At 62.5% G+C, this 57671-nt stretch carries 54 protein-coding genes (2 of these 54 running past the window's edge); 21 read left to right on the top strand and 33 right to left on the bottom strand.

Annotated features, from left to right (window positions below; genetic code table 11):
- The 6 genes from JL474_RS14320 to JL474_RS14295 all read right to left on the bottom strand — a co-directional run.
- Window positions 1–120 carry the beginning of an AI-2E family transporter gene (locus JL474_RS14320; protein ID WP_123635276.1) on the bottom strand. It extends 1008 nt beyond the left edge of the window, so 120 of the gene's 1128 nt are visible here — the first part of the coding sequence; it begins with the start codon at window positions 118–120; the stop codon falls past the left edge of the window.
- A gap of 110 nt (window positions 121–230) precedes the next feature.
- Window positions 231–1121, bottom strand: coding sequence for a 3-hydroxyisobutyrate dehydrogenase (mmsB, locus tag JL474_RS14315; RefSeq protein WP_203142582.1), 891 nt, complete (start codon window positions 1119–1121; stop codon window positions 231–233).
- A 330-nt stretch (window positions 1122–1451) separates the two neighbouring features.
- Entirely contained in the window at window positions 1452–2525 is a 1074-nt protein-coding gene (locus tag JL474_RS14310; RefSeq protein WP_203142581.1) for an enoyl-CoA hydratase/isomerase family protein, read from the bottom strand.
- Window positions 2526–2539: 14 nt separating this feature from the next.
- Window positions 2540–3319: an enoyl-CoA hydratase gene (locus JL474_RS14305; RefSeq protein WP_203142580.1), complete on the bottom strand. Its 780-nt coding sequence runs from the start codon at window positions 3317–3319 to the stop codon at window positions 2540–2542.
- 13 nt (window positions 3320–3332) lie between these two features.
- Window positions 3333–4499 (bottom strand): acyl-CoA dehydrogenase family protein, encoded by a 1167-nt coding sequence (locus JL474_RS14300; RefSeq protein WP_203142579.1) that lies wholly within the window; start codon window positions 4497–4499, stop codon window positions 3333–3335.
- A gap of 12 nt (window positions 4500–4511) precedes the next feature.
- Window positions 4512–6002 (bottom strand): CoA-acylating methylmalonate-semialdehyde dehydrogenase, encoded by a 1491-nt coding sequence (locus JL474_RS14295; protein ID WP_203142578.1) that lies wholly within the window; start codon window positions 6000–6002, stop codon window positions 4512–4514.
- 174 nt (window positions 6003–6176) lie between these two features.
- Here JL474_RS14295 and JL474_RS14290 point away from each other — a divergent pair, with 174 nt between their 5' ends.
- From JL474_RS14290 to JL474_RS14255, 8 genes are all read left to right on the top strand, one after another.
- Window positions 6177–7052, top strand: coding sequence for an AraC family transcriptional regulator (locus JL474_RS14290; RefSeq protein WP_203142577.1), 876 nt, complete (start codon window positions 6177–6179; stop codon window positions 7050–7052).
- Window positions 7053–7144: 92 nt separating this feature from the next.
- Window positions 7145–7570, top strand: coding sequence for an SRPBCC family protein (locus JL474_RS14285; RefSeq protein WP_123635283.1), 426 nt, complete (start codon window positions 7145–7147; stop codon window positions 7568–7570).
- A gap of 198 nt (window positions 7571–7768) precedes the next feature.
- On the top strand, window positions 7769–8686 hold the full coding sequence (gene pcaQ, locus JL474_RS14280; protein ID WP_203142576.1) for a pca operon transcription factor PcaQ: 918 nt from the start codon (window positions 7769–7771) through the stop codon (window positions 8684–8686).
- 116 nt (window positions 8687–8802) lie between these two features.
- A complete protein-coding gene (pcaDC, locus tag JL474_RS14275) occupies window positions 8803–9990 on the top strand; it encodes a bifunctional 3-oxoadipate enol-lactonase/4-carboxymuconolactone decarboxylase PcaDC (RefSeq protein WP_203142575.1) in 1188 nt (395 codons plus the stop codon).
- Complete coding sequence (gene pcaH, locus JL474_RS14270) at window positions 9987–10685, top strand: protocatechuate 3,4-dioxygenase subunit beta (RefSeq protein ID WP_203142574.1); 699 nt, start codon at window positions 9987–9989, stop codon at window positions 10683–10685. Before pcaDC ends, pcaH begins: the two co-directional genes overlap by 4 nt.
- Window positions 10686–10689: 4 nt before the next feature.
- Window positions 10690–11289, top strand: coding sequence for a protocatechuate 3,4-dioxygenase subunit alpha (gene pcaG / locus JL474_RS14265; RefSeq protein WP_203142573.1), 600 nt, complete (start codon window positions 10690–10692; stop codon window positions 11287–11289).
- A 117-nt stretch (window positions 11290–11406) separates the two neighbouring features.
- A complete protein-coding gene (locus JL474_RS14260; protein ID WP_203142572.1) occupies window positions 11407–12747 on the top strand; it encodes a lyase family protein in 1341 nt (446 codons plus the stop codon).
- Between the two features lie 70 nt (window positions 12748–12817).
- Window positions 12818–13759: an AEC family transporter gene (locus JL474_RS14255; protein ID WP_328797825.1), complete on the top strand. Its 942-nt coding sequence runs from the start codon at window positions 12818–12820 to the stop codon at window positions 13757–13759.
- A 21-nt stretch (window positions 13760–13780) separates the two neighbouring features.
- Here the strand turns inward: JL474_RS14255 and JL474_RS14250 are convergent, their stop codons facing one another.
- Together JL474_RS14250 and JL474_RS14245 are read right to left on the bottom strand one after the other, a co-directional pair.
- Window positions 13781–14449 (bottom strand): class I SAM-dependent methyltransferase, encoded by a 669-nt coding sequence (locus JL474_RS14250; protein ID WP_203142570.1) that lies wholly within the window; start codon window positions 14447–14449, stop codon window positions 13781–13783.
- 384 nt (window positions 14450–14833) lie between these two features.
- Window positions 14834–15352, bottom strand: coding sequence for a histidine phosphatase family protein (locus JL474_RS14245; RefSeq protein WP_236012265.1), 519 nt, complete (start codon window positions 15350–15352; stop codon window positions 14834–14836).
- Between the two features lie 193 nt (window positions 15353–15545).
- Here JL474_RS14245 and JL474_RS14240 point away from each other — a divergent pair, with 193 nt between their 5' ends.
- Entirely contained in the window at window positions 15546–15998 is a 453-nt protein-coding gene (locus JL474_RS14240; RefSeq protein ID WP_123635291.1) for a YaiI/YqxD family protein, read from the top strand.
- Between the two features lie 141 nt (window positions 15999–16139).
- Entirely contained in the window at window positions 16140–17948 is a 1809-nt protein-coding gene (locus JL474_RS14235) for an ABC transporter ATP-binding protein (RefSeq protein WP_203142568.1), read from the top strand.
- A 44-nt stretch (window positions 17949–17992) separates the two neighbouring features.
- On the opposite strand, the gene JL474_RS14230 is transcribed toward JL474_RS14235, so the two are convergent.
- Window positions 17993–18208: a dodecin gene (locus tag JL474_RS14230; protein ID WP_123635293.1), complete on the bottom strand. Its 216-nt coding sequence runs from the start codon at window positions 18206–18208 to the stop codon at window positions 17993–17995.
- Window positions 18209–18364: 156 nt separating this feature from the next.
- On the opposite strand from JL474_RS14230, the gene JL474_RS14225 reads away from it, so the two are divergent.
- Window positions 18365–19501, top strand: coding sequence for a PQQ-dependent sugar dehydrogenase (locus JL474_RS14225; RefSeq protein WP_203142567.1), 1137 nt, complete (start codon window positions 18365–18367; stop codon window positions 19499–19501).
- On the opposite strand, the gene JL474_RS14220 is transcribed toward JL474_RS14225, so the two are convergent.
- From JL474_RS14220 to JL474_RS14195, 6 genes are all read right to left on the bottom strand, one after another.
- Window positions 19490–20638, bottom strand: a complete 1149-nt coding sequence (locus JL474_RS14220; RefSeq protein ID WP_203142566.1) for a glycerate kinase — start codon at window positions 20636–20638, stop codon at window positions 19490–19492. The genes JL474_RS14225 and JL474_RS14220 overlap by 12 nt on opposite strands.
- Window positions 20639–20714: 76 nt before the next feature.
- Entirely contained in the window at window positions 20715–21809 is a 1095-nt protein-coding gene (locus tag JL474_RS14215) for a lipocalin-like domain-containing protein (RefSeq protein ID WP_203142565.1), read from the bottom strand.
- A complete protein-coding gene (locus JL474_RS14210) occupies window positions 21806–24061 on the bottom strand; it encodes an FtsX-like permease family protein (RefSeq protein WP_203142564.1) in 2256 nt (751 codons plus the stop codon). The genes JL474_RS14215 and JL474_RS14210 overlap by 4 nt, the downstream gene beginning before the upstream one ends.
- Window position 24062: 1 nt before the next feature.
- Window positions 24063–24770: an ABC transporter ATP-binding protein gene (locus tag JL474_RS14205; RefSeq protein WP_203142563.1), complete on the bottom strand. Its 708-nt coding sequence runs from the start codon at window positions 24768–24770 to the stop codon at window positions 24063–24065.
- Entirely contained in the window at window positions 24736–25149 is a 414-nt protein-coding gene (locus JL474_RS14200; protein WP_203142562.1) for a GFA family protein, read from the bottom strand. The genes JL474_RS14205 and JL474_RS14200 overlap by 35 nt, the downstream gene beginning before the upstream one ends.
- 63 nt (window positions 25150–25212) lie before the next feature.
- On the bottom strand, window positions 25213–26196 hold the full coding sequence (locus JL474_RS14195) for a zinc-dependent alcohol dehydrogenase family protein (RefSeq protein WP_203142561.1): 984 nt from the start codon (window positions 26194–26196) through the stop codon (window positions 25213–25215).
- Between the two features lie 352 nt (window positions 26197–26548).
- Between JL474_RS14195 and dkgB the strand changes: the two genes are divergently transcribed.
- Window positions 26549–27358, top strand: coding sequence for a 2,5-didehydrogluconate reductase DkgB (gene dkgB, locus JL474_RS14190; RefSeq protein ID WP_203142560.1), 810 nt, complete (start codon window positions 26549–26551; stop codon window positions 27356–27358).
- On the opposite strand, the gene JL474_RS14185 is transcribed toward dkgB, so the two are convergent.
- The 3 genes from JL474_RS14185 to JL474_RS14175 form a co-directional block, all read right to left on the bottom strand.
- The gene (locus JL474_RS14185; protein ID WP_203142559.1) at window positions 27359–28012 is read right to left on the bottom strand and encodes a DUF6064 family protein; all 654 of its coding nucleotides are present in this window, start codon (window positions 28010–28012) and stop codon (window positions 27359–27361) included.
- Between the two features lie 3 nt (window positions 28013–28015).
- Window positions 28016–28927 (bottom strand): aldo/keto reductase, encoded by a 912-nt coding sequence (locus tag JL474_RS14180; protein ID WP_203142558.1) that lies wholly within the window; start codon window positions 28925–28927, stop codon window positions 28016–28018.
- A gap of 85 nt (window positions 28928–29012) precedes the next feature.
- The gene (locus tag JL474_RS14175) at window positions 29013–29792 is read right to left on the bottom strand and encodes a glutathione S-transferase N-terminal domain-containing protein (protein ID WP_203142557.1); all 780 of its coding nucleotides are present in this window, start codon (window positions 29790–29792) and stop codon (window positions 29013–29015) included.
- Between the two features lie 356 nt (window positions 29793–30148).
- On the opposite strand from JL474_RS14175, the gene dacB reads away from it, so the two are divergent.
- The gene (dacB, locus tag JL474_RS14170) at window positions 30149–31681 is read left to right on the top strand and encodes a D-alanyl-D-alanine carboxypeptidase/D-alanyl-D-alanine endopeptidase (protein WP_203142556.1); all 1533 of its coding nucleotides are present in this window, start codon (window positions 30149–30151) and stop codon (window positions 31679–31681) included.
- 208 nt (window positions 31682–31889) lie between these two features.
- Here the strand turns inward: dacB and JL474_RS14165 are convergent, their stop codons facing one another.
- From JL474_RS14165 to JL474_RS14145, 5 genes are all read right to left on the bottom strand, one after another.
- Window positions 31890–32660: an SDR family oxidoreductase gene (locus JL474_RS14165; RefSeq protein ID WP_203142555.1), complete on the bottom strand. Its 771-nt coding sequence runs from the start codon at window positions 32658–32660 to the stop codon at window positions 31890–31892.
- A gap of 39 nt (window positions 32661–32699) precedes the next feature.
- On the bottom strand, window positions 32700–33389 hold the full coding sequence (locus tag JL474_RS14160) for a histidine phosphatase family protein (RefSeq protein WP_203142554.1): 690 nt from the start codon (window positions 33387–33389) through the stop codon (window positions 32700–32702).
- The gene (locus JL474_RS14155) at window positions 33389–34453 is read right to left on the bottom strand and encodes a phosphotransferase family protein (protein WP_203142553.1); all 1065 of its coding nucleotides are present in this window, start codon (window positions 34451–34453) and stop codon (window positions 33389–33391) included. Before JL474_RS14155 ends, JL474_RS14160 begins: the two co-directional genes overlap by 1 nt.
- Window positions 34454–34486: 33 nt before the next feature.
- Complete coding sequence (locus JL474_RS14150; protein ID WP_203142552.1) at window positions 34487–35302, bottom strand: SDR family oxidoreductase; 816 nt, start codon at window positions 35300–35302, stop codon at window positions 34487–34489.
- Between the two features lie 83 nt (window positions 35303–35385).
- Window positions 35386–36594, bottom strand: a complete 1209-nt coding sequence (locus JL474_RS14145; protein WP_203142551.1) for an acyl-CoA dehydrogenase family protein — start codon at window positions 36592–36594, stop codon at window positions 35386–35388.
- 205 nt (window positions 36595–36799) lie between these two features.
- On the opposite strand from JL474_RS14145, the gene JL474_RS14140 reads away from it, so the two are divergent.
- Window positions 36800–37708: a LysR family transcriptional regulator gene (locus JL474_RS14140; RefSeq protein ID WP_123635311.1), complete on the top strand. Its 909-nt coding sequence runs from the start codon at window positions 36800–36802 to the stop codon at window positions 37706–37708.
- Here the strand turns inward: JL474_RS14140 and JL474_RS14135 are convergent.
- Complete coding sequence (locus JL474_RS14135) at window positions 37685–38041, bottom strand: hypothetical protein (protein WP_123635312.1); 357 nt, start codon at window positions 38039–38041, stop codon at window positions 37685–37687. The genes JL474_RS14140 and JL474_RS14135 overlap by 24 nt on opposite strands.
- Window positions 38042–38077: 36 nt before the next feature.
- Window positions 38078–38842 (bottom strand): EAL domain-containing protein, encoded by a 765-nt coding sequence (locus JL474_RS14130; protein ID WP_203142550.1) that lies wholly within the window; start codon window positions 38840–38842, stop codon window positions 38078–38080.
- A 167-nt stretch (window positions 38843–39009) separates the two neighbouring features.
- Between JL474_RS14130 and JL474_RS14125 the strand changes: the two genes are divergently transcribed.
- Window positions 39010–40161, top strand: coding sequence for an isocitrate/isopropylmalate dehydrogenase family protein (locus JL474_RS14125; RefSeq protein ID WP_123635314.1), 1152 nt, complete (start codon window positions 39010–39012; stop codon window positions 40159–40161).
- 29 nt (window positions 40162–40190) lie between these two features.
- On the opposite strand, the gene JL474_RS14120 is transcribed toward JL474_RS14125, so the two are convergent.
- Window positions 40191–41174 (bottom strand): D-2-hydroxyacid dehydrogenase, encoded by a 984-nt coding sequence (locus tag JL474_RS14120; protein ID WP_203142549.1) that lies wholly within the window; start codon window positions 41172–41174, stop codon window positions 40191–40193.
- Window positions 41175–41460: 286 nt separating this feature from the next.
- Between JL474_RS14120 and JL474_RS14115 the strand changes: the two genes are divergently transcribed.
- Together JL474_RS14115 and JL474_RS14110 are read left to right on the top strand one after the other, a co-directional pair.
- Window positions 41461–42690: a pyridoxal phosphate-dependent aminotransferase gene (locus tag JL474_RS14115; protein ID WP_203142548.1), complete on the top strand. Its 1230-nt coding sequence runs from the start codon at window positions 41461–41463 to the stop codon at window positions 42688–42690.
- 48 nt (window positions 42691–42738) lie between these two features.
- Window positions 42739–42927 carry a CPXCG motif-containing cysteine-rich protein gene (locus tag JL474_RS14110; RefSeq protein ID WP_203142547.1) on the top strand — a complete coding sequence of 63 codons (189 nt, stop codon included), beginning with the start codon at window positions 42739–42741 and terminating at the stop codon, window positions 42925–42927.
- 2 nt (window positions 42928–42929) lie between these two features.
- Here the strand turns inward: JL474_RS14110 and JL474_RS14105 are convergent, their stop codons facing one another.
- Window positions 42930–43520, bottom strand: a complete 591-nt coding sequence (locus JL474_RS14105) for an HAD family hydrolase (protein ID WP_236012264.1) — start codon at window positions 43518–43520, stop codon at window positions 42930–42932.
- Window positions 43521–43625: 105 nt separating this feature from the next.
- Here JL474_RS14105 and JL474_RS14100 point away from each other — a divergent pair, with 105 nt between their 5' ends.
- Together JL474_RS14100 and JL474_RS14095 are read left to right on the top strand one after the other, a co-directional pair.
- A complete protein-coding gene (locus JL474_RS14100) occupies window positions 43626–44195 on the top strand; it encodes a DUF1439 domain-containing protein (RefSeq protein WP_123635318.1) in 570 nt (189 codons plus the stop codon).
- Window positions 44192–44929 (top strand): sulfite exporter TauE/SafE family protein, encoded by a 738-nt coding sequence (locus JL474_RS14095; protein WP_203142545.1) that lies wholly within the window; start codon window positions 44192–44194, stop codon window positions 44927–44929. Before JL474_RS14100 ends, JL474_RS14095 begins: the two co-directional genes overlap by 4 nt.
- Here the strand turns inward: JL474_RS14095 and JL474_RS14090 are convergent.
- The 5 genes from JL474_RS14090 to JL474_RS14070 all read right to left on the bottom strand — a co-directional run bounded on the left by JL474_RS14090 (window position 44915) and on the right by JL474_RS14070 (window position 53014).
- Entirely contained in the window at window positions 44915–46018 is a 1104-nt protein-coding gene (locus JL474_RS14090; protein ID WP_123635320.1) for a fatty acid desaturase family protein, read from the bottom strand. The two genes, JL474_RS14095 and JL474_RS14090, sit on opposite strands and share 15 nt — an antisense overlap.
- A gap of 567 nt (window positions 46019–46585) precedes the next feature.
- On the bottom strand, window positions 46586–47251 hold the full coding sequence (locus tag JL474_RS14085; protein WP_123635795.1) for a LuxR C-terminal-related transcriptional regulator: 666 nt from the start codon (window positions 47249–47251) through the stop codon (window positions 46586–46588).
- A gap of 206 nt (window positions 47252–47457) precedes the next feature.
- Complete coding sequence (acs, locus tag JL474_RS14080) at window positions 47458–49410, bottom strand: acetate--CoA ligase (protein WP_203142544.1); 1953 nt, start codon at window positions 49408–49410, stop codon at window positions 47458–47460.
- Between the two features lie 418 nt (window positions 49411–49828).
- Window positions 49829–51355, bottom strand: a complete 1527-nt coding sequence (locus JL474_RS14075) for a fatty acyl-CoA reductase (protein WP_203142543.1) — start codon at window positions 51353–51355, stop codon at window positions 49829–49831.
- Between the two features lie 354 nt (window positions 51356–51709).
- Window positions 51710–53014: a MinD/ParA family ATP-binding protein gene (locus JL474_RS14070; protein WP_203142542.1), complete on the bottom strand. Its 1305-nt coding sequence runs from the start codon at window positions 53012–53014 to the stop codon at window positions 51710–51712.
- Between the two features lie 265 nt (window positions 53015–53279).
- On the opposite strand from JL474_RS14070, the gene JL474_RS14065 reads away from it, so the two are divergent.
- Together JL474_RS14065 and JL474_RS14060 are read left to right on the top strand one after the other, a co-directional pair.
- Window positions 53280–55316 carry an HDOD domain-containing protein gene (locus tag JL474_RS14065; protein WP_203142541.1) on the top strand — a complete coding sequence of 679 codons (2037 nt, stop codon included), beginning with the start codon at window positions 53280–53282 and terminating at the stop codon, window positions 55314–55316.
- Between the two features lie 42 nt (window positions 55317–55358).
- Window positions 55359–57527, top strand: coding sequence for a putative bifunctional diguanylate cyclase/phosphodiesterase (locus tag JL474_RS14060; protein ID WP_203142540.1), 2169 nt, complete (start codon window positions 55359–55361; stop codon window positions 57525–57527).
- On the opposite strand, the gene JL474_RS14055 is transcribed toward JL474_RS14060, so the two are convergent.
- On the bottom strand, window positions 57489–57671 hold the 3' portion of the coding sequence (locus tag JL474_RS14055; protein WP_203142539.1) for a substrate-binding periplasmic protein. Its footprint extends 585 nt past the window's final position; the window shows 183 of its 768 coding nt (coding positions 586–768); its start codon lies beyond the right edge, outside the window — the gene reads right to left on this strand; its stop codon occupies window positions 57489–57491. The genes JL474_RS14060 and JL474_RS14055 overlap by 39 nt on opposite strands.

Genomic DNA, 57671 nt, shown 5'->3' with positions numbered 1-57671 from the left:
CAGACCGTAGATGGGCGTCGCCAGGTTGTTCGGGATGGTCAGTCCGGCGAGGGTGCGCGTGTCGGGTGTGACGTCGTTGTCTTCGTTATCGGAACCGGACTGTCGGGACTCGTCGGTCATGCAGGGGGAACTCCTTGTGGGCTGCGGTGCCGTCTGTTTTTGTCGCCACAGTCTAGCGGAGTCGACCACCGCGAATCCATGCGGATGACGCGGTGGTCACGTCGCGACACTTATTCTTTGCCGCGATAGAAGCGCTGGATGCTGGAGAAGTCCAGGCGACCATTGCCCTGCTGGCCATGCAGCGCGTACAGGTTGCGGGCCAGTGATCCCATCGGAATCGGTGCCTTGTTTTTCACGGCATTGTCGAACGCCAGCCCCAGATCCTTGTTCATCAGGTCCACCAGGAAGCCACCCTGATAGTCGTTGGAGGCCGGCACGCCCTCCATCACTCCCGGCCAGGGGTTGTAGACATTCAGCGCCCAGTTGCCGCCGGAACTCTGGCGCATGATCTCGGACAGGACCGCCGGATCCAGGCCATTCTTCACGCCCAGTGCCAGCGCCTCGCAGGTGCCGTTCATCAGGATCGCCAGCAGCATGTTGTTGCAGATCTTGGCCACCTGCCCGGCGCCGTGGGGTCCGGCGTGGAAGATGTTCTTGCCCATGCCCTCGAGAACCGGCTTGGCCCGATCGAACGCCGCGTCTTCGCCACCGCAGATGAACGTCAACGTGCCCGCCTTGGCGCCACCCACACCGCCTGAGACCGGTGCATCCAGAAACGCGATGCCCTTCTCGGTGGCCTTCTCGGCGACGCCCCGGGCGGTTTCCGGCGCGTTGGTGGAGGAATCGATGACCAGCGTGGACGACGTCAGGGTGTTGAGCAGTCCTTCGTCGCCGAGGTAGACCGCTTCCACATGCTCACCGGCCGGCAGCATGGTGATCAGAACTTCCGCGCCCTCGGCGGCGGCATGGACAGTATCGGCGGTGCGGGCACCGTCGTCCACCAAAGCCTTGACCGCATCGGCAGAAAGATCGAAGACCGTGACGGCGTGCCCGGCCTTGATGAGGTTGTGGGCCATGGGGCCGCCCATGTTGCCCAATCCGATAAAGGTGATGTTGGCCATGTTTCGTTCTCCTGTTGTTTTTGTTCGGGAATCGCCCGTTGGGTGGTCGACGTCCCGGCCGCCCTGCGGGCAGCTCCGAAGCTAAAGAGGGTGTTGTAAAAGCTACTGCGCTCAGCCATACGGCGTTGAAAATCGCCTCAAGATGCTCATTTACAACCCGTAAACTGCGCTCTTTCGTTGATTTTCGCCTTGTTTGGCTATCGCTCGCGACGCTTTTGCAACACCCTCTAAAGCGTCGGCTACATTGCCCAGCTATCTCGAGCATGTAGCAGATGCTTCAGCTTCTGAGGCGCCGCAGGCGCCCGATCACGCTCCACCACCGTCGCGGTGCTACTCGAAAAAACTCTCTACCCACGCCGGATCCATGCTCTCCAGCGATGGATACCGCCAGCGGGGCTGCTTGTCCTTGTCGATCAACAAGGCCCGGATGCCCTCGGCAAACTCGCCCTTCTCAAGGCAGCGGGTCGACAGCTTCAGCTCTTTGTCGAACACTGCCTTGAGCCCATCCAGCCGGGTCTCCTGCAACTGACGCTCCAGGATCGCCATGGTCGTAGGCGAGCCGGTCTTCGCGACTTTCGCGGCCTTCTGGAGCCAGACATCGTCACCGTCATAGTCCGCAATGCGCCGCACCTGGGTGACCAGATCGTCCGCGTCCATCAGGGTATTGATCGCGTCCAGCCGTTCGCGCACGGCGGACGTCGGCATGACCGCGACGGATTCCCTTTCAAAGGTACGCAGCACGCTGTTCACCGCCGTTTCGGCGGATTCCGGCAGCTGTTCCGACTGCGCCAGTGCTTCGAGTACCGCGTCCTTGTGATCGTGGGCGATCCGCCGATCCGCCATCCCCAGAAAGCAGGCGTCCGCCGCGTTCAGGTGGACGCCAGTCAGGCCAATGAACAGCCCCAAATGACCCGGCATGTGATTCAGGAACCAGCTGGCGCCGACGTCCGGATACAGACCGATCGTCACTTCCGGCATGGCCACCCGCGACTGCTCGGTCACGACGCGATGCGACGCCCCCGCCAGCAGGCCGACACCGCCGCCCATGACAAAGCCATGACCCCAGGCCACAACCGGTTTGGGGTACGTGTGGATCTGATAGTCCAGCGCATACTCCTCGGTGAAGAACTCAACGCCCTCGTCCGGGCCAGACGCGCCTTCGGTCATGGAGCGATACAGGGCGACGATGTCACCGCCGGCGCAGAATGCCTTGTCGCCGGCGCCTTCCAGCCAGACGGCGGCAATCCCGTCGTCCTTGGCCCACTGGTCGAGCTGGTCTTCCAGCGCCCGAATCATGGGCAGGGACAGGGAATTCAGCGCCTTGGGCTGATTCAGGGTGGCCACGCCGATACGCTTGCCACCGGCGGCCGCCTTCTCGTCAAAGAGGATGGCTTGTTCTGACATGCTGACTCCAACCGTTACCGGTTCTTCCATTCGGGTGTGCGTTTTTCCAGGAAGGCGTTGACGCCCTCACGCTGGTCTTCGGTGGCGAACAGTTCCACGAACAGCTCGCGCTCCATGCGCCAACCGTCGTCGTGGGACCGGCCGTCCCGGGCGCTCATCACCAGCGATTTGCAACGGGCGATGGACGACGGGCTCTGCTTGCACGCCATCTCCGCCAGCTCGATGGCCTTATCCAGCGACTGCCCGGTCGGCACCACTTCTTCCACCAGACCGATGTCCAGGGCCTTATCCGCCTTCACACGTTCGCCGCACAGGATCATGCGCTTGGCCCAACCCTCGCCCACCAGCCAGGGCAGGTTCTGGGTGCCGCCGGCGCAGGGCAGCAGGCCAACACCCGCTTCCGGCAGGGCCATCTGGGCGTGTTCCTCGGCAATACGGATATCGCAGGCCATGGCGCATTCCAGGCCACCGCCCATGGCGTAACCGTTCACCGCCGCAATCGACACGCCACGGAACCGGCTCAGGGTCGCAAAGGCGTGGCCGAATGCCTGGGCCATGCGGTTGGCACGGCCTTCGTCCCCGTCGGCAAAGGTTTTCAAGTCGGCGCCGGCGGAGAAGAATTTCTCGCCCTGCCCGGTCACCACCAGGGCAAAGATATTGCGGTCGGCGTTCAGGGCCTCAATCGTCTCTGCCAGGGCACCCAGGGACTCTTCGGTCCAGGTATTCGCCGGTGGGTTGTTGATGGTCAGGATGGCTACATGCCCGCGATTTTCGAGCTGGATCAGATCGCTCATTACCGTGTTCTCCTTATTGAATCGCTTCGACGACGCCGGACTCGAGCACCCGGCGGGCGACGATCAGTCGCATGATTTCGTTGGTGCCTTCCAGGATCTGGTGCACCCGCAGGTCGCGCACGTAGCGCTCGAGCGGGTATTCGCGGATGTAGCCGTAGCCCCCATGCAGTTGCAGGGCCTGGTTGCAGACCTCGAAGCAGGCGTCAGTGGCGAACCGCTTGGCCATGGCGCAGTGCAGTGTGGCCTCGGCATCGCCGTGATCCAGCTTCCAGGCCGCCAGCCGCACCATCTGCCGGGACGCCACCAGATCGGTGGCCATATCCGCCAGTTTGAACTGCAACGCCTGGAAATCGGCCAAGTGACGGCCGAACTGGCTGCGTTCGTGCATGTAGTCCCGCGTGAGCGACAACGCGGCCTGGGCACCGCCGAGCGAGCAGGTGGCGATGTTCAGGCGGCCGCCGTCCAGCCCTTTCATGGCGAAGCGGAAACCCTCTCCCTCTTCACCCAGCCGGTTTTCCAGCGGCACGTAGACGTTGTCGAAACTGACCTGACGGGTGGGCTGACTGTGCCAGCCCATCTTGTCTTCCGACTTGCCGTAGTGAATGCCCTCGCTGTTCGCCGGGACGACGAACGCGGAGATGCCCTTGGCGCCGCTGTCCGGCGCCCCGGTGCGGGCCATCACCACCAGCACTTGCGTGGCGCCGGCCCCGGAGATAAACACCTTGGAGCCGGTCAGCCGATAGCCGTCGCCCTCGCGCGCCGCCTTGGTCTGCAGGTTAGCGGCATCAGACCCGGCACCGGGTTCGGTCAGGCAGTAGGAGCCCAGCCACTCACCGCTGGCCATGCGCGGGGCCACATCCTGCTTCATGGCCTCGCTCCCAAAACAGGCCACCATCCAGGTGGCCATGTTGTGGATGGTGATGTAGGCCGCCGTGGACGGACAGGCCGCCGCCAGCTCCTCGACAATGACCGAGGTATCCAGCCGCGACAGCCCCATGCCGCCGCAGTCTTCCGGCGTGTAGAGGCCGCAGAAGCCGAGTTCCCCGGCCTCGCGGATCACTTCCAGCGGGAAGGTATGGTCGATATCCCAGCCGGCCGCATGCGGTGCCATGGCCTTCTCGGCGAAGGCCCTGGCGGCATCACGATAGGCCAGTTGGTCTTCGTTCAGCGCGAAATCCATAACCGGCCACCCTTAATGCATGCGGATGGAGAAGTTCGGTCCGGCCACCGCGTCGCTGGAGAACCAGCGGGCCGTGATGGTCTTGGTTTCGGTGTAGAACTTCACCGCCTGCTTGCCGTAGGCGTGCTGGTCGCCGTAGAACGAGCCTTTCCAGCCGGTGAAGGAGAAGAACGGCAGGGGCACCGGAATGGGAATGTTGATACCGACCTGACCCACTTCAATTTCATGCTGGAAGCGACGGGCCGCGCCACCGGAGTTGGTGAAGATCGACGTGCCGTTGCCGTAGGGGCTGTTGTTGATCAGTTCGATGGCGTCGCCCAGGTTGTCGACTTCCATGCAGCTCAGGACCGGGCCGAAGATCTCTTCCTTGTAGATGTCCATCTCGGGCTTCACACCGGCGAACAGCGTCGGGCCGACCCAGTTGCCGTCCGGCAGGCCGTCGACGGTGCAGCCGCGACCGTCCAGCAGCAGGCGTGCGCCCTCTTCTTCGCCGCGACCGATCAGTTGCTCGATCCGGTCTTTGGCCTTGGCACTGATAACCGGACCGTAGCTGGCGCCCGAGTCGTTCCAGGCCCCCGGACGCACTTTCGCCAGGGCCTCCTTCACATCCGGAATCCATTCCTGGGCCTCGCCCACGAACACGGCCACGGAAATCGCCATGCAACGTTGACCGGCGGCACCGACGGATGCACCGACCAGGGCACTGATCACCTGATCCTTGTCCGCATCCGGCAGGATCACCATGTGGTTCTTGGCGCCAGCGAAGCTCTGGACACGCTTCATGTTCCTGGTGCCGGTCTCATAGATGTATCGGCCGACCGGGACGGAACCGACGAAGGACACCGCCTTGATCGCCGGGTCGGTCAGCAGCTTGTCCACCTGCGGCTTGGCGCCGTGGATGACTTGCAGGACGCCTTTGGGCGCGCCCGCTTCGACGAACAGTTCCGCCAGACGGGTCGGGGTCAGCGGGTCCTGCTCGGAAGGCTTCAGGATGAACGTGTTGCCTGAAGCAATGGCCATCGGGAACATCCACAGCGGGATCATCGCCGGGAAGTTGAACGGGGTGATGCCGGCACACACACCCAGCGGCTGGGTGTAGGAATAGGTGTCGATTTCGCGGGCCACGTTCTCGACGGTCTCGCCCATCATCAGGGACGGGATGTTGGCCGCGTGCTCCACGACTTCGATGCCGCGCCAGACGTCGCCCTTGGCATCCTCGAAGGTCTTGCCGGTTTCCTGGGACAGGATTTCGGCGATTTCGTCATGGTGCTCTTTCAGCAGGGCCTGGTAGCGCATCATCAGGCGGGCCCGCTCGGAGACCGGGGTTTCCTTCCAGGTCTTGAAGGCTTCGCCGGCGTTGGCGATGGCACGCTGCATCTCGTCTTCGGTAGCGCAGGGCACCTCGGCAATCACTTCGTTGGTGGCGGGATTGGTGACATCAATCCAGTCGTTGGTTGCGCTCTGGCAGAACTCGCCCTCAATAAAAAGTGGCACTTTTTTCATACTGATTCCCCTGTTGTTCTTGTCGGCAAGGAGGAGGTACTCAAGCGACACAAACCGCTTCAGCACCGACTTTGAAATGATCCTAGCACAGCGGGATAGACGATTAGATTGACTAAATTTCGCTCGTGATGGATTATTTTTCGAAAACACTCACAACAACAACCAGGACGGAGAATGACCCGCACGTCACAATGGCCGCTGCCCTCAGACAGCATCCGCTATGTGGTGCCGTCGCGTATGGTGCAGATGCTCGACACCCATCCGCTGACCCAGGACCTGTATCCACTCGCCTTCGGCCATTACCGGCAGGCGCGGGGCCATCACATGCATCGCCAGCATCATGACGATCACCTGCTGATCTACTGCACCGACGGATTGGCGCACCTGAATGTGGAAGGCGAAAGCCACCATATCCACGCGGGCGACCTGCTGCTGTTGCCCAAGGGCGCCGCCCACCGATACAGCGCGGACACCGACCAGCCCTGGTCGCTGCACTGGGTGCATTTCGCGGGGTCGCTCGCGGCCGCGTTCTGCGAGCACATGGGGTTTTCCCGACAAACACTGATCCGCCACGTGGGCCAGCAACCGCGACTATTGGTGGATTTCAACGGTCTGTTGTCCGTGCAACAGACCGGCTTTCGCCCGTCGGGCCTGATCCACGCGGCCAACCGGCTAAGGCAGTTACTGACCGCCATTCCACTGTGCGCCGAACCTCTGGCCCACCGCCAGCCGCTGGACCTGGACAGCCTGCACGGCTTCATGAAGGAACACCTGGATGAGCGCCTGACCCTGGAAAACCTGGCGGAACTGTCCGGCCTGTCGCCGGCCCACTTCGCCACCCGCTACCGCTCGCTGACCGGCGTGGCGCCGATCCAGCACTTCCTGCACCTGAAAGTGGAACGGGCCTGCCAGCTGCTGGACAACTCGGACCTGTCGTTCCGGTCGATCAGCGACAGCCTGGGCTACGAGGACAGCTACTATTTCTCAAGGCTATTCAAAAAGGTAATGGGGGTATCGCCGCGGGACTACCGGCATACCCGGCGGCATTGAGGGCCAAATGATGGTCAGGAGCAGACCGCCCTCTTCAGTTGGCGGGAAAAACTGATAGTCTGGACCACCTGACAACAAGAACGGACCCAGACATGGCCAGCTATACCATTGAAATTCAGGAACAATACGATTTGCCGAAGGACAAGGTCTTTGCCCTGTTCTCCGACCACAAGCGACTGGGCGGCGTGCTCGGCGCCCCGATCAAGCGCATCAAGGACAGCAACCAGGCCGATCCCAACGGCGTCGGTTCCGTCCGCCGCATCGGTGTCGGCCCGCTGGGGCTGGAGGAAACGGTGATCGCGTTCGAGCAGGACGCGCTGATCGAATACACCGTGACCAGCATGAGCCCGATCCGCAACCACCTCGGCCGCATCCGCTTTGCCGATGTCGCTGGCAAGACCGTGGTGAACTACACCATCCGCTTCGACGACTTCATCCCCTTCAGCGGCAAGGTGATCAGCGCCGGTCTGGAACAGGCCATCCGGCGCGGCATGAAAAAGGTGCCGAAGCTGGCCTGAGCCTGCCCCGATCATCGGGCGCCCCTGACTTCCGAACCGGTCAGCGTCGCCCGACACACCTCCTCTTCATCAACGCGCCTATCGCAAACACGCTTTCACGCTTGCCATACATATCACTTTTGATATGTCATGAAGAGCCTGATGTCTGTTTTCATACTGAACAGGCATATGATGTCCTGACAGACCGGAGCAACACCTGTGCTGGAAAACCGAATCAAGTACCGCCACCTCCAGTGCTTCCTGGAAGTAGCGCGCCAGGGCAGTGTCGGCGGTGCGGCGGATGTGCTCGCACTAACCCAGCCGGCCGTGTCCAAGAAGCTGAAAGAGCTGGAAGAGATGCTGGGCGTCCGTCTAATGGAACGCAGCAAGAAAGGCGTGGAGTTGACCCAGTTCGGTGAGGTGTTTCTGCGTTACGCAGGCGCCAGCGTGGCAGCCCTGCGGGAAGGGACCAACAGTATCCTCCAAGCCCAGCAGGGTGGCAAAACCCAGTTGATCATCGGCGTGCTGCCGACGGTCGCCGCCAGCGTCCTGCCCCAGGCGGTCATACGCTTCCGCCAGGGCGGGCTGGATGTGACGCTGAAACTCGTGGCCGGCCCCAACACCCTGCTGCTCAGTCAGCTCCGCGTCGGCGAACTGGATCTGGTGGTGGGGCGACTGGCGGAGCCGGACCTGATGTCAGGCCTGTCGTTCCAGCATCTTTATTCCGAACGCGTGACGTTTGTGGTCCGCCCGGGTCATCCTCTGTTGAACACAACGTCCCTCGATTTGAAGGCGATCAGCGACTACACGGTCCTCTATCCGCCCAAAGACTCCATTATTGCCGCGCCTGTGGAGCGCTTCCTGCTCGCCCACGGCATCGGCACCCTGCCCGACCGCATTGAGACCATTTCCGATGCCTTCGGCAAGGAGTACATCCGCCAGACCGATGCGGTCTGGATCATTTCCCGGGGCGTGGTGGCGCGGGAAATCGAGGCCGACGAATTTGCCGAATTACCGTTGGAAACCACGGAAACCCTGGGGCAGGTCGGCCTGACCACCCGCGCCGACACCCAGCCGACGCCAGCCCTGCAGCTGTTTATGAATGCGGTCAGGGATTGCGCCCGGCAGACCGACTGAGCCGCATCCAACTCATGCCAATTTCAATATACAAAAACGACAAAGGGTCATTTTACATAACAAAAGCGATGCACAAGAGTAGAGCCAAAGCCGCCAAAAACGATAGGCCCTGATTCATGCACATCCTTTCTGTCAATGGACAGACGCTCCATTACCAGCTGGACGGTCCGGCCCATCTGCCGCTGATCGTTTTCTCGAACTCGCTGGGTACCGACCTGCGAGTCTGGGAACCGCTGCTGCCTTACCTCCGCGACCAGTTCCGCTTCCTGCGCTACGACAAGCGGGGCCATGGGCTCTCGTCCTGCCCGCCGGCGCCTTACCACCCGGACGACCACATCAATGACCTGATCGGTCTGCTGGACGCACTGGAACTGTCACAGGTGAACCTGTGTGGCCTGTCCGTCGGCGGCCAGATTGCCCAGGGCGTGGCAGCACGCCGGCCCGACCTGGTGAAGAACCTGATCCTGTGCGACACCGCCCATCGCATCGGTACGGCCGACATGTGGAACACCCGCATCGACGCGCTTGTCGACCAGGGTCTCGAAAGCATGGCTGACGGCATCCTGGAGCGTTGGTTTGGGGCGCAATTCCATGACGAACAGCGCGACGCAATGCCCCTGTGGCGCAATATGCTCGTGCGCACGCCGGTCGAAGGCTACGGCGGTACCTGTGCTGCCATCCGCGATACCGACCTGGAAGCCAGTACCCGCGAGCTCAAACAGCCGACCCTGTGCGTGGTCGGTTCGGAAGACGGCTCAACGCCGCCTGATCTGGTCCGCAGCCTGGCAGACCTGATTCCGGACAGCCGTTTCGAAGTCATCGAGGGGGCCGGTCACCTGCCCTGCGCGGAACAACCGAAAGCGCTGGCCCATTTGATCGTGGATTTCCTGAGTCAGCACACTCCCGCCTCAAGCCGCTACGAGCTGGGCATGACCGTGCGCCGTTCCGTGCTGGGCAACGCCCATGTGGACCGGGCCGAAGCCAACAAGACGTCGTTTGACGAGCCGTTCCAGCGCTTCATCACCGAAAGCGCCTGGGGCTCGGTCTGGAGCCGTCCGACCCTGAGCCGGCGCGACCGCAGCCTGATCACCATTGCCCTGATGGCCGCCCTGGGCCATGAGGACGAACTGGCCATGCACGTCCGGGCAACCCGGCAGACGGGCGCGTCCCTGGAGGAAGTACGCGAGACATTGCTGCACCTCGGCGTCTATGCCGGTGTGCCGGCCTCCAATACGGCCATCCGCATTGCCAAAGACGCCTACAAAAGCATCGGCGTCGCTATTGATGGAGAGACGGAACAATGAGCAAATTCACACCACGTGACTGGGCCAGTCATCCCAGCTATCTCAGCCCCGAGTACAAGTCCTCGCGCCTGCGCGGTGTCTCCCGCAACCTGGTGGAGATCGATCCGGAGCTGGCCGAACTGACCGGGCCAGCTTTCGGTGAAGAGGTGCTTGGCCCGCTGGACAACGACCTGACCCGCAACGGCCGCGTAAACGGCGAACCGCTGGGTGAGCGCATCATCGTCACCGGTCGCGTGCTGGACGAAAACGGCGATCCGGTGCCCAACACGCTGGTGGAGGTGTGGCAGGCCAACGCGGCCGGCCGCTACGTGCACATTCGCGACCAACACGACGCGCCGCTGGATCCGAACTTCCTCGGTGCCGGCCGCTGCGTGACCGACGAGAACGGCGAGTACCGATTCATGACCATCAAGCCCGGTGCCTACCCCTGGGGCAACCACCCCAACGCCTGGCGCCCGAACCACATTCACTTCTCCCTGTTCGGGCCGACCATCGCCACCCGTCTGGTCACCCAAATGTACTTCCCGGGCGATCCGCTGCTGGATCTCGATCCGATCTACCAGTCCGTGCCGGCTCAATCCCGCGAGCGCCTTGTCAGCCAGTTCTCCATCGACGTCACGGAAGAGAATTACGCCCTTGGCTACGTTTTCGACATTGTTCTGCGTGGCGTCAACGCCACACCAGTGGAGGCCTGATCCCATGGTAATGAAGCAAACACCCTCCCAGACCGTGGGGCCCTACTTCGCCTATGGCCTGACGGCCCAGCAGTACCACTACCCGCATTCCCAGTATGCCGACGGCTGCCTGGTGACCGATCAGACCCAGGGCGAGCGTATCCGCATTGTCGGCCGTGTGCTCGACGGCCATGGCGACGTGGTGGACGACGCCATGATCGAGATCTGGCAGGCCAACGCCGCCGGACGCTTCGACCACCCCAATGACGCCCGGGAAGCGCGCCCGCTGGATCCGGCCTTCAAGGGCTTTGGCCGTTTCGGCACCGGTACCACGCCAGACAACAGCTTCCGCTTCGACACCATCAAGCCCGGCGCGATCCGCGACGGCGTGGCGCCGTTCATCAGCGTCATCGTGTTCGGTCGCGGGATCATGAACCACGCCTACACGCGTCTGTATTTCAGTGACGAAACCACGGCGAATGCCGCGGACCCGGTGCTGGAGAAGGTACCTGCGGACCGTCGCAACACCCTGATCGCGACCCGCAACGACACCGCCACCGGCGTCGAATACCGTTTCGATATCCGGATGCAGGGGGACAACGAAACCGTGTTCTTCGATTTCTGAGCGCCACTTGCAACACGGCAGCCCCCGACGGATTTCTTCAGGGGCTGCCGGACCCGCTATCATGGGATAGCGGGCATCCGCCCTTCCCGATCACCAGCCATGGACGCCAACGCCCCTATGTTTCAGGTATCGCCTTTCGACTCCCCGCTCTACGGCCAGTTACTCTCCGATGCCAGAACCGCACAGCATCTGGGAGACGCCGCCCAAATCCGGGCCATGCTGACCGTCGAAGGCGAACTGGCGATGGCCCAGGCGGAAACGGGACTGATCCCTCAGGACGCCGCCGACGCCATTGCCGCTGCGGCGGCGTCCCTGACACCGGATCCGGCCAGCCTGGCGAAAGGCGTCGCCTCGGCCGGGGTGCCGGTACCGGCGCTGGTCAAAGCGCTGAAAGAGGCCCTGCCCGCCGGGCACGCCCGCTGGGTCCACTATGGTGCCACCAGCCAGGACATCGTCGACACGGCGCTGATCCTCAACATTCGCGAGATTCTGATCGACCAGAAGGCCCGCCTGCTGGCCGTCATCAACAGCCTGGCCGACCTGGCGGAGACGCATCGCAACACCCTGGTCGCCGGCCGAACCCGCACCCAGCAGGCCGTGCCCATGAGCTTCGGGCTGAAAGTGGCTCAATGGCTGGCGCCGCTGCTGCACCAACTGGATCGCCTGGACGAACTGCGTCCACGCCTGCTCCGCCTGCAGCTGGGCGGCGCCGTCGGCACCCTGGCAGCCATGGGCGAACAGGCCGCAGACATCAACGAACGCCTGGCGAAACGTCTGGGCCTGGCCGCCGGACCCTGCTGGCACACGCAGCGGGATGCCCTGGCGGAACTGTCCGGCTGGCTTGGCCTGACAACCGGGAGCCTCGGCAAGATGGCCCAGGACTGGCTCTGGCTGGCCCAGTCGGAAGTGGGTGAGATTCGCTTCAGCAACGGCGGGGGCTCCTCCACCATGCCGCAGAAGTGCAATCCGGTGGACGCGGAAATCATCGTGGCCATGGCCCGCACCAGCGCGGCCGCCGTCGGCCAGATGCACCAGACCCTGTTGCAGGAACACGAACGCAGCGGCAGCGCCTGGACCCAGGAGTGGTTCCAGTTGCCACAGCAGCTCATGACTTCAAGCGTTGCACTTCGTCACGCTCTGGACGGACTCCGGTTTATCGAGATTCATGACCAGCGCATGCGCGCCAACCTGGACGCCTACAACGGCGTCATCTACGCCGAGGCCGCCACCTTCGAACTGGCCCGCTCGATGGGACGGGACAAGGCGTCCGATCTGGTCAAGCAGTGCGCCGAGGAAGCCCTCTCGGGCGACCGCCACCTGCTGCAGCGGATCGAAGACCGCACCGGCGAACACATCGACGTAGACCAGCTGGCCCAGCAATTAGTCGCAGGCGGCGCGACCGGTCGCTGGCTAACTGATATTCTGGAACAGGCCCGGCTCAAAACGGCCGCGGCCTGATCCGTCCACCATTCCACACGCCTGACGCCGACCTGTCATAACCGGGTTGGCGCCGCCGTGTGCGCAAGGAGTGCGCTTGCTTTCCATCCTCTCCACGACGGCACCGATTTTCATCATCATTGCGCTGGGATTCATTGCCGTACGGACCCGCTTATTCCCCGCAGAAGCCGTGGCCGGCCTGGGTCGATTCGTCATCTATTTCGCCCTGCCGGCACTGATCTTCAGTACCGTGTCGCAAATGGCCTTCAGCGAGGTCATCGACCGGCATTACCTGCTGGTTTACGGTCTGGGATCGATGCTCGCTTTCGTTGCCGGCATTGGACTGAGCAAGGCGCTCAAGGGGGACAGCCTGAGTCAGGGCGCCATCAAGGGCATGGGCATGTCGATGTCCAACAGCGCCTTTGTCGGGCTGCCGGTGTTGCTGCTGGCCTTCGACGACCCGCCCACCAACGCCTTTGCGATGAACCTGATGATCGAGAATATGGTTGTCCTGCCGGTGGCCCTGATCGTGATGGAATTCAGTCAGGGGCGCGGCAACAGTGAATCCCTGGGCGCCATCATTCGCCCGGTGGCCGGCCGGGTCGTCCGCAATCCGCTGGTAATTGCGATCGTGGCCGGGGTCCTGGCCTCGCTGGCCAACGTCGAGGTACCCCAGGTACTGCAGGACAGTCTCGATATGCTGGGCCGCACGTCGGCGACCGTGGCCCTGTTCTTCGTGGGCGCGTCGCTGGTAGGCACATCGCTGCGTGGGAATATCGGCGAAATTGGCGGGGTGGCGCTGGGCAAACTGACGCTGCACCCGTTGATGATGGTGCTACTGATCTGGCTGCTGCCGGACTTCGACCCGCAGCTGCAGACCGCTGCGATCCTGCTGGCGGCCATGCCCATGGCCAGCGTCTATCCCATCATCGGCAGCCTTTACGGCTATCGGCGACTCACTTCAAGCATTCTGTTGGCAGGCACCGTGCTGTCTTTCTTCAGTATCTCGATCGCCCTGGCCGTCCTGTTCTGAACGACCAGAGACCATCCGGAATCAGGCCGCCACCGGTTTACGAAACAGCGCCACGTCCTTGGCCGGCACTTCCAGCTCCCAACCCAGCGACTCGGCCAGCCAGCGCAGGGTGCTCTCCCGGTAGAACACGATGTGGGTCGGATCGCGCCGATAGTGCCAGTTGGCAAAGCGGGCGTCGTCGGTCTGGAAGCAGGTCATCACGCCCAGCCAGCCGCCCGGCTTGAGCAGGTTGTCGAGCTGCCGGAAGACGGTGTTCGGATCCTGCAGGTGCTCCACCACCTCGGTGCAGGTGATGAAGTCGTAGGTCTGCTCCAGGGTTTCCGGATTCGGCGCGTAGAAGGGATCGTAGAGCGACACCTCCATGCCTCTGGCGGCGAGCATCTTCGCCAGCGCCGGTCCCGGTCCGCAGCCGAAATCCAGCCCGTGGGCCTCGTCCGGGGCCAGGGTCAGGATCGGGTCCGCCAGTTTGGTGAGGAAGCGCTGGTAGCCTTCATCCTCGGGATTGTTGTCGTGCAGATCGTAGACGCGTTTTTCCGCATCCCGGTCCAGCCAGTGCTCCGGCGCCATCAACGTGGCTTCACAGCGACCACAGCGCCAGTAAGGCACCTCGCCAACCACCTCCAGCAGACGCAGGTCCTCACTGTGGCAGACGGAACACCGGGTGGGTGCCATCAATTTTTCGGGCATCATGACGCTCCCTAGGGCTGTTCTCTGAAACAGAGAAACCCGGTTGTTCGGTGAATAACAGTCGAGAAAATGGGAGTGTCCACAGTCACGCGCTGCCCTGCAATACGCCTTGACCACGATATAACCAATCGCTATGCCCGGCGCGCGATTTCGTGAAGACAACCGGCCCGTTGACGCTGGATCGTGATGATCCGGACCAGCGCTCAGAGAAGGACCAAGGGCACCTGCGGTGCCTCAGAAGCTGAAGCATCTGCTACACGCTCGAGTGAGCCTCAGAATGTAGCCGACGCTTCAGCTTCGGAGCAGGCCGAAGGACTGCCCTGACTTCGGGGGAAACATCTGATCCCCCCCATTTTAGAGCCGGTGGCAAGACCGCAGCCGAGCGAATCAGTCCGGTGCCCTGTCCGGCCCCACGCGGGCCAGGACCTGATTGTCCTCACCCAGCGGCATGGCCAGGATCAGGCCTTCACCCGAATCCGGGTAGACGCCGGTCAGCGCGGTGATATTGACCTGGTGAGAGACGAGGATAATGGGCTGTCCGGACGGCAGGCCGTTGACGTTGTCCACGGTCTCGGCCGTCTGCGCCTCCCGGTCGCCCTGGCCCGCGAAGAAGGAATTGAGCGACGGCATCACGGTGACGCGCCCCACGTCCATCAGCGTGGCCGTATCCCGGCAGCGACACCAGGCACTGGAAAAAACCTGGGCGCTGCGAATGCCCTGTTCGGCCAGATATCGCCCCCAGGCCCGCGCCTGCTCCTGGCCAACGTTGTTCAGATTACGCTGGGTACTGCAATCATTGACGTCGAAGTGGTCCGGATCGCCCACGCCAGGCGCCAGGGCATGACGCAGAATCAGGACAGCCCCACCCTGGCGCAAGGCGGTCCAAGCAGCGGCATCGTCGGCCATAGCCAGTCTGGGGAGAACGGTCACAGCGATAAGAAGGATTGGCCAGAGCCACCGAACGGTCGTGGAAAAACCCATGATGCACCTCCCTGGGCAACAGGCCATCTGAGTGGCAATACGCCAAAGACCGGGTAGCCGTTCACCCTTTTTCGTCGAATTGGCGTATCCTTGCCCCGCTGATGAGGGAGAACTGATTATGGCCATATGGGTCGATGCCGACGCCTGCCCCACTCCGGTGAAGGAGATCCTTTGCCGCGCCGCCAATCGCTGGCAAATCAGCGTCACGTTTGTCGCCAACCAGCGCATCAATGTGCCGCCTTCACCCTATATAAAGACACGCCAGGTGCCGCAGGGTTTCGATGTGGCGGACAATGAAATCGTCGAGCTGCTGTGCGAGAACGATCTGGTGGTCACCCAGGATATTCCGCTGGCCGCAGAGGCCATTGAACGGGGTGCGCGGGCCCTCAACCCCCGTGGCCAGGTCTACACCCCCGACAACATCCGCCAGCGTCTGGCGATGCGAAACTTCATGGAAGAGCTGCGCAACGCGGGTCAGATGACCGGCGGACCGTCCGGCTATTCCCAGACCGATCGCAAGGCCTTTGCCGATCAGCTCGACCGCTGGCTGCAGAAACACGTCAAGCGCTGAGCCTGGCCAAACAGATTTGATAATGATTCGCTTTCACGAGTGAGCGAATTCAGCTAGTCTGTCCGCCTTTTCTGACCCGTTCATACCCCCCGTTTTCCCGGGTGTTTATCGGACGGGTCTGCCCGATTCGGAGATTTTCTCATGTCCAGCTCCAGCACCAGCAGCTTCCAGGCGCTTGGCCGTTTGCTGCGTTACGCCCGCGGCTACCGTCGCCACATCATCGCTGCCACCACCTGCTCGATCATCAACAAGCTGTTCGACATCGCGCCGGAGATCCTGATCGGTATTGCCATCGACGTGGTGGTGAACAAGGAATCCAGTTTCGTGGCGTCGATCGGCTTCACCTCGGCCGAGTCCCAGATTCTCGTGCTGGGGCTGCTCACCTTCTTCATCTGGGCCGGTGAATCCATATTCGAATTCATGTTCCAGGTGCTCTGGCGCAACCTGTCCCAGGCGTTGCAGGCCGACCTGCGCCAGGACGCTTACGAACACGCCCAGCGCCTGGATATGCACTTCTTCGAGTCGCGCAGCTCCGGCCAGCTGGTAGCGACCATGAACGACGACGTGAACCAGCTGGAACGGTTCCTCGACGGCGGTGCTAACGCCATGATCCAGGTGGTGGTCACCATTCTCACGGTGGGCCTGGTGTTCTTCGTGATCTCGCCGCTGATCGCGCTGCTGGCCTTTACACCGATTCCGGTCATCGTCTGGGGTGCCTTCTACTTCCAGAAAAAAGCCGGACCGCTGTACGCCGACGTGCGGGAGAAAGTGGGCAACCTGTCCACCCGGCTGGCCAACAATCTCGGCGGTATTGCCACCATCAAGAGTTTTACGGCCGAAGCCCGCGAAGCGGAGCGTCTGCGCCAGGCCAGTGACGATTACGTCCAGGCCAATCGTAAGGCGATCCGCATCAGCTCCGCCTTCATTCCGCTGATCCGGATGGCGGTGCTGTTCGGTTTCCTGGCGACGTTCATGATCGGCGGCATGATGGCCCTGAACGGGGAGCTGAATGTGGGCGCCTACGGCGTACTGGTGTTCCTGACCCAGCGCCTGCTGTGGCCAATGACGGGACTGGCGGAAGTGGTCGACCAGTTCGAGCGGGCCATGGCCAGTACCCGCCGGATCCTGGACCTGATCGCGGAGCCCGTCCATGTTCGGGACAACGTTACCACGCCCCTGCCCCAGCCGGTGCGCGGGTCCGTGAGCTTCGATAGCGTCCAGTTCCGGTATGGCAACAGCGGCGCGGGCGTCAAAGGCATCAGCCTGGAGGTTCCGGCCGGTCATACCCTGGCCCTGGTGGGCGCCACGGGCTCCGGCAAGTCGACCCTGATCAAGCTGCTGCTGCGGTTTTACGACGTGCAGCACGGGGCGATCCGCATCGACGATCATCCCATCCAGGATGTCAGCCTGAACTCGGTGCGTCAGGCCATCGGCCTGGTCAGCCAGGATGTCTACCTGTTCGATGGCAGCATCCGCGACAACATCGCCTATGGGCGTCCGGACGCCACCGATGAGCAGATCATCGAGGCGGCCAAAACGGCCGAGGCCTGGGGCTTTATCGAGGCATTGCAGGACGGCCTGGACACCGCCGTGGGTGAGCGCGGCGTGCGCCTGTCCGGCGGTCAGCGTCAGCGTCTGTCACTGGCCCGCGCGCTGCTGAAAGATCCGCCCATCCTGGTACTGGACGAGGCCACCAGCGCGGTGGACAACGAGACGGAAGCCGCGATCCAGCGGTCGCTGCGGCGCATCGGCCACAACCGCACGGTCATCATGATTGCCCACCGCCTGTCGACCATCGTCCATGCGGACCAGATTGCCGTGATCCAGGACGGCGAGGTCACCGAGAGGGGCACCCATGACGAACTGATCGCCCAGGACGGCAGCTACGCCGCCCAGTGGCAGGTCCAGACCGGCTCGGCCGCCGAAGCGGCTCAGTTGACCACCCACTGAGCCGTCTCCGCGCAGCAGTGCATTCAAGGGGCTGAATTCAGCCCCTAGCTTCCCTGAATCCGAAACCCGACTTTCAGCACCACCTGATAGTGGGCCACCTTGCCGTCCGTCACATGGCCGCGGGTTTCGGTTACTTCAAACCATTCGATGTTCTTGACGCTCTTGCTGCATTCCGCCAACGCGTTCTCGATGGCGTCTTCAATGCCGGTTGTGGACGAACCGACAATCTCGACTTTCTTGTAGACATGATGATCTGACATCCATGATCTCCTTATGTCGCAAGGTTTTAAAAGCGTGTTCGGTTGCAGTATGGCACACAGGGGGCGGGGGTTTTCAAAAGGCACCAACTGAACCTTTGCCGGTGGAAGCCATCCAAGGAACCATTGCGTATGCATCGTCAGCAGGAGGCAGACTCGATGATTCAGGGCCCTACTCATCATCCGTTTCGCACGTTCTTTTCACTGTTCGCCGGCCTCTTGCTGGCGAGCCTGGCGGAAGCAGACGTCTACGAATCCCGCTATCACGATTACCGCGTCGATACCGTTGTTGATGGACTCGACCACCCCTGGGGACTGGCCTTTCTTCCCAACGGTGATGTGTTGGTGACGGAACGGGCGGGCCGTCTCCGGGTGGTGCGGGATGGCGAGTTGCTGGATGCACCGGTCAGCGGCGTACCGGACGTGGCGGTGGCCGGCCAGGGCGGCCTGCTGGACGTCATCCTGCATCCCCGTTTCAGCGAGAACCGCCTGCTCTTCCTGAGCTACGCTCACCAGACCCGCGAAGGCAAAACGACCCGGGTGGCCCGGGCCGAATACCGGGATGGTGCCCTGGAGAATGTGACCGTCATCTTCGAAGCCCTGCCCCGCTCCAACACCACCCGTCATTTTGCGGGGCGGCTGGCCTTCGACCGGGAGGGTTACCTCTACGTGCCGGTGGGCGACCGGGGCGATCAATCCCGGGCGCAGGACCTGTCGGACGATGCCGGCGGCGTTCACCGCATCACCATTGACGGAGCCCCGGCGCCAGGCAACCCCTTCCTGAATCAGGCCGGTGCGAGGCAGACCTTCTTCACCTACGGCAACCGCAATATCCAGGGCATGGCCCGGCACCCGGTCACGGGTGAGATCTGGAGCCACGAGCACGGTCCAAGGGGCGGTGACGAGGTGAACATCATTCGCGCGGCCACCAATTACGGCTGGCCGGCAATCACCTACGGCATCGACTACAGCGGTCTGCCGATTACCGACCGCACCCAGGCACCGGGCATGGCGCAGCCACTGCACTACTGGGATCCGTCCATCGCCCCATCGGGCCTGGCGATTTATGACGGTGAGATGTTCCCACAATGGCGGGGCGATCTGTTCGTCGGTGCCCTGAAGTTCCAGAAAGTGGTTCGACTGCGGGTCAACGAGCGGGAACAGGTGGTGGAAGAGGAGGATCTGCTGAAAGCGGTGGGCAAACGCATCCGCGAGGTCAAGCAGGCGCCCGACGGGTCCATCTGGTTGCTGACGGACGCCTCGGACGGTGAAATCCTGAGAGTCTCACGCCCTTGATGAGGGTGACAGGGCGTACAGCGCCGCCACGTTCCGGGCCACCCGACGCAGGTTGTCGGCAGCCCGCTCCAGCGCCTCCGGCAGATCCATGGGCGTCGGCGTGATACCGAACACTGCCGTCAACCCACAGGCCAATGCCTCGTCGTAGTCGTCACCCACGCTGCCGGCCAGGGCCACTACGGGCACGCCCGCCTGGGCGGCTTCCCGGGCCAGTCCGGCCAGGGTCTTGCCGCGGGCGGTTTGCCCATCGATCCGCCCTTCCCCGGTGATCACCAGATCCGCCTTCTTGAGCTGCTCACGCAAGCCTACTGCATCCATGACCACATCCACCCCGGGCTCCAGACGGCCACGCAGGAACGCGCACGCCGCCATGCCCATGCCACCGGCCGCACCGGCACCGGGCATGTCCGCCAACTTGCGACTCACCACCTGTTCCAGCAGTGCTCCATAACGGGCCATGCCCTGGTCCAGCGCAATCAGCATTTCGTCGGTTGCACCTTTTTGGGGCCCGAACACATAGGTCGCGCCATTGGGGCCAGTCAGCGGGTTGTTGACGTCACAAATGACCCGGAAACGGGTCGCGGGTATCCGGGTGTCGAGTTCATGCAGATTGATCGAAGACACATCCAGCAGCCCCTGCCCACCCGGGCCGATGGCGTTCCCGGCGGCGTCCAGCGCCTTGACGCCCAGGGCCTGTGCCATTCCGAGACCGCCGTCGTTGGTGGCGCTGCCGCCCAGGGTCAGGATGATCTGCTCCACTCCGAGATCCAGGGCATCGATGATCAGCTCGCCGGTGCCCCGGGTGGTGGTTTTCATGGGATTACGCCGGGCTTGCGGCAATCGTTGCAGGCCACTGGCTTCCGCCATTTCGATCACGGCAGTGCGGTCGTCGTGGATCAGTCCAAAGCGGGCCTTCACCGGATTGCCGTCCGGCCCGGTGACTTCGGTGGTTTCGTAGCGGCCGCCGGCGGCGATCACCAGCGCCTCCATGGTGCCCTCGCCGCCATCCGCCAGCGGCAGCGTGGTGAAGGTCGCCTCCGGTAGTGCCTGGGCCAGTCCGCCACGTATGGCCTCGGCCACTTCCGAGGCCGACAGGCTTTCCTTGAAGGAGTCCGGGGCAATCAGGATATGAGTCACAAGCGGTCCTCGCGGGTCGTGTTGATGGCGATCTACCCTTCAATTAAAGCAATAAATGCGCCCGCCAGTCCCGGCGTTACTCGGCGTAGCCGGTCAACTCCAGATAACCGCGACCACTGTGGGAGCCGGATACCCGGACCGGACTTTCCCAGTAGGGATACAGGCCGGTGTTCCAGAAGTTGCCGGCCATGGTGTCCACTTCGATGTCCACATCCCGACTGGGAATGGTCAGCCGCCAGCGTGACGGCACGGTGCCTGTGTCAAAGGTCGCCTGCTCCAGCGGTTGCAGAGTAAAGTCATCGCCGCTCAGGGGGACCACTTCGCCGAAGGCGCTGATCCAGGTGCCGGCGAGAAACGCCCCTTCGTCTTCCCTCAGCCGGAACGCCATGATGCGCTCGCCGGATTCCAGCTGCAGCGCCATCCAGTCCCAGCCCTGCTGGTCGGAGCGCAGGAACTGGCTGCTCCACTCCCGATCGAACCAGCCGCTGCCCTGCACGTCGAGGGTCTCCCCATTGACGGTGACCGTGCCGCGGATGGTCAGGTCCACATAGCTGAAATACATCGAGCCCTCGCCGCTGGCCGACTTGGCGCTGAAGCCCTGATCGCCGTGGCGCACCGCATCGCCGCGCTGGCTCAGGGTCAGGTCATAGCCCCAGTCATCGGTTTTGACGTGGAGTTGCCAGTCGCCATCCTCCGAGGCGGTCAGCGACCAGTCATCCAGCCACACCGAAAACGGCGACGCCGTTGCGCCGGCATGACCGATGCCGCCCCGGGCCAGTCGCTCGCTGAAATGATGGTCGTTGGGGCGTGACACGGCGGCATGGGCCATCCACACCGACTGCAGCGGCCACGATTCCGGTGGCGGCGTCTTTGCATCCGGCGCATGCGGCTTCAGGCCCTGACGGAACTGGGTCCACTGCAGCCCAAGCGGGTCACCGTCGGCGGTGGTCAGGTTGGCGGTGAGGTACCACCACTCAATGCGGTAGCGGGGATGGGGGCCCAGATCCCGCGGCAACTCGATGTGGTCGCCAGGCCCGGGCTGGGCAAAATCAACGCCGGCGCTTTGCGGATCAAAGGATTGCCCCAGACCGGCAAAGCCCTGCGGCGCCTCTTCCCCCGGTTCACAGCCGGCCAGGCACATCGCGACCAGCGCTCCGATCAGCCACCTCATCGCTCCGCTCCCTGCAATTGACCCACCGTCACCGGTTCCGGCGGCCGCTCGTCCAGACGGCGCTGAATCAGCCAGGCGATGATCAGCCCGATCACCCCGGCGACGACCACCAGTTGTAACCAGAATAGCGGATAAACGGCCATCGGCAGAGACCAGCCGAAGGCCAGCGGATTGATCCGGGCCACCAGCACCCAGGTCAGCAGGACCCCCAGCGGCAGGGCCGCCAGACAGGCCATCAACGTTACCGCAACGGACAGGCCGCTGATCCGCCAGCGCAGCGCTCGCCGACCGACGCCCCAGACCCGAAGCAGGTGGAAGTACCAGCGCCGGGTGCCGAAAAACACCCAACCCAGGACCAGCAGCGAGACTCCGGCCAGCACCAGCGTCAACATACTGATGGCACGGGTCAGCAGGAACGTCTGCTCGAAGATCCGGGTCGCCAGTCCACGGACCGACGCCGTATCCCGCAGTTCAAGACCAACGCCGGGCAAGGCATCCGCCAGCGCGGCACGCAAGTCCGCCGGTGTGGCGCCTTCGGCCAGGGCGACCGTGACACTGGTAAAGGCGGAGCGGAACGCTGCCGGAAGAGACGAGGCAGCCACCAACAGCTCGCCGCTGGGTCGGCCATAATCCGCGTAGACCGCCGCGACCGTCGCCTGATAGGCCTGCCCCGCTATCCGGTAACTGAGCCGGTCACCGGTCGCCAGGCCCAATCGGCGGGCCAGTTGCTCATTGACCATGACCTGGCCCCGATCAAGCTGCGACCAGGGATCGGAAACGGCCGACAGGAAGGTCCAGTGGTGCAGCAATGACGAGTCGGAGGGCAGCGCCAGCAGATCCACGGAGACGGGTTGCGGTTGCGTCAGTTCTGCCCGGTCCCGCTGAACCGTATAGCGTTGAGCGACGCTCTCCAGACCACTCAGGGCACCCTCGACCCGAGGTAAATCGGCGGGCTCGCGGAGCTCCAGATAGACATCGCCCTGCAGGCGTTGATCCAGCCATTCGTAGAACGTGGTTTCGAAGGTGCCAACCAGCGCCTGGATGGCGATCACCGTCGCCGCTGCAAACTGCAGGGCCACCACCGGCAGCCCCAGACGCCGGATCATCACGGACAGTTCGCGCACGGACCATAGCCGCAGTGGTTTGGCGGTGTGGCGGGCAGCGGCATCCAGCCCACGGGCCAGCAAGGCCGGTGTCAGCAGCCCCACGCCGAGGAATACCAGGGCCAGTGCGGCAAAGACCAGAACCAGCGTGTTTGCCAGGATCAATCCGACGATGCCCAACAGCAGGATGACGGCGGCGAGGCGCCCACGGTCGCCCCGCCGCCGTCGCCCGGTATCGTCCTCTCGCCCGTCGAACGAGCACCACGCCAGCACCAGCCCGATCATCACCGGGATCGGCAGGCAGGCCATCCAGGTGATGGCATTGCCCACCAGGGTGACATCGAACAGGCCGCTCAGCACCCGGCCGAAGCCCTGGGCAAACACCTGCGCCATGAGCAGCCCCAGCACCGTGCCGGGCACGGCGCCCAGCAGGGAGATCACGGCCAGTTCCACCAGGCGCATTCGATGCAGGCGGCGGGCGGGCACGCCGAAACGGGTCAGAAGCTGGGTGCTGGCTCGACGTTGGGAGAGTCCCAACAGATAGATGCTGCGGATCAGCAGCCCGGTAATCAACAACACCAGGACGCACAGGGCGTCGAGATTCAGCAGGAAGCTGTCTGCCAGTTCGCCGGTGGCCAGGCGCGGCTCCGCGGGGACGTTCCGGTAACCTGATGGAAGGTCGGTCACTGCCGTTGGGGCCATCAGGCGAAAACCCGCTGTAGCCGGCGTGTTTGGTGAGGATTCGATGGCGCGGCCGATGTCCTCGAACGGCCCACCCTGCATGCGTTGCGGCAGTCCACTCTGGCCGCCTTCGGCAAAGCAGCCCAACGACAACGGATCGATGCCAATGACCCGTCCCTGCCCGCTGGCCGGCGTAACTTCAAGCCAGGGCAGCACGCAAACGCCGGCACGGCGCAGGGTGACAAAATCGGCGACCGTCACCGGAGCGCCGTCCTGGCGGCGGATTTCCTGCAGTCCCTCCAGCAGGCCGGTACCCTGTTGCAGGCTCTGCCGGGCCTGGCGCGTCAGGTCCCAGACGCCGGACCAGAGGGCGGTTGCCAGAACCAGGATCAACAGGAGGGCGACCAGTTGCAGGGGATGGCGACGGTAATGGCTGACACTCGCCAACCAGAGGCGGCGACCGGTCATGTCAGGCTCCCAGCCTCAGCGTATGGTCGCAGCGCCCGGCAAGGGCGGGATCATGGGTAGCGAGAATCAGCGGGCAGCCCTGGGCCTGCTGGAAGGCAAACAGGACATCGGCCACCTCGGCCGCGGTGTGTCCGTCCAGACTGCCGGTGGGCTCATCCGCCAGCAACAGTCGCGGCTGCATGGCAAAGGCCATGGCGAGCGCAGCACGCTGCCGCTGGCCACCGGACACCTGGTCGGGGTAGCGGGCAGCCAGTGGACCGATACCCAGGCGCTCCAGCCATCCCATCGCATCGGCATCCGCATGCCCGGCAATGTCTGCGCGCAAGCGGACATTCTCCAGCAACGTCAAGGCCGGCATCAGGTTGGCTTCCTGGAAAACGGTGGCAATGGCGCTGCGGCGCAACTCGCTCCAGCGCGCCGAGTCCACCGGCAGCGAATCGCCGAACAGGGTGACGGAGCCGGCCGACCAGCGTTCCAACCCACTCAGGATATTGAGCAGGGTGCTCTTGCCGGAGCCGGAACGCCCCACCAGCGCCAGCGATTCGCCGGCCAGCAGTGAGAGGTCGAAGCCGTCAAAGACCGCCACATCCTCACCACCGGATCGGAAATGCTTGCGCAGGCCCTCAACGCGAATCACAGGCTCCGGCCGCCTGTCCGGCGACGGGTCGACCGGGTCAATGCGGATCGTTTGTGCGCTCGGTTTTTTCATACTGGGGAAGGTCATCGGTGATCGTATACCAGTCTGCCTTGGAGCCAACGTACACATGGTACGCCGGAGACTGGTTCACCGGACCATCCAGAGTGCCAACCCGCAGACGCAGGATGCCGGGAATGGCGTCGACCCGGCTGTACAGCGGACTGCCGCACTCCCGGCAGAACGCCCGGTACTTGCCCGGGCGCGACTCGAATTCCTTGACGAGCTCGTCGCCCCGGGTGACCCGAAAGTGAATCTTCTGCACCGGACTGTTGGCACCAAACGCACTGCCCTGGGCCCGCCGGCACTGGCTGCAGTGGCACAGGGCAATGGGGCCGAGGCGGCCCGCGTATTCATACTGAATGCCACCGCACAGGCATTGACCGGTCATCATCGATTGTCTCTCCGATTGGGTTGTGCGGTGGCCCGGCGCTATTGAGTGCCGTTTCCGGGACCGTCAGGCCGGAACGATCAGGATCTTCCCGTCACGCTCTCCGGCCGCTGCAGCCGCCACCGCGTCCTTGATCTGCGAGACATCATACTCGCCCGCAATCTTCGCCTGAAGTTTACCGGTGGCAATCAGCTTGGTGAGCTGGCCGAAAACTTTCATCTGATCCTCGCGGGACGCCTGCTCGAACCATTTGGCCAGCCAGAAACCCCGGGCGGTGATGTTGCGGAACACCAGATTGCGCGGCGTGAGCTGGCAGGGTTCGCCGCTCATCATGCCGTAGTTGACCAGGGTGCCGCCCTCTTCCAGGCAGTCGGCGATGTGGTCGGTCGAGGCGCCACCCACCGCATCGATGGCCAGTTTCACGGCACCGTCACCGACCGCTTCCTTAACGCGCTTGTGGAGGTCGGGGCCGTCCACCAGCACCACGTCCGCGCCCTGCGCCTTGACGCCTTCAACCGCGGACTCGCGGCGCACCACGTTGACGGTTTTCAGGCCACGGATCTTCGCCAATTGGATCAGGTAGCCGCCGACGCCGGAGTTGGCGGCATTCTGGATGACCCAGTCGCCCTGCTGGAGATCGACGAACTCGCTGAGCATCAGCATCGCGGTCGGCGGGTTGATGGTCATCATGGCCAGCTGACGGGGATCCGCTTCCTTCGGCAGAGGCACCAGTTTACGGGCGTCGACCACCGCGTGGGACACCCAGGTGCCTATACCGACCGGCAACAGGACCGTCTGCCCCACTTCCGGCCCTTCGGTGCCGGAACCGAGCGCCACCACCTCGGCCACACCTTCGTTGCCGCCGATGGCGGGCAAAGGAGGCAGCATGCCGTATTCACCGGTCAGGGTCAGCACGTCGGAGGGATTGATGGGGGCAGCCAGCACCTTGACCAGAGCCTCGCCGGGCCCCGGCTCCGGGGTGTCGATTTCGACGGCTTCGATCACGTCCTGCGGTACCGGACCGCGGCTTTCGTATTTGGCCTGCAACATGGGGTGTCTCCTGTGCTTTTTGAGGTGTCATCAGGGTAGGCGGCAAGCGGGATTTTGCACAGGGGCGGAAACGCCAGTTCGGTGGTGAGTCCGGCCATCGGCCTGCAAAAAAAGACGCCGCTTCCCGCAAAAAGGACTTGAACACGGGATCATTTCGCCCCAACGTTAGTAGTATCCGGCCGGGTCCGGGTCGTTATCCGCGCTCTCGCTAAACCAGCATCACCAAACGAGAAGCCAGCCTCCGGACACTCCCGGGAAAGCGCTGTGTGAAGGTGAGCGAACGCCTTCTTTTTGATACGCAGCGTGATTGATGACCTCGCCATTTTTACCGTTTTTACAGAGGGGAGTTGCCATGGCTCTGGATACCTTGCCGCCCATCGGAATGGGTACCTACCGTCTAACGGGTGATACGGCACGGGATGCCGTTCGCAGTGCCTTGTCGCTGGGTTACCGACACATCGACACGGCGCAGATGTACGACAATGAGTCCGAAGTCGGAGACGGCATCACCTCCAGCGGTATCCCGCGCCGTGACATCTTCCTGACCACCAAGATCTGGCACGACAGGCTGCATTACAGCGATTTGATGAACAGCCTCAAGGACAGCCTGCAGCGGTTGAAGACGGATCACGTCGATCTGTCCCTGATCCACTGGCCGTCTCCCGGTGACGAGGTGCCGATGGAGGAATACCTGGGTGCCCTGCGGGATGCCCAGCGCGAGGGCCTGACGCGATTCGTCGGAGTATCCAACTTCACCAATGCCCAGGTGGGCAATGCCCGGGTGATTCTGGGGGACACCCCGATCCTGACCAATCAGGTGGAAGTGCACCCCTTCCTGGCCAATCGCAAGGTGGTCAGCCATCTCCAGGAACTGGGCATCAAGGTGACGGGTTACATGCCGCTGGCCGTGGGCCGGGTCATGGACGATGAAACGCTGGTGGACATCGCCCGCCGACACAACGCCACACCGGCCCAGGTGGCTATCGCCTGGGTGGTTTCCCAGGGGATCGTGCCGATTCCTTCCTCCACGCGCCCGGATCACCAGAAGGCCAACCTGGAGGCTCTGGACATTGAGCTGTCGATCGACGAAATCGATGCCATCGACAAGCTGGACCGCAACGAGCGCATTGCCAATCCGAGCTTCGCTCCAGACTGGGACTGATCAGCGTTTTGGCCGGGGGCGTTTTCGAGTCCCCGGCCACAGCCCCCACAAAGCCACACCCAGCCCCACTGCCGGCGGTACCAGCGTCGCCCGCAGCTCCAGTGCCCACTGCGTCAGACCGCTGAACAGCAACCACAGCACGGGCACCACCAACAGCACACAACGTGGCTTCCAGGGCACCGTCAGCAACGCCAGCACGGTCAACAGTGCCGTCGCATCCGGAGTCAGTCCGGGCCACCCCATGGCTTCAACCGTTCCCGCGCTGACAGCGCCGGCCATCGACAGGGCCATCACCATCGCGCTCCCGATCAGCCCGATCCCCAACGGCACCCGGGCCGGCGTGACCCGCCAGGCCAGCACCGCCAGCAGGATCGCTTCGGCGAGAAACGCCCAGACCGCATACGCCATGCCCCAGTGGATGGGCTCGTAATAGCGCTGCAGGAAAAGCAGCGCCGTGAGTATCCAGCCCACACCCAACACCGACAGCGCCAGGCGACGAGCTCGCCCCTGGGGCAACGACAGCAGACCAGCCAGCGCCAGCAGGGCGAACGGGAACAACAGCTGCCAGGGCCAGAAGGCTTCGTTGAGCCGCATGAACAGGCGCAGGTAAACCTCAGGCGTGAACATCAAAAAATCGCGCAGGGCGTAATCCATAATCTACCCGAGTTCGTCGATCATGCGGCGACGCAGGGCCGGATCCGGCAGGGCCCCGTAGAGCGCGCCCATGTTTTCCTGCATGTGATCCACCCGTGTGGTGGCCGGAATGGCGCAGGTCACGGCCGGATGCGAAATGATGAATTTGAGGAAGTACTCCGCCCAGTTCGTCACGCCCGCCTCGCCGGCCCAGTCGGGCAACGGCCGGGATGCAAACCGGTCAAACAGGCGCCCGCCCTGGAACGGTCGGTTGACGATAACGGCGATGCCCTTGTCCTGCGCCAGCGGCAACAGGCGCGCCTCCGCTTCCCGGTCCAGGACGTTGTAGGTCAGCTGGACGAAATCCAGCGGCTCCCGTTTCATCAGCTGCTCCAGATCGCCGTGACGACGCCCGTGGGAGGTGGTGACGCCGAGGTAGCGGACCTGTCCCTCGGCCTTCATCGCCCTTAGCGTCGGCAGATGACCGTCCAGCCCCAGCAGGTTGTGGACCTGGAGCAGGTCGAACTGGTCGATGCCCCAGAGTTCGCGGGAATGGGCCGCCTCCCCGCGGGTGGCGCCTTCGTCACTGGTCCAGATCTTGGTGGCGGCGAAGACGGTCCCTTCGCGTTGGAGACGTTCCAGCAACCGGCCCATAACCGCTTCGGCGGAGCCATACATGGGGGACGAGTCCACCAGGGTGCCGCCCTCGCGGAAGAAGCGCTCAAGGACGTCGGCTCGCTGGTCCAGTAAACCCGGATCGGAGCCGACGTTGAAGGTGCGCCAGGTGCCCATGCCAATCGCCGGCAATCGTTCACCCGTCGACGGGATCGGGCGCCGGATCGGCGCGGACTGTGCCGCCAGCAAGGGCGCATGGGACAGCATGGCCAGGGCGGTGAGACCGCCCAGGAAGCGGCGACGGCTGAACGGGATCGTCATGGCGCATACTCCTGTTTACCGGCCGCAACGCAATGCAGCCGGTGTGTCTGTCACAGGAGATTGTACGCCTGCAGCGCCCATCAGTTCATGAGCGCTTCACCGCGTAACGGCGATCCAGGTAACGCAGGATGTCGGCGGATTCGAACAGACCCTCACCGGTATTGGGGTCTTCGAGATACGGGACCTGGACCCGCTGATGATGGCTGAAAAAGGCCTCCCGCTTGCCCCCGGGCAAGGGAGTGTAGGGCCCCGGTTTGATACGCTGCACGGCCGGCCCGATCTCGGTCCAGTGCTCTTTGGCCAGGTTGTGCAGGCGATACGGGATCTCCAGTTCACACAGGCGCTCGCGCACCGGACGTGAATAGGGACTGCCCTCGAAACTCCACAACGACAGCGATTTTTCCGGACATTGTGACGCCTGCACCCGCGTGCCCCGCAGTCCCCGGACGGCACTGGCCAGGCTGCCCAATACCGGCTGATAGGGACGGGACCGGTAGTACGCGGGCACGGCGCGTTGGCCATAGGTCTGGAACAGGTACTCGACGATATCGGTGGATTCGTACATGACGGTGCCCGTGTTGTCGTCCACCAGCAGCGGGAACAGCTGCTTTCCGCCGACCCGCTCGGCTTCCGGCCGGAAGCGCCGACCGCCTTTCGGGCAGGGGCGAATGTCCACATCCAGCTGCAGCGCGGACAGGGCTTCCCGAACCCGGCGGCAGAAGGGGCAGCCTTCCATGTCGTAAAGTACCAACGGCAGAGCAGGCTGCTCTGCCTGACGGACCACCATGCAACCACGCCAGGCGGTCAGCGTGGAGGTCAGTGCCGATCCGAGAATATCGAGATGAAAAGTCAATGGATTCCCCATGGGTCCGGTCCTTTGTCGTCTTCACATCAGGCAACGCCTCGCGGGAGGCTGCCGATTGCCATGAATGACCACGATTTCAACACATTACATTCTAACTGCCGTTGGCTGGATCGCCTGCTGTGTCGTGCCATCCCTGCCGTAGCCTTTACAAGTCACAACAATTTCGAGCTAAAAGATGCATTTACTGGCCAGATTTAACGTTATGTATAAAAATCAGTCATAGGCGAAGCCGTGCATTCTGGGCTATTTTATGGGCGAGTCTGGGAAAAACAGTGCTGAACAAACTGTCCTCCCCGCAGTGTCTCGATAATCGCTCTTTTGCGCTGATACTCGACATTTTCTAGAGGGTGAACATCATGCCATCCACAACCGCTTTCCTTCGGAAAAGTGGTCGGGGTCGCCCCCTGTCTCTCGCACTGACACTGCTTGCCGGACTGTCGGCCGGTACCGCCGTGGCCGACGGTCCCAGACTTTCGCCCTGGTCGGAAAACATCGTGGATGCCACGGTGCGCGCCATGGACAGCAAGCAGGCCATGAGTGTGGCCGCCGTGCCGCTGAACGGTCCGGGTCTGCCCCAGTACATCAATGCCGACGAGCCGATGAGTCCCGGCTCGATCATGAAGTTGGTGACCACCTACGGTGCCCTGGAAATCCTCGGGCCGACCTACCGCTGGGAAACCCGCTTTTCCACCGACGGCCAACTGGTGGGCCACACCCTGCAGGGTAATCTCTATGTGACGCTGTCCGGCGACCCGCATCTGGGCATGGAGCGGCTGTGGACCGCCTTTTCCGAACTGCGCGGCATGGGCATCGACACCATCGACGGGGATCTGGTGCTGGATGGCACGGTGTTCAACCTGCCCAACGGCCTGCCCGAATTCGATGACAACGGCGACAACGACTACGCGCCGTTCCTGGTAAAGCCCTCGCCCTACCTGACCAATTTCAACCTGACGCATTTCCAGGTGCGGGCCGACGAACGGGGCACGACGGCCTGGGCCACGCCGGCGCTGAACGCCATCATCATCGACAACGACGTCACGGCCCTGCCCGCCGGTCGCTGTCCGTCGCATCACCATTTCGACTGGACGCCGACGTTCCATGACGACGGTACCATTACCGTGCGGGTGACCGGCAAGTTGCCGGAGGGCTGCCGAACCACCAAATACTATTCCCTGATGCCGGCCCCGGACTACACCGCGGCCACCATTCAGACCGTGTGGGCCCGGATGGGCGGTCTGATGACCGGCCGCTGGCGCACCGGTGAAACGCCGGACGACACCCGGTTGCTGATGACGTCCGACTCGCCGGACCTGGTCACGACGGTGCGCGATATCAACAAGTGGAGCAACAATGTGATGGCCCGCCAGTTGCTGCTGGCCATCGGCGCTGAAAACCGGTTACCCACCGATGCGGATGACCGTGAGGCGGGGATTCGCAAGGTAAAATCCTGGCTGGCCAGTAAAGGCGTGGACACCGAAGGCCTAGTGATCGACAACGGTTCCGGCCTGTCCCGGGCCAGCCGCATCAGTGCCCGCCAGGGTGCGCAGATCCTACAGGCCGCCTGGAAGAGTCCCTATGCCGCCGACCTGATGTCCTCCATGCCGCTGATCGCGATGGACGGCACCATGCATCGTCGTCTGCGCAACACCGGCATGGCCGGTCTGGGGCGGATCAAGACGGGGTATCTGGAAAACGTCCGGTCGATCGCCGGCTTCACGCGGGACACCAACGACACAACCTGGGCCGTGGTGGGTCTGGTGAATCATGCGCCGGCCTGGAACGGTCAGGCACTGCTGGACAAGGTGCTTTACTCGCTCTATCTGCAGCCGCCGGTGGAAACCGCTTTCTCCAAAGCCCCGACGAAGGCATCGACGGAGGTTCGCTGAGGCGAATCTCCAGTTTGTTTATTCTTCAGGACTTAACTCGTGCCGGGAAGCAAATGGGCACCCTTGCCTTCGCTGGAATTGATGGCCATCCGTGGCCGCAATTCCGACCGGCACGTCCTTGTGCCTCCTTCGGCAAGGGTGCCCATTCGCTTCCCGATCAAATCACGAGTTAACGCCTCCTTCGAGTCCGGGTCATCCGCGGTCCGTCTTAAACGGTCAGATAACCGCCATCGACATTGATGGCCGTACCCGTGGTGTAGGTAGATGCATCGGACACCAGGTACAGCACAGTCCCGGCCATTTCGTCCGGATTCGCCATGCGGTTCATGGGGATGTGCATCAGTGCCTGCTTCTTGATGGCGTCGTTGGTGGTCAGGGCACTGGCGAACTTGGTGTCGGTCAGGCCCGGCAACAGCGCGTTGACGCGGATGTTCTGCTGGCCCAGTTCTTTCGCATACGCCTTGGTCATGGAGATGACGGCGGCCTTGGTGATGGAGTAGATGCCCTGGAAATGCCCGGGCGCCACGCCGTTCACGGAGGCCACGTTGACGATGGCGCCGCCGCCCTTCTCTTTCATCAGCTTGGCCGCTTCGGCACACATGAAGAAATAGCCGCGGATGTTCACGTCGACGGTTTTCTGGAACGCCGCGAGTTCGGTGGTTTCGATCGGGCCGAAATGGGGGTTGGTGGCGGCGTTGTTGACCAGGATATCCAGCTTGCCGTGGGTCTCGCGGATGTGGGCCCAGAGGCCTTCGATCTGTTCCATCTCGCCAATGTGACAAGCGTAGGCTTCCGCCTTGCCGCCGTTGTCACGGATGCTGCCGGCGACGGCCTCGCAGCCCTCCAGCTTGCGGCTGCTGACGATCACGTGGGCGCCGTTGTCCGCCAGCAGGCGGGCGATGCTCTCACCGATACCACGACTGGCGCCGGTCACCAGCGCGGTCTTGCCGGACAGGTCAAACAGGTTCTTCTGACTCATAGGATCTCCCGTTAAATACAGACAGGAAGCGCGCCGCACTCAGCGGAACGTCACCAGTTCCGGTGCGGCGTCTTCGAGATGGGCGTAGTTATTGAAAACAGCCAGGTTGCGACGCTGGCCGGAAAATAGGATGCGGGTGACGCTGGTGTTGGCGATGACTTCGTTCAGTCCCAGCGCCCGGCGATCGTCCAGGCCCAGCAGCGACTGCACCACGACCGATATCGGACCACCGGAGCTGGCCACCAGCACGTCGCCACCGCCGGCATGGGCGATGGCTTCATCCAGAGCGGCGCACACCCGGATCTGGAAGTTTTCCCAGGTCTCCGAGTAATCGCCTGGAAACTCGCCGCTCACCCAGCGCTGACACGCCTCGACAAAAGCCATCTGGAAGGCCTTGGCCGGCTTGGGGTGTTGCGCCAGGTCGCGCGCCATCGCTTCGCGGTCGGCCCACTCCGGCTTGAGGGCATGCACCACCGCCTCATGGTCAAACTCGTTGAAACCGGCATTCATCTGCAGGGCTGGCAGCGGCTGGCCATAGCCTTCAGTGATTGCGGCGACGGTTTCCTGGTGGCGTTGCAGGTCGCCGCTGAACACGGCGGTGGGCGTCACTTTGTCCGCCAGCCAGCGTCCCAGCACCCGGCCCTGCTCCCAGCCGGTCTTGGACAGCTGATCATAGTTGGCTTTGCCGAAACTGGCCTGCCCGTGACGGATCAGGTAGAGCGTTGCCATTACAGGTCACTCGCCTCGATCAGCCGCTGACAGCGCTTCTCCAGATAGTTCGCCGCATGGCCGAACATCGCGAAGCGTTTGTCCTGGGTCTGACCGTGGTAGAAGCGGTAGTAGATCTGCTGGATGATCACGGCGAGGCGGAACAGGCCGTAGATCTCGTAGAAATCGAAGCGGTTGACCCGGTAGCCCGAGCGGTCCATGTAATACTCGACCACTTCGTCACGAGTCAGCATCCCCGGTCGGTGCGTCGGCTGACGCCGCAGGATCTGGAAGGGTTGCTCGTCGTCCGCCTGAATCCAGTAGGCCAGGCTGTTGCCCAGATCCATCAGCGGATCGCCGATGGTGGCCATTTCCCAGTCCAGCACGCCGGTCACTTCGAACGGGTTGTCCGGGTTGAGCACCACGTTATCGAAGCGGAAATCGTTGTGGATGATGCACTGGGCGATGTCGTCCGGCATCTTGTCGTCGAGCCAGCTCATCACCGCTTCGAAGTCGCCCACATCCTCGGTGCGCGCCTTGCGGAAGCGGTTGCTCCAGCCGCCGATCTGGCGCTGCACGTAGCCCGGGCCCTTGCCCAGCTTGTCCAGCCCGGTGGCGACCGGATCCACGGTATGCAGGTCCACGAGCTTGTCGATCACACTGTGGCACAAGCGCCGGGTATCCTCGGCGGACAGGTCGAAGTCCTTGGGGAAATCCTGGCGCAGGATGATGCCCTTGAACCGCTCCATCACATAGAAGTCGCAGCCCAGTACGTCGTTATCGTCGCAGATGGCGATGATCTCCGGCACGTACGGGTAGACCGGCTTGAGGGCCTTCATGACCCGCGCTTCCCGCAGCATGTCGTGGGCCGACTTGGCGATGTGGCCGAACGGCGGGCGACGCAGGACAAAGGAGCGATCGCCGTAGTCCACCTGGTAGGTCAGGTTCGACGCACCGCCCGGATACTGACGGATAGACGGCTCGCCGGTCAGTTCCGGCAGCGCCTGCTTCATGAACCGGTCGACCGCCTGCGCGTCGAGTTCTTCGCCTTCGCGGATATCAACCGCCTGATCAATCTGTGTCATAAATCGGTTGTCCTCCCGAACGGAGTCGTTCGTTTAGGCGTTGCCGCCAAACTTGTTCATCCAGCGCTTGCTTTCCTGGTGCATCAGCCAGTCGAAAGCCCAGGGTGCGTGGCGCTTGAGGATCCACATGCGGCGTTCCTTCACGTGTGGGAGCACCCAGAAGTCGCCGTTGGATTCGGCCCGGTAGATGTCTTCCGCCACGTCGTCCGCGGTGACGCCGGAACGCTTCATCAGCTTCTTGACGTTGGTGTCCATGCCCGGCTTTTCCGAACGCATGGAGTCGGTCAGGTTGGTCGGGAAGAACGCCGGGCACACGCAGCTCACGCGAATGCCGTCGTCCCGCAGTTCCATGCTCAACGTTTCGGACAGCGCGATCACGCCGGCCTTGGAGACGTTGTAGCTGCTCATCAGCGGCGCCAGCATCAGTCCGGCCATGGAGGCGATGTTAATAAAGGCGCCCTGCTGCTGTTTCTTGAACAGCGGCGTGAACGCCTTGCAGCCACGGACCACGCCCATCACGTTGATGTCCAGGATCCACTCCCAGTCGGTCAGCGTCGTCCCCTCGATGCTGCCACTGGAAGCCACCCCGGCGTTGTTGACGACGACATCGACGCCGCCCCACTGCTTTTCCAACTGGTCCCGGACCTGCTCCAGATCGGCAATCCGGCGCACGTCGCTGGTGACGAACCGGCCTTCACCGCCGGCCTGGCGGATTTCCTCTTCAACCAGGGCGCCCTGCTCGGGATTGATGTCGCCGATACACACACGGGCGCCCTCGCGGGCATATCGCAAGGCAATGGCACGCCCGAGACCGCTGGCTCCGCCGGTGATAAAAACGCGTTTTGTCATGCTGGTGTCCTGTTGTTTTGCTGAAGCACGGAAAGGCCCCGGTCCATCCTCATGGCCGGGGCTTCTTGTGATTCCGGGGCGCTTCAGGCGTATTTTTTGAGTTCCAGTTTAGCCACCGTACCACGGTGAACTTCATCCGGCCCGTCCGCCAGGCGCAGTACCCGGGCGTAGGCGAAGAGCTGCGTCAGCGGGAAATCGTCGTCGCTGACACCGGCGCCGCCATGGATCTGGATCGCATTGTCGACGATGGTCTGCAGCATCTGCGGGATCACCGCCTTGATCATGGCCACTTCACTCAGCGCGCCCATGATGCCTTTTGTATCCAGCAACCACGCGCACTTGAGGGTCAGCAATCGCGCCTGTTCAATCGACATGCGGGCGTTGGCGATGATGTCCGGGTTGCCGCCGAGCTTAGCCAGTGGTTTGCCAAAGGCTTCCCGGCTCATGGCGCGCTTGATCAACAGCTCGAGCGTGCGCTCCGCGGCGCCGATGGCGCGCATGCAGTGATGCACCCGGCCCGGCCCCAATCGGCCCTGCGCAATCTCAAAACCGCGACCGGGCCCGACGAGAATGGCGCTCTTGGGCAGACGGACTTTGTCGAAACTGACCTCACCGTGGCCGTAGGGCTCGTCGTAGGAGCCAAAGACCGGAAGCATGCGCTCGACCTTCACGCCCGGGGTGTTCCTGGGCACCAGGACCATGGAATGCTGGCGATGCTTGGGCGCTTCCGGATCGGTCAGCCCCATGAAGATGATCATTTCGCACTTCGGGTGGCCAATGCCGGTGCTCCACCATTTGCGGCCGTTGAGGACCACGTCGTCGCCTTCCACAACCGCCGTCGCCGACATGTTGGTGGCATCGGACGACGCCACGGCCGGCTCGGTCATACAGAAGGCCGAGCGGATCTCGCCGCTGAGCAGACGCGGCAGCCACTCGGCTTTCTGCTCGTCGGAGCCGTAATGGATCAACACTTCCATATTGCCGGTGTCCGGCGCGTTGCAGTTGAAGATCTCCGGGGCGATAAAGCTTTTGCCGGTTTCTTCGGCGATCAGGGCGTAGTCGGAGTTGAGCAGGCCACAACCGTGCTCCTCGTCCGGGAAGAACAGATTCCACAGGCCCTGTTCGCGAGCCTTGGCTTTCAGCTCGGCGATAACCGGCAGCTCCACCCAGCGGTTGTCGAGCCCGGCCATCTCGGCGTAGTAGTCCGCCTCAACGGGCTGGATCTCATCGCGGATGAACGCCTTGACGCGTTTCAGGTAATCCTGACCTTTTTCTGAAGGGGTAAAGTCCATAGCAATCACTCCCGGAGCAACACGTGATCATCAGGGGAAGCCCGCCCAACGGGCCTCCCGGAACCACCGGACCCATTGCGTGCCCAGTCGTTCTCCTCAAGCGTAGCCGCAGTCTACTTTTGGGCCAGCGCATTAGACCACTGAATTATTCTTATCATTTATTATAAAGTAGACTTATATCCTTACCGATTTCGGGAGCCGACCGATGAACCGCCTCGACCTGAACCTGCTCCACGTGTTCGACACGATTTTCCGGGAGGGCAGCCTGACCCGCGCCGCCCGCGCCCTGCATCTGACCCAGCCGGCGGTCAGCCATTCCCTGTCGCGCCTGCGGGATCATTTCAACGACCCTCTGTTTACCCGCCAGGGCAACCAGATGGTCCCCACGCCACTGGCCCGGCGCTTTGCCGAAACCATGCGCCCGGGACTGACCCAGATCCAGAGCGCCGTGAACCAGTTTCATGCTTTCGATCCCGCGCGCCAGCACAAGACGTTTTCCCTGGGGTTGCGGGATATCCTGGAATCCACTTTCCTGCCGCAACTGATGCAGAACCTGACGAGCTATCCGGAAATCGAGGTAGTCAGCCAGCGCATCGCGCGTCGGGAGATGGAAACGCAGCTGGCCTCGGGCAAGCTGGATTTTGCCGTGGATGTGCTGCTGCCGGTGAGCAATCAGACGTCACACGAGCTGCTGCGTAAAGACCGACTGGTGGTCATCGCCGGCAAACACTATCCCGGCATCGAGGAGGGGCTGTCGTTGGATCAATACCTGGCCGCGCGCCATGTGCTGGTGTCGTCACGAACCGAGGGGCCGGGGATTGAGGATTTTGAACTTTCCCGCCAGGGCGTGCATCGGCGCATCGCCCTGCGCTGCCAGCACTACTACGCCGCCTGCCGGGTGGCGGAAAACACCGACCTGCTGGTCACCATGCCGGAAACCTACGCCCGCATGATTGAGCAACAGGCCAACGTTCGCGTGCTGCCACTGCCGACCGACATGCCGGCGCTTAACGTGCATCTATACTGGCATGCGGCTTACGAGAAGGAACCGGCGCTGCTTTGGTTCCGCGAACAGCTGCACCAGGTGGCCTCAAACCGCCCCGACCAACCATAGCAGGACAAAGAAACCGCTGGCCGCCAACGCCAGACTGACCGCCACGACCAAGAAGCCCCAACCGACAGCGGCGCCGTCGGACACGGCAACATCATGGGCCCGCGCTGTTCTGTAAAACGCCCAGGGGCCGAGGACGAAGGCCCCGAACACCATGATCACCAGCCCCACGGCCACGCCGGCGAATGTCCAGGTGGCCAGTACGGTGCTGCGATCGGCCAGCTCCGCCTCCACTCCGTGACGACGCAGGAAATAGCGGGAGAACAGCCAGATCAGGCCATAGAGTGCGGCGACCAGAACGATGCCGACGATCACGACAACAGCGCGATAAATCATGCAGAACAGAACCTTACTGTGTTGAGGCGCACCAGATTAGTCCGGAAAGTGGGGTTCCGGCAAACTTTCGAAGCCGGGCCGGGCAAACAGGTAGCCCTGGAACAGCTCGATGCCAAGCGACCTCAGCCACCGGTACTCCGCTTCGGTTTCCACGCCTTCGGCAATGGTGCGCCCGCCCAGCCGCTGCATCATGGTCTCGATGCCCGCCACGATGGCCTGTTTGTTGGGTTCGTTGTCGATGTTGCGGATCAGCCCCATGTCCAGCTTGAGCAGGTCCGGTGGGCTGGCCATCAGCAGATCGTAACGCGGAAAACCGGCGCCGAAATCATCCAGCGCGGTCTGGAAACCCATGCCCTGGTAGCTGCGGATGATGTCGGCCAGATGGTCTGCGGACGTCATCGCTTCATTTTCGACCACCTCGAAGATGATGTTGCGCGTATCAAATCGATAGGTCTGCGCCGCCGCCAGAGTCGTGCGTATGCAGTATTCCGCCTGATAGACCGCGTTGGGCATGAAATTAATGCTGAGCCGCGCGGACATTCCCAATCGCGATGCCAGCTTGACCGCCTTCACCCGGCAGATCTGGTCAAAGGCATAGCGGTTGCGCTCATTGACCCGCGCCAGCACCTCGCCGGCCCCTTCGCCGGATGCACCGCGCACCAGTGCCTCGTAGGCATAGACGGAGTGATCGCGCATATCGATGATCGGCTGAAACGCAAAACTGATCTCAAAATCGAGACCCTCGCCACAGGCGCATTGCTCACAATGGGATTCGTCAAAGAGGACGGCTGGCTGATTCACTCGTTACTCCGGTTTCTGCTGTCTTTTACTCAACCTTGTCATGACTCTAGCATGCCCGAGGTTCATTGCGAGGGATGGCAGGACCGTTCTGTAACGCTACACTGAGGGCATCCAGCACGGACCGGGGGTCCGTGACCCACCATCCCGCAACCTGAAGGGAGTCCCGTATGACAGCCACCAAGCGGATCGCGGTTACACCTGGCGACGGCATCGGGCCGGAAGTCGTTGAACAGGCCGTTCGCTGTCTCGATGTCCTGCGTGAACGCTACCACCTCGACCTGGAGTGGGAGACGTTCGACTGGCCGTCGCATCGTTGGCACCAGGCCCACGGCGAGATCATGCCGGCCAATGCACTGGAACAGTTGCGGGACTTTGATGCGATCCTGCTGGGTGCGCTGGGCGACCCCGGCCCGATGACCGACCCGAACCGCTATTTGCTGCCGGACAGCATCTCCCTCGCGCCGCTGCTGCAGATGCGCAAAGGCTTCGACCAGTGGGTCTGCGAGCGGCCGGCCCGGCTCCTGCCCGGTGCCCGCCAATACCTGGCCGACGAACGGGCGCGGGATGTGGACATGCTGGTCATCCGCGAGAACAGCGAAGGGGAATACGTGGCCCAGGGCGGCCGGCTGCGGCCCGGCAGCGAGGACGAAGTGGCCACCCAGATGGAGGTGTTCACCCGCCGCGCGACGAACCGGATTATCCGCCACGGTTTCGAGCAGGCCCGATCACGCGCCCGGGCGCGCCAGGAATCCGGCCAGACGCGGCAGTTCAAGACACTCGACGGGCGCACCTGCGAGAGCCAGGTCTGCATCATCACCAAGCGCAATGCCCTGCGTTACTGGGGGGATATGTACACGGAGGCGTTTGCGGAGATTGCCGCCGAATACCCGGACGTGGCGACCCATCACGAACTGGTGGACGCCGCCTGCATGAAGTTCGTGCAGTGCCCCTGGGCCTTTGATGTGGTGGTGGCGAGCAACCTGCAAGGGGACATCCTGACGGACCTCGCGGCGGTCCTGTCCGGCGGTATGGGCGTGGCCCCCTCCTGCAACCTGAACCCGGACGACCGCTCCATGCCGTCCATGTTCGAACCGACCCACGGCAGCGCGCCGGACATTGCCGGCCAGGGTCTGGCGGATCCGACCGCGATGCTGTTCACGGCGGCGCGTATGCTCACCTGGCTGGCCGAGGAATCCGGCCCGCTGGAGGAAGCGGCCGAAGCCCTTCACAATGCGGTCGCCGCCGACCTGGCCGAACACAGCGGTCAGCGGCGCAAGACCCGGGAGATCGGCGACGCGGTCATCGCGCGCCTGAGTTGACGGGTTGAGTGGTCCGATGGTTACGCCGCTTACTTGGCGGCGTAACCCAGCTTCTTGTCGACGATGTTGAACAGGCTTTCCCCGGCACTCCAACGATCGAAATTGTCCAGGAACTGCTCAGTCAACGCCCCTTTCCAGCCGATAAAGTCCCCCGCCATGTGAGCGGTGATCAACACGTTCTCGCGATCCCACAGGGGATGCTCCGGAGGCAGGGGCTCCTCTTCAAACACGTCCAGACCGGCCCCGGCGATCTCCCCGGCATCCAGAGCGGCGACCAGATCATCGGTTTTGACGATCGGTCCCCGGCCAATATTGATAAACCGTGCGGTCCGCTTCATGGCCTGGAAGGCCTTGCGATCAAACAACCCTTCGGTTTGCGGCGTCAGCGGTGCGGCCACCACCACGAAATCCGCCAGCCCCAGCTGCTCCATCAGGTCATCGTTGCCGTGGACCGCTTCGAAATCCGGGTCGCTGTCACGCGCAGTGCGGGCCGTGCCGTGCACCTTGAGACCAATCGCGCTGCACAGGCGGGCAATCTGACGGCCGATGGAACCCGCGCCGACAACCAGAACCCGCTGCCCCTGGGCCCGTTCGGTATCCCGGTGCTTCCACTGGTGAGCCTGCTGCAGTCGGATCGAGTGGGGGAAATCCTTGCAGTACATCAGGATCGAACACAGCACGTATTCCGCAATGGTGCGGTCAAAAATGCCCTGGGCATTGGTCACGGTCACGTCGCTGTCGATCAGGGCCGGGAACATCAACGCATCCACACCGGCGCTGGTGGCGTGGATCCATTCCAGCTTGTCGGCCTCCGGCCAGGCGGCCTCGAAGGCCTCCGTCCGGAAGTCCGTCACCATCATCACCCGGGAACCCGGCAGGGCGTCCCGCAGCGTCGCCTCGTCCGAGGCAAAACGCACTTCAGCCCGCTTGCGAACCGCGTCCATACCGGGCGGTTCCTGTTCTCCGGGAGCGGTCAGGACGGTCACAATCGGCTTGTCGGCTTGGGATGTCATGGGCGGCCTCGTCGTCGGTTTGGCATTCCTTTGGAAACACTCTGAACACCCTGAGTGTGTCGGGGCTCTTTGCCCCGGTCAACCTGACCCGGGCATTCCACGAAAATACGCATGCTCAGGCCCTTGCTCCCCTTTCGGATAAAAACTAATCTGCGAGGGTAAGTCTTCGTTAAGGCGTAGCACACAGGCCGGGACACCGGCGTGACGCCGTTTCGGCAAAAGCAGGCCTGATCCACGGATCCGGGCTTTATTGTCCATCTTTTCCTACCTCTGCCAGGAGATGCTTATGGCCGATGGAGCAAAGCTCAATAAAGCCAGCGACACCGCACCACGCAAGATGAAGTACCGCAAGACCAAGGCCCGTTGGCATCCGTCGATGCAGGCCATCCCCGTGCCGGGCATCCGCCGCATGGTGAACATGGCGGCGAGCATGAAGGACGTTATCCACCTGTCGATCGGCCAGCCGGACCTGCCGACGCCGAAGCACGTGGTGGATGCCTACATCGATGCCCTCAACGCTGGCCAGACCGGCTACACCATGGACGCCGGCCTGCCTGAGCTTCTGGTGGCTCTACGCGACTACTATGGCAAGCGCTACGACCGTAAGCTGACCCGCGACAATATCCTGGTTACCTCCGGCGCAACCGAGGCCATGTACCTGGCCCTGTCCGCAACGTCCGCACCGGGTCGCCAGTTCATCGTGACCGATCCGTCGTTCCTGCTCTACGCGCCGCTGATCCGCATGAACGGCGGTGAGGTGAAGTTCATCCCGACGCGCATCGAGAACAACCACCAGCTGGATCCCGACGAGGTGATCGCGGCCATGGGGTCTCGCACCTTTGCGGTGGTCCTGAACTCGCCGAACAATCCGACCGGCGCGGTGTATCCACGCAGCACCATCGAAACCATCGTGGAAGAATGCGCCTACCGGGGCATCCAGATTTTCAGTGACGAGGTCTACGACCACCTGATCCTGGACGACCAGGAATACGCCAGCGTGCTGCGCTGCAGTGTCGACCTGGACAACATCATGTGCATCAGCAGCTTCTCGAAGACCTACAGCATGGCCGGTCTGCGGGTGGGTTGGATCATCTCCAGCCAGGCGACCATCAAATCCCTGCGGCGCTATCACATGTTCACCACCTCGGTGGCCAACACGCCGTCCCAGTTCGCCGGCGTCGCCGCGCTGACCGGCGACCAGCAGTGCATCCGGGACATGGTGTCGATCTATCGGGAGCGGCGCGACCGTGTGGTGGAGCTGGTGGCGCAGACACCGCACATGACCGGCTATCATCCGGGCGGCGCCTTCTTCATCTTCCCGGACCTGCCGAAGCATGTGGACGGCTCGGATCTGGCCCTGAGGATGCTCAAGGAAACCGGGGTCTGTGTGGTGCCCGGTGATGCGTTCGGGGAGAACACGGCGAACGCCGTTCGTATCAGCTTCTCGGCGCCACTGGAAACGATCGAGGAAGCCTTCGACCGGATGATTCCGTGGATGGCCAAACAGCAATTCTGACACTCTCTGGAGAACGCCGGCCCGGTGAACGGGTCGGCCTCAACCCTCGTGCTACTTGAACCCGCCCACATCCAGTGCCCCTACTGCTGGGAAACCCTGGAAGTCAGTGTCGATCCGTCCGTCCCGGAACAGGACTACGTCGAGGATTGCCAGGTCTGCTGCCAGCCCATCCTGATCCACGTGCGTTTTGGTGAAGACGGCGAATTGAGCATCGACGCCGAAGCCGAAAACGATTGACTTCAATCGCTCCAGGCTCGACGCAGATCGTCGAAGTGCTCGATGACGTAGTCGGCTCGGTCGGCATAACCCGCATTCCGCGCATTGCGATACAGGCCACCCGCCATGCCGGCCCGCCGCGCCGTGGTCAGGTCATCGACGAAGTCGCCGATGTAGGTCATGCGTTCCGGCGCCACACCGAAGGTGTCGGCAATCTGCAGCAGGCCGGCCGGATCCGGCTTTGGAGGCGCATCGTCCCGGGTCAGGATCAGATCGATGCCCAGTGAGATCGCCGCGTTGGTCGCCGCCACCGCTTCACGACTGTTTCGGGTCAGTACGGCAACCGGGATGGTCTGTCGGTGCAGGTGCCGCACCAGGGCTTCGGCACCCGGCATCCAGCTGGCGCTTTCGGCACCGGCCATTTCAAAGCGATGAATGATGGCGTGCGCCCGGGCGGCTTCCGCCTCCGACAGGGTCGCCATATGTTCCAGCAGACCAATCCCTTCGGGAAATCCCAGTTCCCGGCGGATCGCCCGGAAATCGAGCCCGGAATCCACCAGTGTGCCATCAAGATCAAATACCACGGCGTCGTAGCGCGCCACTGTCGTCGTCATGGTTGTGCCCATTGCTCCGGCTTGTGTCGACTCCCGGCATCCGGCAGGATGAAAGTTGCTGGCCACGGCCAGACATCCCTACCGAACTGAAACGGAGTCCCGTTCATGCCATTTTTCCAGCGTGCAGTCGGCCCTATCCTGGCCTTCGCTGCAGCCCTGACCCTGTCCGGTTGTGCTTCCCTGTCGCCCTATTCGGTGAGTGAAAATACGCTCGAAGGCTACCTTCAGAATGCCGTCGCCGATTTTGACCGGCAACAGCTCAAGGCGGGGTCGCCACTGAGCGTATCACTGGACCAGGCGGATATCACGCTGGGGCCGGACGGCCGCGAAGTGGCGGTGCTGGATATCGCCGGCCAGGTCGCCGTCAATGCCTTCATGACCAAACTGCCGGTCGACCTGAAGCTCAAGGTGGAAGGCGCGCCGGTCTATGACCGGGAGGAACGGGCCGTCTACATCCGCCGGCTGAAGCTGCTGGACAGCAGCATCGACTCCCAGTTTTTCAAGGGTGACCTGAAACCGGTGACGGACAACGTCATGCGCCTGGTCGCCCAATGGCTGGAGACGGTGCCGGTCTATCGACTGGATGAGAACAGCTTCGCCGAGCGCATGATCGGCATGGCGCCGGTGGACGTGAAGGTGGTGCCCGGCAAGTTGGTGCTGGTGCCGGCGGAATGATCCCCGACGGCATTACCCTGGCCGACCTGCTCCTCGCCAACCTGTTCCTGCTGGCTGGCGCCTGTCTCCAGGGCGTCGCCGGCTACGGTATCGGCACGCTGTCAGCGCCCCTGCTCTTCCTGTTGAGCCCCCTGTTCGTGCCCGGTCCGCTGGTGGTCAACGCCGTGGTGCTGGCCATTCTCCTGCTACTGCGCAATCGCGCCAGCATCCGTTTCCGGGAGGTCCGCTATGCCATTGGCGGCAGCATTGTCGGCACGACCCTGGCGGGACTGACGCTGGCTGTGATCACCGGTGCGGCCTTCGATCTGATGTTTGGCGCATTGATTCTGTTCGGTGTTCTGCTCAGCGTGGCCGGGCTCCGCCCGGCCCTGAATCCTCGTAACAGCGTCATCGCCGGAGCCGCAAGCGGTTACATGGGCACCGTCGTGGCCGTGGGTGGCCCGCCGATTGCCATGATCTACCAGAACGAGAAAGGCCCGCTGGTGCGGGCCAATATGTCGGCGTTCTTCCTGTTTACCAGCTGTGCCAGCATCGTCGCACTGTTCTTTGCCGGGCGACTGGGTTTGCTGGAAATGAAGCTGTTCCTGTTCACCCTGCCCGGCGTCGTGATCGGCTTCCTGATGTCGGCCACCCTGGTCCGGCGCCTGCCGTTCTCCGCGATGCGGCCCCTGATTTTGGGGATTGCGGCGGTGGCTGGCGTCGGCGCCCTGATTCGCGGCTTAACCGGCAGCTGAGGCCTTGTAGGTGGCCGCACTCATCTCTTTCTGCAGTGGCAGCAGATCGAATACCCGCTGGGGATTGCTGGGATCGACCAGCGTCGTCGGCGTCAGATAGACCCGCGGCGTCTTGTACAGCAGCTTGATCGCCTGCCAGTGGGTCGGCGCCACGTAGCGCTCCGGATAATGCGTCTCCAGCCATTCGCGCAGGCGCGGTGCCTTGTTGGAGGACATCTTCGGGAAGAAGTGGTGCTCCACGTGATGACTGAAGCGGTAGTGCAGCCGGTCCAGGATCGGGTTGGTGCGCAGGCTCATGGAGTTATCCAGCGGATTGTTGGTCTCGGTCTGCGGCCGCAGGAAGTGATTGGTCAGGATATAACCCTGCCCCAGCGCGTTGGCCACCATGAACGGAATCACCACGGTGAAGATCGCCAGCGGTCCTGAGACCACCGCCAAGGCCAGCCAGGCCGCAACGCACGCGAACGACTGGATGATCGCCCGACGCCGGTTGAAACCCTTGAACTGTTTACGACGCTTCGCCTGCAGCCACAGTACGATCTGCGCATGCATGGTGAAGGAATAGGTCAGGAACAGCAGGCTGTACCAGGTGCCGGATCCCGGCGCCAGCTTCGGAAACTTGCGCTGCTTGGGATCCGCCTTGTAGCGCCGTATGGTGCCGAAACTGTCCGGATCCGTATCGCCCATGTTGGTATGGGCATGATGGATCGAGTTATGCCACTTGCGCCAGAACTCCGGCGGGGCGACCAGCGGCCCGAAACCCAGCCAGCCAAAGAAATTCTGCCAGCGGCGACTCATGCCGAGTGCACCGTGCAACACCTCATGCGCCAGCAACGCCTGGCAGCCGATGGTATGGCCCAGTACCAGCGCCAGCCCCAGGTTGGCATACCAGGGCAGTCCGGCCATCAGGATCGTCAGCACGCAGCCCCAGATCACCAGTTGTAAAGGCAGGAACCAGATCACCCGCCAGCTCTGGGTCTGGAAGGTATCGGCCGGCAGATCGCGGCGCATCTGGTCGCGCAGCGCGCGTTCGTCCTGTTCGCCAAAGGTCTGGCCAGGTATGGATTCAGGTTTTACAGCCGCATTCACGGGAGCACCTCTGCATTTCAGCGTACATGTGTGCGCTGAATTTACCGAAGGCGTTGCACCTTGGCAATAGCCTGCGGATTATTTTTTGATCATTTTCGGCCATTACTGATCCATATCAATAAATTAGATGACAGAGATATGACAGGTATGAAAACAGGAAAAAGTACAGGCGTACGTTAAACATGACATCCCAGGGGCGGGACCGCCAGCCAGGCTTCGGCGGCGCCTCAATGGCGACCAAATCAGACGCCGGGAGCCTGGAACCAATGGAGCTCTTTACGGCCCCCTCAGCGACTGGCAGGCAACGCGAATATTTGAAGCAACTGGAGTATGTAGCAGATGCTTCAGCTTCTGAGGCGCCGAAGGCGCCCGGTGAAGGCTTTGAATTGGCCTGCTTGGCATTGCAACCAACGTTTCCGGTCGTCGTCGGAAACCAGGCAGCCCTTCAGGCTGCTCCGAAGCTGAAGCATCGGCTACATGCCCGAGTTGCCTTTTGCTTCATAACAAGTCAGCACCCACAAAAAAGCCGCTCGGCGAGGAGCGGCTTGTTCGGATCCGGGCGGCTAATCAGCTGCCGGAAAGCGAGGTATCGGAAGGATCAATTTCCATCTGCTGGATGGCAATAACGGCCTGCGTCCGGTTGCGAACGCCCAGCTTGCGGAACACGGCCGTGATGTGGGCCTTGACCGTCGCCTCGGACACATCCAGATCGTAAGCGATCTGCTTGTTCAGCAAGCCTTCGGCCAGCATCCCCAGCACCCGGAACTGCTGCGGTGTGAGGGAAGCCAACTTGTCGGAGAAGTCGGTGACGTCCGCCTGCATCCGCTCCAGCTTTTCCGCGACACCGGCCGGCAACCACACTTCGCCATCCAGCACATCGCGAATCGCGCCGGTGATTTCCGGCAGCGGTGCGGATTTGGGGATAAAGCCGGAGGCACCATAATCGATGGAGCGACGCATCACCTGCAATTCTTCAGAACCGGAGACGACCACCACCGGCAATCCGGGATACTGACCGCGCATGAATACAAGACCGGAAAAGCCGTGTGCGCCCGGCATATTCAGGTCCAGCAGCACCAGGTCAGCGTCGGGATGCTCCTCGACCGCGGCCTGCAACGTCTTGATACTGTCGACCTCCACCATCTGGGCATCCGGCACGGCCTCGGATACGGCCTGGCGCAGAGCCGCCCTGAAGAGCGGGTGATCATCGGCAATAATTATCTGCTGAACCATCGGGCGTTTGGCCTCCTTCATGACGTCTTGGCGGAAACGGACATGATGGGTGCCGTTCCCGTGCGTTGAGTGAATGATAGCACGCGCAGGGAACACTCTGACCAATTCCCCGGATAGACAAAAGCCAGCAGACGCTGGAAACGCCTGCTGGCCCGAAACAAATCACGGTCGCCGACGACTGTCAGATGGCGACCGGGCAAGTCCGTTTACTTGAACTCGCGATGTTCGATCAGCTCGTCCACCACACCCGGGTCGGCCAGGGTGGAGGTATCGCCCAGCTGATCGTGCTCGTTGGCGGCGATTTTGCGCAGGATGCGGCGCATGATCTTGCCGGAGCGGGTCTTCGGCAGCCCCGGCGCCCACTGGATCACGTCCGGTGATGCGATGGGGCCGATCTCCTTACGCACCCACTGGACCAGCTCCTTGCGCAGCTCGTCGGAAGGCTCCTGCCCCTGGACCAGGGTGACATAGACATAGATGCCCTGCCCCTTGATCTCGTGCGGGTAACCGACCACCGCGGCTTCTGCCACCTTGTCGTGGGACACCAGCGCGCTTTCCACTTCCGCCGTGCCCAGACGGTGACCGGAGACGTTGAGCACGTCATCCACACGACCGGTGATCCAGTAGTAGCCGTCTTCGTCGCGGCGTACACCGTCACCCGTGAAATAGCGGCCTTTGTAGGTGCTGAAGTAAGTCTGTTTGAAGCGTTCGTGATCACCGTAGATGGTGCGCATCTGCCCCGGCCAGCTGTCGAGCATCACCAGGTTGCCTTCGGTGGCGCCTTCCAGGATGTTGCCGTCGTTGTCGACAACCGCCGGCTGCACGCCGAAGAACGGCAGCGTGGCCGAGCCAGGCTTCAGGTCAATCGCGCCCGGCAGCGGCGAAATCAGGATGCCGCCGGTCTCGGTCTGCCACCAGGTATCCACAATCGGACACTTGGAGTTGCCGATGACCCGGTAGTACCACTCCCAGGCTTCCGGATTGATCGGCTCACCCACCGACCCGAGCAACGTCAGACTCTCGCGGGTGGTGCTGGCCATGCAATCGTCACCCTGGGCCATCAAGGCGCGGATGGCCGTCGGCGCGGTATAAAGCACGTTGACCTTGTGCTTGTCGACCACCTGCCCCAGGCGCGACGCATCCGGGTAGTTCGGCACCCCTTCGAACAACACGGTGATCGCACCGTTGGCCAGCGGGCCATAGAGAATGTAGCTGTGGCCGGTGATCCAGCCGAAGTCGGCGGTACACCAGTAGACGTCGCCCTCGTGGTAGTCGAAAATGTACTCGTGGGTGATCGATGCATACACCATGTAGCCGCCGGTGGTGTGCAGGACACCCTTCGGCGCACCGGTGGAACCGGAGGTGTACAGCATGAACAGCGGATCTTCCGCGTTCATCGGCTCCGGCGGGCAATCCGCGGAGGCGCTCTTCATCAGGTCTTCGTAACGCGCGTCCCGGGATTCATCCCAGGGCACGTCAGCGCCGGTGCGGGTCACCACGACCACGCGCTCGACCTCCGGCACCTTGTCGCTCTGCAGTGCCTTGTCGACGTTCTTCTTGAGCGGAATGGTCCGGCCGCCGCGCACGCCTTCATCCGCCGTAATCACGAAACGCGACTGACCGTTCTGGATGCGGGCCCCCAGCGCTTCCGGCGAGAAGCCGCCAAAGACCACCGAGTGGATGGCACCAATCCGCGCACAGGCCAGCATGGCCACGGCGGTTTCCACGATCATCGGCATGTAGATGGTGACCACGTCACCTTTGCTGACACCCAGCGTCTTCAGGACGTTGGCAAACTTGCAGGTCTCGGCGTGCAGTTCGCGGTAGGTGACGTGACGGGACACCGAGGGCTCGTCGCCTTCAAAGATGATGGCCGTCTGGTCGCCCCGCTTTTCCAGGTGACGATCCAGGCAGTTGGCACTGGCATTGAGCTCGCCGTCTTCAAACCATTTGATCGACAGGTTGTCGTAATCGTAGGTGGTGTTCTTGACCTTGGTGTAGGGCTTGATCCAGTCGATTCGCTTGCCGTGCTCGCCCCAGAAAGCCTCCGGGTCCTTGACCGACTGTTCGTACATCTTGTCGTATTTGGCTCGATCAATGAGGGTGCGCTTCTTGAACGCATCGCTCACTGGATACACAGATTTGTGTTGTTCTGTCATCGTGCTCCCCTTACTTATGGATCGGATTTATCGTTATTGGAATCGTCGGAACCATCAAGGCGCCTGCGCGAGGTACTGACCGGGCGCTGGGTTTGGTTGCCCCGGTCCTGAGATCGGCAGGCCGTGTAGGCGGCCTATCGGGCAGCGTTGCGCAGACCCTCTCCATTTTCCGTTAGTTCAACACGGTGCCTCTCACTGGTTGAATTAGACTAACGTACTATTAAGACAAAACTTTGTAGGCGGCCCAAAGGGTTACCTGAGCCACCTGATACGGATTTGGACACGCCAACAAAGCATAGTTCCTGAGGGGGCGGGACAACAAAACCCGGACCGCAAAAGGCCCCGTTTGCCAGGCAACCGGCCGGCAACAAAAAACCCCGGCGCGAGGCCGGGGTTGAAAGAAGACGCGGCGGAAGGCTCAGGCGGCCTTGCGCTGCTTGCGGGTCTTGAGCCGGTAGAGTTTGCGCTCGCTCAGCGCGTACTTGTTCAGACCCGCCAGGTGGATCTTGCGCAGGTAGGTCGGCCAGTCGATGCGACGGGCATCCACCGGGAACAGATTGCGATCCAGTTCCCCCATTCGATCGGCCAGCTCCAGCAGCTGCGCGTTGTCGAACACGTAATCCGGTGCCGTGTAGAAACCGAAAATGGTGGCCAGCGACAGCGTCGTGTCGATGTTGCGCAGGGCCTTGAGCTCACGCTCGCTGCCGGCCAGCTTCAACGCCTGGTTGAACACCTTCAGCGGTAGGCGCGCACCACTCATCATGGTGTCGAACAGACGACGATTGACGGCAATGAAGGGTTTCCGTGGCTGACGATAGAACAGCTTGTCGTAGGTGGCATAGTTTTCTTTGGCCTCAGCCATCAAGTGGTCGATGAATTCGCCCAGGTTGATGGGATTGCCCGAACCACTGCAGCACTGGTAGATCCGGTGCGCTGTCGGGGCACTCAGACTCTCTGCCAGCGACAGGATAATGCTGTTGCCCACCAGGTCTGCGGGAATCACATCAATGATGCCGCTGCGTTTTCCCGGGAACAAAGCCACTTTCTCACGGGCGTAGGCGAGGATGATCGCATCGGCCACCTTCACGCCTTCAATCCAGCCCGGCGCCGGCTCTTCCAGGGCGCTCTCAATAATGGAGGGGCGCAGGACGGTCAGCGAGGACGCTTTCAAACCGCGGGCGAGGATCTGCTCCCCCATCCACTTGGTGAAGGTGTAGGTGTCGCTCCAGCCATAATGGTTGGCTTCGCGGATGCCCAGTTCCACCAGTTTCTTTTCCAGCACCTGGCCGGAATACCGGGCCTTTACGTCGGCGATCTTGTCCTGCAGCAGGTGGATCAGTTCGTCCACCTCGTAGACGCCGTCGCTGTCCCGGCTGATGCCGCCGTGGGCCGGGCTGACCGTCGCTTCGCGGGCCAACCCCGGATTCATGCCATTGACGTAACAGGTCGATACCTGAACCACGGGCAACTCACCGCCGGCACGGGACAGATCGATGATGTTGTTCAGGCACAGGGCGTTGATCTGGAGGGCCTTGTCCAGCTCCTCCCGGAAGTTGACGCTGGCCGCGGAATTGATGACCGCATCCAGGCGGCCGGCCAGCTCCTGGAAGCGGCTTTCCGACAGCCCGAAGTGGGGCTCGGTCACCTCGCCGGTGACACAATGTACCTTCTGCTCGAGGAACAGTTCGAAGGCATCCTGATCGTCCATTTTGAGACGCTCAAAAACAGAGGAACAGGCAATCTCGTTGACGAAACGATCCTCCGCATCCGGGTGTCGGCGGTTGCCACGGATCAGGAGGTGAATGCCCCCAATATCCGGTACGGCACGGATCAATTTCTCCAGGACCACCTTCCCCAGAAAACCGGTTGTTCCGGTAATCAGCACATGCTTCCCTTTCAGTGCCTTCAGAACATTCGAACCGCTGTTTTCAACGGTGTACGGCATGACGAAACTCCTTCTCGATATCACAAGCCAGTGTCTGATGAATAACTTGAGGAATGCATCAACCAGGCCAAAACCCTGAAATCAATGCACAGATAACCGCCATACTTCCTAAGTTGCTGAATCGGGGGAAAGGATTTTCAGGCAACAAACACATACGCCGGGACACCCGCATCCATTCAGTCAACGCTATTGGCCTTTAAGGCCATTTTACGGTGCACGCCGTGACAAATTGGTGACCTGAAGCAAGAAACTGCATCAGGTTGGAACACGTTACTAGAAATGTGAATTAGCGTCAGTGAAAGGTCGGCAATCTTGCGCGACTGCTGAAACCGATTGGTAATAAAGAAAGGTGAGTTACTTCTTTCGTCGGTCTGACGAGGCAATCGAGTCCAGCCAGGCGTCGAGGGACACGTCACTCGGCTGATCCTTCAGGGCCCGCAAAAGCGCATCCTGACTGCCGAAGCGGACCTCATCGTAGCGGGGTTCCTGACGGGCCCGTGAGGCACCGGCAGCCGGAGCGGCCGGCTGGGGATCGATCTCTCCCGCCAGGTGGCGCAGGTGGGCGGCAAAGTGCGCCCGCTGGCTGTCCGGAAGGCGCTCCCACGCCATCGACGCCAGGCCGGTCTGGATGATTTCGATGGTGTCTTCGTTCATCGTGCGCCCGAACTGGGCAAAGCAACTGGTCAGGGCTTCATAACGCTGGATCGGCGATGTGTCCGAGGCGTTGAGCAACTCATCCAGTTCCCGGGTCCACTCACGCCAGCGGGTCGGCACATCCGCAGGCTGGGCCGGTGCGGGCGGCGGTGTCACTTTTGCCGGCGCCGGGTTACGACGCTCGGCCAACCGGTTCCAGTAGGCCGCAAAACCGGCCCGGCGCGGCTCAATCTGCTCGAAACGCACCTTGACCATGTCCGCCAGCACGCGGAACTGGCGACAGGACGGGTCGGATTCCGCCAGGGTCGCCACCGGACGCTGGGTCGCCACCGCGTGTCGCAGCGTCTCATCTCGCCAGATGGCCCCCAGATAATGCGGAGAGATGTCCAGGTGGCGCTGGGATGCGGCGTAGAAACGCTGGAAGATCGACTGGGCCTGGCTGGCGCCCCGCGCCATATTAATAAGAATACTGGGCGTGCGCCGGTAACCGCGTCGTTTGAGCACCTTGAGCAAAGAAAAGGCGTCGGTGAGCGATGTGGGATCGGGCGTCACCACCACGCACGCCAGCGAAGCACTGGCGATCATGTGCATGACGTTGGCCTGCAGCCCCGCAGCCGTATCGATCAGGATATAGTCGTAGCGTTTCTCGAGCGACGCCAGGCCGCGGAAGATCGACAGGCGATCGGACGGCGCGATGCCCATACAGCGCTCCACGCCCGACGCCCCGGGCAGAATATGCAGCCCGAACGGCGCCTCGAAGATGGCCTCCTCCAACGTGCACTCACCGGAGAGGACATGCTCCAGTGTCTGGCTCGGATATTGCCCCAGCATAATGGTGACGTTGGCGAGGTCCGTGTCACCGTCCAGCAACAGCACACGGTTACCCTGACGCGCGAGGACCAGGGCAAGGTTCAGCGCGACGGACGTTTTACCCACGCCACCTTTACCGCCGGTAACGGCGAGGATGCGCGGGGACGCTGTAGGGGATTCCGTGTGTCCAGCCATGGATCGACAATCCACTTTGCCAACGGTGAGCCGGCCCTGAGTGCAGCCGGTCCGGGAAGTTGATGTCTGGATTGTACAGGCCTGCCGCACGGATGGGACAGGCTTTAACTGCACATCGTCATGAAAAAAGCTCAGGATTTACGCGATTTTACAAGCAACACGCTTTGAATTGGGTCAAAATGTGTACAATTTCTCGTTGATATTCCATATGAAACAGCTAAGCTCCATCGTCAATAACGATATAATGTATAAAGCGTCATAACTTATGACCCGGGCTCATATCGAATTACCGGCCGACGGTGAGCTGCCCAGCCTGCCGCAGGTGGTCCTGCGTGCATTGGAAGCCTGTCGTGGCGAAGCGGATTATCGTGAAATCGGGCGCATCATCAGTGCCGACACAGCCCTGTGTGCCCGGGTGCTGGCGCTCGCCAATTCGGCCCTGTACGGTCGGCCGGGTGAAATCAACTCCATTGATCAGGCATTGCTGCGCCTGGGTACCAACCAGATCCAGGCGCTGATCATCACCGCCTCCCTGCGCCAGCTGCTGTTCGACCTGGGCACCGACCGCTGGCAGCAGCTGAGGGATTTCTGGCGCCACTCCCTGACCACCGCCCTCACCGCCCGGGCCCTTGGCCGACTGACCGGCTATCCGGATAACGAAGAAGCGTTCATGGTGGGCGTACTGCACAACGTCGGCGAGTTGATCGCCCTGCGTCAGCCCGCCGGCGACAACCATCAGGCCCCGCTCGACAACCAGATCGAGATGGGCGCCCGGCTGGCCGAGCACTGGGGGCTGGGCCAGATGGCCACCGACGCCATTCGCTACCAGCAGGTGCCGGCCCGGGAGATCCGCGACGCCAGCCATCTGGTGAAACTGATCAATCTCTCCACGCGCCTGGCCCTGTCCGATTCCAGCGGGATCGAGGCTGCCCAGACCATTTTCGGCCTCACCAGCGCCCTCACCCGGGAAATCTGTGCCCGCATCGAGCGGGAGGTGTCCTCAGTGGCCCAGAGCCTGGAGATACCGCTGGATGGCCCGTTTGATGGCGAATCCGCCCATCGCCGCCTGTTCAACCGGGTGGTCCGTTCGGCACTGGTGGATCAGGCCCTGCAGACGCTGCCGGCCCAGTCCACCGATACCGAACTGTTGGCCACGGCCCTGCGCAACCTGGTCACGCTGACCGGCCGGCCAGGCCTCGCGTTCCAGGAGCATGAAGGCGTACTGCGTCTGCTGGCCGCCACCCGCAGCCGACCGCCGCACATCGAAGTCCCGCTGGACAACCCGCGCAGCCTGGTTGCCCGCGTGGCGACGCTTTACGAAACGGAAGTGCTGGCAGAGGATCATCGAACCGTCCTGGACCAGCAGTTGCTCGACCTGCTCGACTGCCCATCCATGATGTGCGTCGCCGTGCATGGCAATGGCCGCTGCCACGGCGTTTATGTGATTGGCCTGGACGCCACCAGCGACGCCGAAGACAGCGAAGTCCTGCTCGACCTCTTCGCCCGCCGCGTGGCCGAGCTGGCTGACACGCTGGAGCGGGAGAGTCCGGCCCGCGGCGATGAAACGCTGGAACAGCTGGCCCACCGCATCGAACTGCGCAAACGCGTGCACGAAATCAGCAATCCACTCACCATCGTGCGCCAATACATTTACCAGTTGCAGGGTAAACTGGCTTCCCTGGACGGGGGCGAGCGTGTGCAACCGGACCTCCAAATCGTGCGGGAAGAAATGGACCGGGCGGTTGCACTGCTGGAGCGCATCAGTGAAACCGACCCACCAGGCCTCGATGACAATGGTCCGGCACTGGAGCTGAATACCGAGCTGACCCTGCTCTGCGAACTCTTCGAGGACGCCCTGTTTGCGCCCGCGCACATCGACTGCAAGCCGACGCTAACGGCCACCAGCACGGCTATCCGGGCGACGCGCGGGCCGGTACGGCAGCTGATCATGAACCTGGTACGCAACGCCGTCGAGGCGATGGAAGAGGGCGGCGAGCTGCGGTTGCAGACGGCGGCACCGGTCTGGCAGGACGGCCGTCAGTGGGTGGAACTGCTGATCGAGGACTCGGGCGAGGGCATTCCCGCATCCGTCAGGAGCCACCTGTTCAAACCGGTGCGCTCCACCAAGGGCCCGGCCCACAGCGGCCTGGGACTGAGTATCGTCAAACAACTCATGGATGACATGGAAGGTATCATCAGCTGCAAGACAAGTGACCAGGGCACCAGCTTCCGTCTCTTGTTGCCTGCAGCAGCAGACTCTGGAAAATACGACCGGAAAGCCAATGAAGAACCAGGGCATTAACACCAACCGCTTCCGGTTACCCCAACAGGACGGGCTTAGGCCATGATGTCGGACCGACTGCAAGAAATCAGTACCATGGAGGCGCGCATCCTTGTTGTGGATGACGAGCCCCGATTATTGCGTAGTCTGGTGGACCTGCTCGAGGAACAGGGGTTCATTGCCGTGCCGGCATTGGGCGGACGCGCCGCCTGTGAGCTGCTCACCCGGGAGACTTTCCAACTGGTGATGCTGGACCTGCGCATGCCGGAGGTGGACGGCCACCAGGTCATGCAGTTCATCCAGGACCGGAAAATCGAGGCGCCGGTGATCGTGGTCAGCGGCGAGTCGTCCTTCACCGCCGTCAGTCGGGCCCTGCGCCGCGGCGCCGAAGATTACATCAAGAAACCGTTCGATCCCGAAGAGCTGCTGGCCACCGTCGGCAATGTGCTGCAAAAGCAGGCCCTGGCCTGGGCCCACCGCAACGTGCAGATGCGCCTGGAAAAATCCGAGGAACTGCACCGGTACATCGTCAACACGTCGCCCGATATCGTCTTTATGCTGGACCGCGAAGGGCGGGTCTGCTTCGTCAATCGCAAGATCGAGGCCCTGCTGGGTTACCGACCGGCGGAACTGATCGGACGCCATTTCCGGCACCTGATCGACGAGCAGGACGTGGCCCGCGGCACCTATGCCCTGCAGGATCCGGCCATCAGCGCGGAAAACCCCCGCACCTTCGAGATTCGTCTGAAAACCCGCGGCAGCCGCAAGGCCAACCGCTATTTCGAGATCACCGCCTTCCCGATCGGCGACGACAGCGGCCAGTTCCTGCCCCACGAGATCCGACGTTCTCACACCAGTGATCCATGCATCTATGGATCGGCCCGGGACATTACCGAGCGTAAGGAAGCCGAAGCCTTCATCAACTTCCAGGCCTACCACGATCTGCTCACTCGCCTGCCCAACCGGGCCCTGTTCAAGGACAGACTGATGCTGGCCATCACCCAGGCCCAGCGCAATCGCCAGAAGCTGGCGGTGATGTTCCTGGATCTGGACCGCTTCAAGGTGGTCAACGACACGCTGGGCCACGCCATGGGCGATCGGCTGCTGCAGGCGGTCACCCAACGCCTGGAAAGTTGCCTGCGCAAGGGCGACACACTCTCCCGCTTTGGCGGCGATGAGTTCACGCTGCTGCTGCCCGCCATTTCCACCCACAACGACGCCCGCAAAATCGCCCGCAAACTGATCAGCGTGTTGAAGGAACCGTTCCAGCTCGGGGAGCACGAGGTGTTTGTCGGGGTCAGCGTGGGCATCGCCGTCTTCCCGGATGCTGGCCAAACCATGGATCAGCTGATCCAGTGCGCCGACATCGCCATGTACCACGTCAAAGCCGGCGGCAAGGACGGTTATCGTTTCTACAGCGAAACCATGAGCATCGACACCGCCAACCGCCTGAGCCTGGAGCGGGATTTGCGCCAGGCGCTGACCAACAACGAGCTCTGCGTCCACTACCAGCCCCAGGTCGCCTCCGATACCGGTGAAGTGGTTGGCCTGGAGGCGTTGGTGCGCTGGCAGCATCCCGAACGCGGCCTGCTCTACCCGCGTGATTTCCTGCCGCTGGCCGAAGAAACCAAGCTGATCACCGAGCTCAGCGAGTGCGTTCTGGACATTGCCTGCCGACAGATGAAGCGATGGATTGACGACGGACACGCCAACCTGCGACTGGCGGTCAACCTCTCGCCCCTGCAGGTGGACCACCCCCGCTTCGTGCAGAATCTGATCGCCCAGCTCAAGGCGATCAGCTTTCCTCCGGAAAATCTGGAAATTGAGATCACCGAAAACGTGATCATGAACGATCTGGAGCAGATCAGCCGCAAACTCCAGGAATTGGCCGAGCATGGCATCCGCATCGCCATCGACGATTTCGGTACTGGCTATTCCTCACTGAATTACCTGCACCGGCTGCCGATCCACACCCTCAAGGTGGACCAGTCGTTCGTGCGGGGGATCCGCAGCGGTGAGGACGGCGCCTGCATCGTCAACGCCATCGTTGCCATGGCCCATGGCCTGCGTCTGGACATCGTCGCGGAGGGCGTGGAGACCGACATTCAACTGGCCTACCTGCGCAACTTGGGTTGTCAGCAGGTGCAGGGCTTCTTCTACGGTCCGGCACGACCGGCCAGCGAAATCAACACGTTACTCAGCTCCCGTGCGCCAATCCAGGCGGTGGTCTGATTTCAGGTAGCGAGCCCGGATCTGCGTCAGTGCGCCGGACTGGCGCAACTCGACAATCCTCTTCCGGACGAATTCCCGGAATTCCGGCGGCCAGTTGATATCGATCACCAGATACAGCGGAAAGTCCGGAATCACCGCACTGAA

This window comes from Marinobacter mangrovi (assembly GCF_016798325.1).
In the GTDB taxonomy this organism is placed as follows: domain Bacteria; phylum Pseudomonadota; class Gammaproteobacteria; order Pseudomonadales; family Oleiphilaceae; genus Marinobacter_A; species Marinobacter_A mangrovi.
The sequence above is the reverse complement of the archived record's forward strand: the minus strand, read 5'-3'. Positions and strand labels throughout refer to the sequence as shown.

Coding starts and splice junctions, on each gene's coding strand:
- mmsB (WP_203142582.1), bottom strand. CDS start 1,121: ATGGCCAACATCACCTTTATCGGATTGGGCAACATGGGCGGCCCCATG.
- JL474_RS14310 (WP_203142581.1), bottom strand. CDS start 2,525: ATGTCAGAACAAGCCATCCTCTTTGACGAGAAGGCGGCCGCCGGTGGC.
- JL474_RS14305 (WP_203142580.1), bottom strand. CDS start 3,319: ATGAGCGATCTGATCCAGCTCGAAAATCGCGGGCATGTAGCCATCCTG.
- JL474_RS14300 (WP_203142579.1), bottom strand. CDS start 4,499: ATGGATTTCGCGCTGAACGAAGACCAACTGGCCTATCGTGATGCCGCC.
- JL474_RS14295 (WP_203142578.1), bottom strand. CDS start 6,002: ATGAAAAAAGTGCCACTTTTTATTGAGGGCGAGTTCTGCCAGAGCGCA.
- JL474_RS14290 (WP_203142577.1), top strand. CDS start 6,177: ATGACCCGCACGTCACAATGGCCGCTGCCCTCAGACAGCATCCGCTAT.
- JL474_RS14285 (WP_123635283.1), top strand. CDS start 7,145: ATGGCCAGCTATACCATTGAAATTCAGGAACAATACGATTTGCCGAAG.
- pcaDC (WP_203142575.1), top strand. CDS start 8,803: ATGCACATCCTTTCTGTCAATGGACAGACGCTCCATTACCAGCTGGAC.
- pcaH (WP_203142574.1), top strand. CDS start 9,987: ATGAGCAAATTCACACCACGTGACTGGGCCAGTCATCCCAGCTATCTC.
- pcaG (WP_203142573.1), top strand. CDS start 10,690: ATGGTAATGAAGCAAACACCCTCCCAGACCGTGGGGCCCTACTTCGCC.
- JL474_RS14260 (WP_203142572.1), top strand. CDS start 11,407: ATGTTTCAGGTATCGCCTTTCGACTCCCCGCTCTACGGCCAGTTACTC.
- JL474_RS14250 (WP_203142570.1), bottom strand. CDS start 14,449: ATGATGCCCGAAAAATTGATGGCACCCACCCGGTGTTCCGTCTGCCAC.
- JL474_RS14245 (WP_236012265.1), bottom strand. CDS start 15,352: ATGGCCGACGATGCCGCTGCTTGGACCGCCTTGCGCCAGGGTGGGGCT.
- JL474_RS14240 (WP_123635291.1), top strand. CDS start 15,546: ATGGCCATATGGGTCGATGCCGACGCCTGCCCCACTCCGGTGAAGGAG.
- JL474_RS14235 (WP_203142568.1), top strand. CDS start 16,140: ATGTCCAGCTCCAGCACCAGCAGCTTCCAGGCGCTTGGCCGTTTGCTG.
- JL474_RS14230 (WP_123635293.1), bottom strand. CDS start 18,208: ATGTCAGATCATCATGTCTACAAGAAAGTCGAGATTGTCGGTTCGTCC.
- JL474_RS14225 (WP_203142567.1), top strand. CDS start 18,365: ATGATTCAGGGCCCTACTCATCATCCGTTTCGCACGTTCTTTTCACTG.
- JL474_RS14215 (WP_203142565.1), bottom strand. CDS start 21,809: ATGAGGTGGCTGATCGGAGCGCTGGTCGCGATGTGCCTGGCCGGCTGT.
- JL474_RS14210 (WP_203142564.1), bottom strand. CDS start 24,061: ATGACCGGTCGCCGCCTCTGGTTGGCGAGTGTCAGCCATTACCGTCGC.
- JL474_RS14205 (WP_203142563.1), bottom strand. CDS start 24,770: ATGAAAAAACCGAGCGCACAAACGATCCGCATTGACCCGGTCGACCCG.
- JL474_RS14200 (WP_203142562.1), bottom strand. CDS start 25,149: ATGATGACCGGTCAATGCCTGTGCGGTGGCATTCAGTATGAATACGCG.
- JL474_RS14195 (WP_203142561.1), bottom strand. CDS start 26,196: ATGTTGCAGGCCAAATACGAAAGCCGCGGTCCGGTACCGCAGGACGTG.
- dkgB (WP_203142560.1), top strand. CDS start 26,549: ATGGCTCTGGATACCTTGCCGCCCATCGGAATGGGTACCTACCGTCTA.
- JL474_RS14185 (WP_203142559.1), bottom strand. CDS start 28,012: ATGGATTACGCCCTGCGCGATTTTTTGATGTTCACGCCTGAGGTTTAC.
- JL474_RS14180 (WP_203142558.1), bottom strand. CDS start 28,927: ATGACGATCCCGTTCAGCCGTCGCCGCTTCCTGGGCGGTCTCACCGCC.
- JL474_RS14175 (WP_203142557.1), bottom strand. CDS start 29,792: ATGGGGAATCCATTGACTTTTCATCTCGATATTCTCGGATCGGCACTG.
- dacB (WP_203142556.1), top strand. CDS start 30,149: ATGCCATCCACAACCGCTTTCCTTCGGAAAAGTGGTCGGGGTCGCCCC.
- JL474_RS14165 (WP_203142555.1), bottom strand. CDS start 32,660: ATGAGTCAGAAGAACCTGTTTGACCTGTCCGGCAAGACCGCGCTGGTG.
- JL474_RS14160 (WP_203142554.1), bottom strand. CDS start 33,389: ATGGCAACGCTCTACCTGATCCGTCACGGGCAGGCCAGTTTCGGCAAA.
- JL474_RS14155 (WP_203142553.1), bottom strand. CDS start 34,453: ATGACACAGATTGATCAGGCGGTTGATATCCGCGAAGGCGAAGAACTC.
- JL474_RS14150 (WP_203142552.1), bottom strand. CDS start 35,302: ATGACAAAACGCGTTTTTATCACCGGCGGAGCCAGCGGTCTCGGGCGT.
- JL474_RS14145 (WP_203142551.1), bottom strand. CDS start 36,594: ATGGACTTTACCCCTTCAGAAAAAGGTCAGGATTACCTGAAACGCGTC.
- JL474_RS14140 (WP_123635311.1), top strand. CDS start 36,800: ATGAACCGCCTCGACCTGAACCTGCTCCACGTGTTCGACACGATTTTC.
- JL474_RS14135 (WP_123635312.1), bottom strand. CDS start 38,041: ATGATTTATCGCGCTGTTGTCGTGATCGTCGGCATCGTTCTGGTCGCC.
- JL474_RS14125 (WP_123635314.1), top strand. CDS start 39,010: ATGACAGCCACCAAGCGGATCGCGGTTACACCTGGCGACGGCATCGGG.
- JL474_RS14120 (WP_203142549.1), bottom strand. CDS start 41,174: ATGACATCCCAAGCCGACAAGCCGATTGTGACCGTCCTGACCGCTCCC.
- JL474_RS14115 (WP_203142548.1), top strand. CDS start 41,461: ATGGCCGATGGAGCAAAGCTCAATAAAGCCAGCGACACCGCACCACGC.
- JL474_RS14105 (WP_236012264.1), bottom strand. CDS start 43,520: ATGACGACGACAGTGGCGCGCTACGACGCCGTGGTATTTGATCTTGAT.
- JL474_RS14100 (WP_123635318.1), top strand. CDS start 43,626: ATGCCATTTTTCCAGCGTGCAGTCGGCCCTATCCTGGCCTTCGCTGCA.
- JL474_RS14095 (WP_203142545.1), top strand. CDS start 44,192: ATGATCCCCGACGGCATTACCCTGGCCGACCTGCTCCTCGCCAACCTG.
- JL474_RS14085 (WP_123635795.1), bottom strand. CDS start 47,251: ATGGTTCAGCAGATAATTATTGCCGATGATCACCCGCTCTTCAGGGCG.
- acs (WP_203142544.1), bottom strand. CDS start 49,410: ATGACAGAACAACACAAATCTGTGTATCCAGTGAGCGATGCGTTCAAG.
- JL474_RS14075 (WP_203142543.1), bottom strand. CDS start 51,355: ATGCCGTACACCGTTGAAAACAGCGGTTCGAATGTTCTGAAGGCACTG.
- JL474_RS14070 (WP_203142542.1), bottom strand. CDS start 53,014: ATGGCTGGACACACGGAATCCCCTACAGCGTCCCCGCGCATCCTCGCC.
- JL474_RS14065 (WP_203142541.1), top strand. CDS start 53,280: ATGACCCGGGCTCATATCGAATTACCGGCCGACGGTGAGCTGCCCAGC.
- JL474_RS14060 (WP_203142540.1), top strand. CDS start 55,359: ATGATGTCGGACCGACTGCAAGAAATCAGTACCATGGAGGCGCGCATC.